General features: G+C 35.2%; 47 protein-coding genes and 2 pseudogenes. 34 read left to right on the top strand and 15 right to left on the bottom strand.

What is annotated here, in order from left to right; genetic code table 11:
- Positions 1-50 precede the first annotated feature (50 nt).
- Positions 51-380, top strand: coding sequence for a chaperone CsaA (gene csaA / locus CN326_RS20700; RefSeq protein WP_098310862.1), 330 nt, complete (start codon positions 51-53; stop codon positions 378-380).
- Positions 381-771: 391 nt separating this feature from the next.
- Here csaA and CN326_RS20690 read toward each other — a convergent pair whose 3' ends face one another.
- Positions 772-1,062 (bottom strand): hypothetical protein, encoded by a 291-nt coding sequence (locus tag CN326_RS20690; protein WP_098310860.1) that lies wholly within the window; start codon positions 1,060-1,062, stop codon positions 772-774.
- A gap of 89 nt (positions 1,063-1,151) precedes the next feature.
- On the opposite strand from CN326_RS20690, the gene spoIIP (CN326_RS20685) reads away from it, so the two are divergent.
- The 5 genes from spoIIP (CN326_RS20685) (at position 1,152) to spoIIP (CN326_RS20665) (ending at position 7,054) form a co-directional block, all read left to right on the top strand.
- Positions 1,152-2,306, top strand: a complete 1,155-nt coding sequence (gene spoIIP, locus CN326_RS20685) for a stage II sporulation protein P (protein WP_098310859.1) — start codon at positions 1,152-1,154, stop codon at positions 2,304-2,306.
- Between the two features lie 451 nt (positions 2,307-2,757).
- The gene (locus CN326_RS20680) at positions 2,758-3,492 is read left to right on the top strand and encodes a M15 family metallopeptidase (protein ID WP_098310858.1); all 735 of its coding nucleotides are present in this window, start codon (positions 2,758-2,760) and stop codon (positions 3,490-3,492) included.
- A gap of 804 nt (positions 3,493-4,296) precedes the next feature.
- Positions 4,297-4,728, top strand: a complete 432-nt coding sequence (locus CN326_RS20675; protein WP_098310857.1) for an NfeD family protein — start codon at positions 4,297-4,299, stop codon at positions 4,726-4,728.
- Positions 4,728-5,687, top strand: a complete 960-nt coding sequence (locus tag CN326_RS20670) for an SPFH domain-containing protein (RefSeq protein ID WP_098310856.1) — start codon at positions 4,728-4,730, stop codon at positions 5,685-5,687. Before CN326_RS20675 ends, CN326_RS20670 begins: the two co-directional genes overlap by 1 nt.
- 221 nt (positions 5,688-5,908) lie before the next feature.
- Positions 5,909-7,054, top strand: coding sequence for a stage II sporulation protein P (gene spoIIP, locus CN326_RS20665; protein WP_255258174.1), 1,146 nt, complete (start codon positions 5,909-5,911; stop codon positions 7,052-7,054).
- Between the two features lie 232 nt (positions 7,055-7,286).
- On the opposite strand, the gene CN326_RS20660 is transcribed toward spoIIP (CN326_RS20665), so the two are convergent.
- Positions 7,287-7,748, bottom strand: a complete 462-nt coding sequence (locus CN326_RS20660; protein WP_098310854.1) for a DinB family protein — start codon at positions 7,746-7,748, stop codon at positions 7,287-7,289.
- A 166-nt stretch (positions 7,749-7,914) separates the two neighbouring features.
- Here CN326_RS20660 and alr point away from each other — a divergent pair, with 166 nt between their 5' ends.
- On the top strand, positions 7,915-9,090 hold the full coding sequence (gene alr / locus CN326_RS20655) for an alanine racemase (protein WP_098310853.1): 1,176 nt from the start codon (positions 7,915-7,917) through the stop codon (positions 9,088-9,090).
- 58 nt (positions 9,091-9,148) lie between these two features.
- Here the strand turns inward: alr and CN326_RS20650 are convergent, their stop codons facing one another.
- Genes CN326_RS20650 through CN326_RS20640 form a run of 3 tightly spaced genes read right to left on the bottom strand, consistent with a single transcriptional unit; the run spans position 9,149 to position 11,345 of the window.
- Positions 9,149-10,021, bottom strand: a complete 873-nt coding sequence (locus CN326_RS20650) for a GNAT family N-acetyltransferase (protein WP_098310852.1) — start codon at positions 10,019-10,021, stop codon at positions 9,149-9,151.
- Between the two features lie 4 nt (positions 10,022-10,025).
- Positions 10,026-10,460 carry a GNAT family N-acetyltransferase gene (locus tag CN326_RS20645; RefSeq protein WP_098310851.1) on the bottom strand — a complete coding sequence of 145 codons (435 nt, stop codon included), beginning with the start codon at positions 10,458-10,460 and terminating at the stop codon, positions 10,026-10,028.
- 36 nt (positions 10,461-10,496) lie between these two features.
- Positions 10,497-11,345: a phosphotransferase gene (locus tag CN326_RS20640; RefSeq protein WP_098310850.1), complete on the bottom strand. Its 849-nt coding sequence runs from the start codon at positions 11,343-11,345 to the stop codon at positions 10,497-10,499.
- A gap of 209 nt (positions 11,346-11,554) precedes the next feature.
- On the opposite strand from CN326_RS20640, the gene CN326_RS20635 reads away from it, so the two are divergent.
- From CN326_RS20635 to CN326_RS20625, 3 genes are all read left to right on the top strand, one after another.
- A complete protein-coding gene (locus CN326_RS20635; protein WP_098310849.1) occupies positions 11,555-11,920 on the top strand; it encodes an ArsR/SmtB family transcription factor in 366 nt (121 codons plus the stop codon).
- Entirely contained in the window at positions 11,910-12,350 is a 441-nt protein-coding gene (locus tag CN326_RS20630; RefSeq protein ID WP_098310848.1) for a DNA mismatch repair protein, read from the top strand. The genes CN326_RS20635 and CN326_RS20630 overlap by 11 nt, the downstream gene beginning before the upstream one ends.
- A gap of 107 nt (positions 12,351-12,457) precedes the next feature.
- Positions 12,458-14,200, top strand: coding sequence for a SulP family inorganic anion transporter (locus tag CN326_RS20625; protein WP_098310847.1), 1,743 nt, complete (start codon positions 12,458-12,460; stop codon positions 14,198-14,200).
- A gap of 147 nt (positions 14,201-14,347) precedes the next feature.
- Here CN326_RS20625 and pdxR read toward each other — a convergent pair whose 3' ends face one another.
- A complete protein-coding gene (gene pdxR / locus CN326_RS20620; RefSeq protein ID WP_098310846.1) occupies positions 14,348-15,742 on the bottom strand; it encodes a MocR-like pyridoxine biosynthesis transcription factor PdxR in 1,395 nt (464 codons plus the stop codon).
- 129 nt (positions 15,743-15,871) lie between these two features.
- Here pdxR and CN326_RS20615 point away from each other — a divergent pair, with 129 nt between their 5' ends.
- Positions 15,872-16,303, top strand: a complete 432-nt coding sequence (locus tag CN326_RS20615) for a GNAT family N-acetyltransferase (RefSeq protein ID WP_098310845.1) — start codon at positions 15,872-15,874, stop codon at positions 16,301-16,303.
- A gap of 295 nt (positions 16,304-16,598) precedes the next feature.
- Here the strand turns inward: CN326_RS20615 and CN326_RS25465 are convergent.
- Positions 16,599-16,802, bottom strand: a pseudogene (locus CN326_RS25465) (GNAT family N-acetyltransferase); the annotation flags it as partial.
- A 26-nt stretch (positions 16,803-16,828) separates the two neighbouring features.
- On the bottom strand, positions 16,829-17,203 hold the full coding sequence (locus tag CN326_RS20605; protein WP_098310844.1) for a hypothetical protein: 375 nt from the start codon (positions 17,201-17,203) through the stop codon (positions 16,829-16,831).
- 231 nt (positions 17,204-17,434) lie between these two features.
- On the opposite strand from CN326_RS20605, the gene CN326_RS20600 reads away from it, so the two are divergent.
- The 6 genes from CN326_RS20600 (at position 17,435) to CN326_RS20575 (ending at position 20,459) form a co-directional block, all read left to right on the top strand.
- The gene (locus tag CN326_RS20600) at positions 17,435-18,001 is read left to right on the top strand and encodes a GNAT family N-acetyltransferase (RefSeq protein WP_098310843.1); all 567 of its coding nucleotides are present in this window, start codon (positions 17,435-17,437) and stop codon (positions 17,999-18,001) included.
- A complete protein-coding gene (locus tag CN326_RS20595; RefSeq protein ID WP_098310842.1) occupies positions 17,971-18,558 on the top strand; it encodes a 2'-5' RNA ligase family protein in 588 nt (195 codons plus the stop codon). Before CN326_RS20600 ends, CN326_RS20595 begins: the two co-directional genes overlap by 31 nt.
- Positions 18,555-19,040, top strand: coding sequence for a GNAT family N-acetyltransferase (locus CN326_RS20590; RefSeq protein WP_098310841.1), 486 nt, complete (start codon positions 18,555-18,557; stop codon positions 19,038-19,040). Before CN326_RS20595 ends, CN326_RS20590 begins: the two co-directional genes overlap by 4 nt.
- A 22-nt stretch (positions 19,041-19,062) precedes the next feature.
- Positions 19,063-19,506 carry a GNAT family N-acetyltransferase gene (locus tag CN326_RS20585; protein WP_098310840.1) on the top strand — a complete coding sequence of 148 codons (444 nt, stop codon included), beginning with the start codon at positions 19,063-19,065 and terminating at the stop codon, positions 19,504-19,506.
- 99 nt (positions 19,507-19,605) lie between these two features.
- On the top strand, positions 19,606-20,157 hold the full coding sequence (locus tag CN326_RS20580) for a GNAT family N-acetyltransferase (protein WP_255258173.1): 552 nt from the start codon (positions 19,606-19,608) through the stop codon (positions 20,155-20,157).
- Between the two features lie 11 nt (positions 20,158-20,168).
- Positions 20,169-20,459, top strand: coding sequence for an antibiotic biosynthesis monooxygenase family protein (locus CN326_RS20575; RefSeq protein WP_098310838.1), 291 nt, complete (start codon positions 20,169-20,171; stop codon positions 20,457-20,459).
- Between the two features lie 77 nt (positions 20,460-20,536).
- Here the strand turns inward: CN326_RS20575 and CN326_RS20570 are convergent, their stop codons facing one another.
- On the bottom strand, positions 20,537-21,322 hold the full coding sequence (locus tag CN326_RS20570) for a GNAT family N-acetyltransferase (RefSeq protein WP_098310837.1): 786 nt from the start codon (positions 21,320-21,322) through the stop codon (positions 20,537-20,539).
- Between the two features lie 135 nt (positions 21,323-21,457).
- Here CN326_RS20570 and ytfJ point away from each other — a divergent pair, with 135 nt between their 5' ends.
- The 4 genes from ytfJ (at position 21,458) to CN326_RS20550 (ending at position 23,476) form a co-directional block, all read left to right on the top strand.
- Positions 21,458-21,883: a GerW family sporulation protein gene (ytfJ, locus tag CN326_RS20565; protein ID WP_098310836.1), complete on the top strand. Its 426-nt coding sequence runs from the start codon at positions 21,458-21,460 to the stop codon at positions 21,881-21,883.
- Positions 21,884-22,044: 161 nt separating this feature from the next.
- Complete coding sequence (locus CN326_RS20560) at positions 22,045-22,821, top strand: oxalate:formate antiporter (RefSeq protein WP_098310835.1); 777 nt, start codon at positions 22,045-22,047, stop codon at positions 22,819-22,821.
- A 52-nt stretch (positions 22,822-22,873) separates the two neighbouring features.
- Entirely contained in the window at positions 22,874-23,194 is a 321-nt protein-coding gene (locus CN326_RS20555; protein WP_098310834.1) for a hypothetical protein, read from the top strand.
- A 72-nt stretch (positions 23,195-23,266) separates the two neighbouring features.
- Positions 23,267-23,476 (top strand): hypothetical protein, encoded by a 210-nt coding sequence (locus tag CN326_RS20550; RefSeq protein ID WP_141525095.1) that lies wholly within the window; start codon positions 23,267-23,269, stop codon positions 23,474-23,476.
- Between the two features lie 218 nt (positions 23,477-23,694).
- Here the strand turns inward: CN326_RS20550 and CN326_RS20545 are convergent, their stop codons facing one another.
- Positions 23,695-24,033, bottom strand: coding sequence for a permease (locus CN326_RS20545; RefSeq protein WP_098310832.1), 339 nt, complete (start codon positions 24,031-24,033; stop codon positions 23,695-23,697).
- 209 nt (positions 24,034-24,242) lie between these two features.
- Between CN326_RS20545 and CN326_RS20540 the strand changes: the two genes are divergently transcribed.
- The 4 genes from CN326_RS20540 to CN326_RS20525 all read left to right on the top strand — a co-directional run bounded on the left by CN326_RS20540 (position 24,243) and on the right by CN326_RS20525 (position 28,500).
- Positions 24,243-24,923, top strand: a complete 681-nt coding sequence (locus CN326_RS20540) for a class I SAM-dependent methyltransferase (RefSeq protein ID WP_098310831.1) — start codon at positions 24,243-24,245, stop codon at positions 24,921-24,923.
- An 81-nt stretch (positions 24,924-25,004) separates the two neighbouring features.
- On the top strand, positions 25,005-26,693 hold the full coding sequence (locus CN326_RS20535) for a formate--tetrahydrofolate ligase (protein ID WP_098310865.1): 1,689 nt from the start codon (positions 25,005-25,007) through the stop codon (positions 26,691-26,693).
- Between the two features lie 90 nt (positions 26,694-26,783).
- The gene (locus tag CN326_RS20530; protein ID WP_141525094.1) at positions 26,784-27,317 is read left to right on the top strand and encodes a hypothetical protein; all 534 of its coding nucleotides are present in this window, start codon (positions 26,784-26,786) and stop codon (positions 27,315-27,317) included.
- 13 nt (positions 27,318-27,330) lie between these two features.
- Complete coding sequence (locus tag CN326_RS20525) at positions 27,331-28,500, top strand: DEAD/DEAH box helicase (protein WP_098310829.1); 1,170 nt, start codon at positions 27,331-27,333, stop codon at positions 28,498-28,500.
- A 49-nt stretch (positions 28,501-28,549) separates the two neighbouring features.
- Here the strand turns inward: CN326_RS20525 and CN326_RS20520 are convergent, their stop codons facing one another.
- The 4 genes from CN326_RS20520 to CN326_RS20500 all read right to left on the bottom strand — a co-directional run bounded on the left by CN326_RS20520 (position 28,550) and on the right by CN326_RS20500 (position 31,917).
- Positions 28,550-29,185: a hydrolase gene (locus tag CN326_RS20520; RefSeq protein ID WP_098310828.1), complete on the bottom strand. Its 636-nt coding sequence runs from the start codon at positions 29,183-29,185 to the stop codon at positions 28,550-28,552.
- Between the two features lie 11 nt (positions 29,186-29,196).
- Complete coding sequence (locus CN326_RS20515; RefSeq protein WP_098310827.1) at positions 29,197-30,195, bottom strand: quinone oxidoreductase family protein; 999 nt, start codon at positions 30,193-30,195, stop codon at positions 29,197-29,199.
- Positions 30,196-30,635: 440 nt separating this feature from the next.
- Entirely contained in the window at positions 30,636-31,607 is a 972-nt protein-coding gene (locus CN326_RS20505) for an MBL fold metallo-hydrolase (RefSeq protein ID WP_098310826.1), read from the bottom strand.
- Between the two features lie 88 nt (positions 31,608-31,695).
- Entirely contained in the window at positions 31,696-31,917 is a 222-nt protein-coding gene (locus CN326_RS20500; protein WP_176524718.1) for a DUF3925 family protein, read from the bottom strand.
- Between the two features lie 208 nt (positions 31,918-32,125).
- Between CN326_RS20500 and CN326_RS20495 the strand changes: the two genes are divergently transcribed.
- The 3 genes from CN326_RS20495 (at position 32,126) to CN326_RS20485 (ending at position 35,504) form a co-directional block, all read left to right on the top strand.
- Complete coding sequence (locus CN326_RS20495) at positions 32,126-32,602, top strand: glutathione peroxidase (protein ID WP_098310824.1); 477 nt, start codon at positions 32,126-32,128, stop codon at positions 32,600-32,602.
- Between the two features lie 172 nt (positions 32,603-32,774).
- On the top strand, positions 32,775-33,266 hold the full coding sequence (locus tag CN326_RS20490) for a hypothetical protein (protein ID WP_098310864.1): 492 nt from the start codon (positions 32,775-32,777) through the stop codon (positions 33,264-33,266).
- A gap of 312 nt (positions 33,267-33,578) precedes the next feature.
- Positions 33,579-35,504 carry an LTA synthase family protein gene (locus tag CN326_RS20485; RefSeq protein WP_098310823.1) on the top strand — a complete coding sequence of 642 codons (1,926 nt, stop codon included), beginning with the start codon at positions 33,579-33,581 and terminating at the stop codon, positions 35,502-35,504.
- Positions 35,505-35,850: 346 nt separating this feature from the next.
- On the opposite strand, the pseudogene CN326_RS20480 reads toward CN326_RS20485, so the two are convergent.
- Positions 35,851-36,195, bottom strand: a pseudogene (locus CN326_RS20480) (hypothetical protein); the annotation flags it as partial.
- Between the two features lie 124 nt (positions 36,196-36,319).
- Between CN326_RS20480 and CN326_RS20475 the strand changes: the two are divergent.
- The 6 genes from CN326_RS20475 to tyrS form a co-directional block, all read left to right on the top strand.
- A complete protein-coding gene (locus tag CN326_RS20475; protein ID WP_098310863.1) occupies positions 36,320-36,967 on the top strand; it encodes an HD domain-containing protein in 648 nt (215 codons plus the stop codon).
- Complete coding sequence (locus tag CN326_RS20470; RefSeq protein ID WP_098310821.1) at positions 36,964-38,856, top strand: ABC-F family ATP-binding cassette domain-containing protein; 1,893 nt, start codon at positions 36,964-36,966, stop codon at positions 38,854-38,856. Before CN326_RS20475 ends, CN326_RS20470 begins: the two co-directional genes overlap by 4 nt.
- A 75-nt stretch (positions 38,857-38,931) precedes the next feature.
- On the top strand, positions 38,932-39,663 hold the full coding sequence (locus CN326_RS20465) for a Bax inhibitor-1/YccA family protein (protein WP_098310820.1): 732 nt from the start codon (positions 38,932-38,934) through the stop codon (positions 39,661-39,663).
- Between the two features lie 691 nt (positions 39,664-40,354).
- The gene (gene tyrP / locus CN326_RS20460; RefSeq protein WP_098310819.1) at positions 40,355-41,794 is read left to right on the top strand and encodes a tyrosine-tyramine antiporter; all 1,440 of its coding nucleotides are present in this window, start codon (positions 40,355-40,357) and stop codon (positions 41,792-41,794) included.
- Positions 41,795-42,001: 207 nt separating this feature from the next.
- The gene (gene tdc / locus CN326_RS20455) at positions 42,002-43,888 is read left to right on the top strand and encodes a tyrosine decarboxylase (protein ID WP_098310818.1); all 1,887 of its coding nucleotides are present in this window, start codon (positions 42,002-42,004) and stop codon (positions 43,886-43,888) included.
- 190 nt (positions 43,889-44,078) lie between these two features.
- On the top strand, positions 44,079-44,439 hold a 361-nt coding region (gene tyrS, locus CN326_RS20450; protein ID WP_098310817.1), incomplete at its 3' end, for a tyrosine--tRNA ligase.

Here is a 44,439-nt window from a genome sequence, read left to right as displayed (position 1 = left end):
GGGTCTTACTGCCCGTTAATACGGGATAAATGGCAAGGAGGAATATAAAAATGGCTACTTTTGAAGATTTTATGAAATTAGATATTCGTATTGGGACGATTTATCGAGCAGAAGTATTTCCTGAAGCTCGAGTACCCGCTATTAAGCTAGAGATTGATTTTGGTGAACTTGGAATGAAACAGTCAAGCGCGCAAATCACGAAACGATATACGCCGGAAGAACTTATTGGAAAGCAAGTTGTTGCAGTTGTTAATTTTCCGCCAAAACGAGTGGCCGGATTTAAATCTGAAGTACTTGTACTTGGCGGCGTTCCTGAAAAAGGTGATGTTATTTTATTAGAGCCAGGTATGGAGGTTCCCAATGGAACAGCAATTGGCTAAAAGTATGAGAAAAAATGGACATGTATAAGCATCTCAAAAGGAAAATCTAATCAGTTTCTTTAGAAGTAACGTTCAATGTACCAATAAGAAAAGAAACGGTAAAAGATTGGAAGAAAGCAAAGCATACTAAGCCAAAATACAGAAGGGTCTGTCAGAAGTAAAATGAAACCAATACAAAGTGTGTAAGAAGAAAGAAATTTGCCAAACAGTGTGTTTAAGGGAAGGAATTTGGACAAAGGAAAGCGTAGTTCGTGTAATTCTTGTTCAAAACAGCAACCATGATAAGTGAGGATTTGAAAAAACAAAGCAACTGTAACGAGATCACGCTTACGATAAATGCACTTTTTACATTTATAGCAACGTATATAATTTTTCATCATAGCACCTTCCTTTAATTTCTTATGCTTGAAATGAGTTTATACAGTATTAGATATAAAAAATATATACCGATATACGCACCAGTAAGAAGAAATAAAGGGTTTAATAATATACGATGAATGGTTGTCATAAAAACAGTCTGCTGAAGTAATACATCGTATACAGTAAATGCAATAATGGTTCCAAATCCATATAAACAAACATACGCAAATATATCTAACCAAATGCGAATACGTGGATGTACCGCAAGTAAAACAAATAAACAAGATAATATAATAGGAAATAATCCAATCATCAGTTTCAATTCTTTTCACCTCAATGCCAATATTGCCAAATTGCATTTGGTCTATTCTCTATAGCTTGTACATATGTTTATAGGGAGAGGGTGATCTAATGAGTCGAAGCTATTTTTATGTGAAACGGACAAGTCTTACAAAATTTATTTTTCTATTTTTAATAGGAATAATGGCTGCTTTTTTGTTTGTTAGTATGATCGTAACATCATTAAAAGAAACAAAATCAACGTATTTATATAAATGGTTAAATGACCTTTCTATGAATGGATATATGTATGTGCTTGGTTCAGAAAATCGTTACTTTACACAAGAATATCGTCATTTAAATGCAGATTTTTCTATCTCTTCTTTTCTTTTATCTGCAATGACAAATATCCGCTTTGATGACGTTCGTAGTTTAATTGGAACAGAACTTCCAGGTTTTTCAAAATATGACACGGAAATTGTGATTGCTGGAGAAGGAACAAACTATACAAATTTGCCTATTGAATCGAGCGTACCTCTAGAAGAGCTTGTAAAAGAGAGGACAGGAGAACAAGGAAATCCTCAAAAAACAGATTCAAATAAAGAGAAACCGAAGCCAGCACAAACGACGGGAAATCGGCAAGTAGTATTTATTTATCATACACATAGTTGGGAGTCATATTTGCCATTATTAAATTTAACGAATGACCCGGATCCAAATAAAGCCACCAGTGCAACAACAAATATTTCTTTGTTTGGAAACAGACTTCGTGAGCAATTTGAAAGTCATGGGATTGGAGCAGTAAATGATACAACGGACGTGGGGAAAAAACTAATTAGTAAAGGGTTAAACAGTAATAGCTCTTATAAAATGTCTCGTGAGATTGTTCAAGAAGCTATGACCAGCGATAGACAGCTTCAATATTTTTTTGATTTGCATAGAGATAGTGCAAGGAAAGATGTAACGACGAAACAGATTGGTGATAAATCATATGCAAAGTTGGCATTTGTTATTGGGAAAGGAAATAAAAATTATGCAAAAAACTTACAATTGGCAACAGCGCTGCATGAATCATTAAACGAAAAGTATCCTGGATTGAGCCGAGGAGTAGTTCAAAAAGGTTTTAGTTCAGGAAATGGGGTATATAATCAAGACTTATCCGGTCAAGCGATTCTAATTGAAGTAGGCGGTGTTGATAATTCGGAAGAAGAACTCAATCGTAGTATTGATGCGCTTGCAGAAGCGTTTAGTGAGTACTATTGGAAAGCGGAGAAAGTGAATGGTTAAGCGTAAGCAAACGTTGCTTACGCTCTTTGTTTTGTATCGAAATTTGTCTCTTTATCTTATGAAAAAGGAAAAGGGATTTAGAAAAATAGTAGCGAATGTTCATTTATCCCGCATTAACGGGCAGTAAGCCCCCCACCTTAAGATTGAGAGAAAAGCAAAGAAGATAGGTGGGGGATGAAAAAACCCCCCACTGATGGAAGTTTCACTTTATAAAATGGCTCTTGCAAATAATTTTATTATGTAAACAATGTAACCGTAATGAGTAGGTAAATTGCAGTATAAGAAGCAAACGCATCTCTGAAATTTTGAAATAAGTTGGAGCGAATGGTTTAAACGGATGAGAGAATGGGGAAAAATATATGGTATGTGATGTTTAGAATTAACTGTTATTGAGCGTAACGGAAGTTGATGAGTATTGTATAGAAAAATTATTAGAATAAAAGGATGTTATATGAAGAGAAAATGGATGTTGTTTAGTGTAGCGATTGTCATTGGAGTGATTGCAATGCTGCAATATATAGAGCATAAGGAAAAACAATCGATAGAAGCGCAAGGAAACGTTGTTTTTCCAAAGGTACAAGAAACAATTGCAAAAATTGAAGGCGGGCTTGCGGTTGTTAACAATCCAGATTCAACTCTTGTCCTTGTGAATAAGAAAAGGCGTTTGCCAGATTTGTATGAACCGCAAGATTTGGTAATACCAAAAGTTCGTTTTCTATATGAAGGCGATAATGAAAAAAAGAAAATGCGTAAAGAAGCTGCTACAGCATTAGAACGCATGTTTCAACAAGCGAATAGTGAAAAAATCTCTTTATTTGCTGTTTCTGCATTTCGTTCATTTGAACGGCAAAAAGCATTGAATACGATGTATAAAAAACAAGATGGGGAAGCAAAAACAGCGATGTCTAGTGCAGTACCTGGTACAAGTGAACATCAAACAGGGTTAGCGATCGACATTACATCACAATCTGCAAATTTTCAATTAGAACCTTTATTTGGAGACACGAAGGAAGGAAAATGGCTTGCTGAAAATGCCCATAAATTTGGTTTTATTATCCGTTATGAAAAAGAAAAAGAAGCGATAACAGGATATACGTATGAACCGTGGCATGTGCGTTATGTTGGAAATCCATACGCGACGTATTTATATGAAAATCAGTTCACTTTAGAAGAAGTTATAAAGTGAACTTTCTATCAGTGGGGTTTTTCTTCATCGTGCACTTATCTTCTTTGTTTTCTCAAAATCTTGAGGTGGGAGTTTTACTGCTCACAAGTAGCAAAATAAAGTAATGATGATGGAGGAGAGAATGGTGGAATGACGATGTTATATAAGAAAAAAGTATATGCGTAAACAAGAAAGCGATGTTTCTATTTAAGAAACATCGCTTTCTCACTGTTACGTATACGTAAGTGGTAAACATCATAGTGTAAACAACAGTGAGATGTATATATGACTGAATTAGCTAAATACGTAGGAAATGTTTGCTTAGATAATGTAATGGTTTCTTATCTAAGTTATTTATCATATCTGGCGAGAAGACCCCCACCTCAAGCGCGAAGCGGTAGGTGGGGGTAGTTCAATTCATGATCTCATTTGTGAAAAAATATTTTTTGTCATTTTTTGAGAGGATTTGTCATGTGTAATAAAGAATATATTAATATATCGTTTTAGTATATTCTTCATCTAATAGATGTGATACTACATACTTTCTAGTAATAGTAAGATTTTATTATTTGTGAATGGGCGCCTCAGCTTTTTAGTGGTTATTCGATACAACGTGATAAAGTGAAACTTCCATCAGCGGAGGGGATTCATCCCCCCACTGATGGAAAGCTCTCACCAATCGGGCTTTTACGGGCGGTTATCCCCCACCTATCTTCTTCACTTCCCTCAATCTTGAGGTGGGGGTCTTACTGCCCGCGAATAGCGGGATAAAGTTTTCTTTCTCTCATATACATATAAAAAATAGAATGGAAGCGAGGGTTGCACATGGCAGGATGGGTGATTTGGTTTGTCATTGCCGGACTTTTATTTATTGCAGAGATGCTGACTGTTACATTTTACTTATTATGGCTTGGAATAGGTGCAGTGGTCGGAGGTCTAATTGCGCTATTTGTACCAAATTCTTTGCTACTTCAAGTTGTAATAGCATCTATTGTCAGTCTTGTTTTGACAATCTTTACAAAACGTATTTCCAAGAATTTTCGGGAGGCAAAAGGGTATACAGATGCAGTTGATCAACTTGTTGGTAAAAAAGGTATAATAGTGCAAACGATTACAAATGAAGCGAATGGCATTGTGAAAATAGATGGAGATATGTGGACTGCTGTTTCAGATGAACCAATTTTAGATGGAGAAAGCGTTATTGTTGTAAAGAGGAGCAGCACAGTTGTGCATGTGAAAAGGGAGTGTGAACTATAATGGTTGGTTTAATATTATCAATTATTTTAGCATTGATTGTTATTGTATTTATCGTATTAACAATTAAAATTATTCCGCAGCAAAAAGTAGGTGTTATAGAGCGCTTAGGTAAATTCCAGCGTGTGATGCACCCGGGTTTAAATATGATTATCCCGGTTATTGATCGTGTACGTCTTTATCATGATTTACGTATCCAACAAACAAATGTACCACCACAAACAGTAATTACAAAAGATAACGTACAAGTTGAGATTGATACGATTATTTTCTATCAAATTGTTGACCCAGAGCTGGCGACATATGGTATTTCAAATTATGAATTTGGGGTTCGTAATGTTACATCTGCAACAATGCGGCAAATCATCGGGAAAATGGAGCTTGATGAAACGTTATCTGGTCGTGAAAAAATTTCAACAGAAATTCGTTTAGCACTTGATGAGGCGACAGAAAAATGGGGCGTTCGTATTGAACGTGTTGAAGTTGTAGATATTATTCCACCTAAAGACATACAAGTAGCGATGGAAAAACAAATGAAGGCAGAACGAAATAAACGTGCAATTATTCTCGAAGCAGAAGCAGCAAAACAGGATAAAGTACTTCGCGCGGAAGGGGAGAAACAAAGTAAAATCCTAATGGCTGAAGGTGATAAAGAAGCGCGTATTCGAGAGGCGGAAGGTTTACGACAAGCGAAAGAACTAGAAGCGCAAGGGGAAGCAAAAGCAATTGAAGAAATTGCGAAAGCAGAACAAAAACGTATTCAAATGCTGCGTCAAGCAGGACTTGATGAGCGTGTTCTTGCATACCAGTCATTTGAATCATTAACTGAGATTGCAAAAGGACCAGCAAACAAAGTGTTCCTTCCATCAAATGCCGTTGAAACATTAGGAAGCTTAGGAGCAATTGGAGAGCTGTTTAAAGAGAAACAGCTGCCTTCTATAGATACGAAAAAAGAACAATAGAAACGAGGAAGAGAAATGGTTGCCATTTCTCTTTTTTTTTGAAGATATATTTGAAGTTGAAGATGTGAGGAGTAGATATATAAAATGAAGCTGAAAATATATATACGAATTAAATAGTAGGTGTATATATTCAAGCTTCAAAACGTGCAGGACATAGTAGTGTAATCAGAATGTATATTGTATAAAGCTTGTACATACCCATGTATAGAAAGGGTGGTACCATGAAAAAGTATTTTATACATTCTCAGTCGCATGGGAAGAAGATTATTATTTTGCTGTGTTCTTATGCATTTTTTATTTTAGTTGCTGCATCTTTGGTCACAACGATGTTACATACAATGAAATCATATTATGTGAGTCAATGGTTTGGAAAAATTTCCATACAAGGATTTATGCAAATGGTTGAAATGGAAAATCATTACTTTTCTTTTGAATATTTTCAAACAAAGAAACGAGAATCAGTAGGAGCGTTATTATTTTCATTAACAACAGATATGCGTTTGCAAGATATTCGAACATTTATGGGAAAAGAAATCCCAGGAATGGCAAATTATTATTCTGACATTCTTGTAGCTGGAGAAGGAACCGATTATACAAATATACCAAATGAATCAAGTGTACCGATAGAAGAAATTACGAAAGAGCGTGAAGTGGCTAAAGAAAAAGTTCAGGAAGCAGAAAAGAATAATCCTGTTCAAAAGAAAGGAAATGCTATAGAGGGAAAAAATGCCGTATTTATTTATCATACGCATAGTTGGGAATCGTTTTTACCGTTATTACCTGGAGCAAAAATTCCAGATGAAGCATCAAGTCCAGATGTAAATGTTTCACTCCTTGGTACGAGATTAAAACAGCAATTAGAAGGACAAGGAATTCCGGCTGTACATGACAAGACAAATATGGGAGACTTATTAGCGCAGAAAAAGATGAAGTGGTATCAGGCTTATAAAGCATCGCATGGATATGTAAAAGAAGCGTTAGCTCAAAATAAGCAAATTGTATTTCCGATTGATATTCACCGAGATGATCAGCGTAAGAATGTTACAACAAAAGTGATTAATGGAAAGTCATACGCAAGACTTTATTTCATTATCGGGATGGAAAATGAAGGACGAGAAGAAAATATGAAAATCGCAAACGAAATTAATTCATATTTGGATAAACATTATTATGGACTCAGCCGAGGAATTTTCAAAAAGGACAAAAGTAAAGGAGATGGTACATATAATCAAGATTTATCTTCCAATGCTCTACTTGTAGAAGTTGGTGGTGTTGATAATACGCTAGAAGAATTGTATAACTCTATTGATGTACTAGCAGAAGCGTTTAGCAGGTATTATTGGGATGCGGAGAAAGTGAATTATTAATGAGAAATAAGAGCAATAGAAAGGGACGGAAAACCGTTCCTTTTCTATTTCCTGAAGACAAATGATAGTTGTACTTTATCCCGCATTAACGAGCTCAAGATTGAGAGAGAAGCGAAGAAGATAGGTGGGGGATGAAAAAAACACTGATGGAAGTTTCACTTTATCAACAGCAGCTACTTGTATGAACATGATTGGCTGCTGTTTTTTGTTGAAATGCAAATGCAGTTTGTTTTCATTCGAATAAAGGAATTAATGGGTCTTTCACATGTTCTGTCAATAAAGTATGTAGCTGTCCGCGATGATGATAAAAATGAGCAACAATTTCAAGTAACCATTCAAAACGAGAATAAGAAACGCCCCAGTAGGAATGTGTGATTTCTTCAAGCTCTGCTATGGAGTATGCTTGAAATGTTTTAGCAAGAAGTTGAAAACCTTCTTTCATTGTCTGTTGAACTTCTGCAAGTGTATGAGGTGTATGTTGTGAGTAAAATTTATTTAGTTCTTCTTTTGATGCTTCATTTAAAATAAGAAGATCGGCATAACAAATAAGAGATAAATGTGTATAAATTTCAAAGAGGGATCGCTTGTTTTTGATAGGGCGATGTTGTAATTCATCGTAAGTAAATTGTTCTAACATCTGTATTGTAGAATCAATCCCAAATTTTAGTTGGTGTAGCGTGGCTTGAACAAACATTGTATTTCTCCTCACATCCGTTTATAATAGTGTCTTAAGAGTATTTTATCATATTCAAAATTCTGAAGATTCTTGTAGTTTGACGAAAAAAATGAAAAGTATTATATTGTTAAAGGTCCTATTGAACGATAAATAGAATGGAATTATTGAGTTAGGAGTTAGAATAATGATTTCAAGATATGGAAGAAATACAATTGTTGAAATTAATTTAGATGCTGTAAAACATAATGTAAGAGAATTTAAAAAACGTGTAAACGATGAAAATATTGCAATGATGGCAGCAGTAAAGGCAAATGGATACGGGCATGGTGCGATTGAAATTGCAAAAGCAGCGATTGAAGCTGGAGTAAGTCATTTTGCAGTTGCTTTTATAGATGAGGGAATTGAGCTCCGTGAAGCAGGAATTACTGCACCAATTTTAATTTTAGGTTATACGCCGGAAGAAGCTGTAGCAGATGCAATTGAATACGATATTATGATTACGGTATATCGGACTGAAGATTTAATAAATATTGACCGCATAGCGGAACGTGTTCAAAAGAAGGCACGTATTCAAATTAAAATTGATACAGGTATGAGTAGAATTGGCTTACAAGAAGAAGAAGTGGTACCATTTCTACAGAAATTGAAAGAAATGAAACATGTGAAAGTAGAAGGAATGTTTACACATTACTCGACTGCTGATGAAGTAGATAAAACATATACGTTGATGCAAAAAGATTTATTTGGGAAGGCTGTAAATACTGCAAAAAGTATGGGGATTCATTTGCCTCTTATTCATAGTTCCAATAGCGCAGGAACAATGGAGTTAGATAACGAATTTCAAAACATGGTTCGTGTCGGGATAGGGGTATATGGAATGTATCCTTCAAAAGAAGTGGACCATAAAGCAGTTTCACTTCAATCAATTTTAACGTTAAAGTCAAAAGTAGCTCATGTGAAACACGCGAAAAAAGGAAGAGGCGTAAGTTACGGAAATACGTATGTTGCAACAGGTGATGAGTGGATTGCTACGATTCCAATCGGGTATGCAGATGGGTTTAGCCGTCAATTATCAAGTAAAGGCTATGCGTTAATCAATGGCGTGAGAGTACCTATTATCGGTCGTGTTTGTATGGATCAACTTATGCTTGATGTAACAAAAGCGATGCCTGTACATGTTGGAGATGAGGTTGTCTTCTATGGTAAGCAAGGTAATGAAGAGATTACAGTAGAAGAGATTGCTGATACGTTAGGGACAATTAACTATGAAGTAACGTGCATGTTAGATCGAAGAATTCCACGTGTATACAAAGAAGATGGTAAAATCGTTGGTATTGTAAATCCATTAAGAAGAAAGTAAAAAAGAAGAATGTTATGCATTCTTCTTTTTTATGTAAATGAAAACGGTTACTTCCGGACTATTTGTTAATTAAATCATAGTAATGATAGCTCGCAGTAATTTCAAAACCACAGTGCTTATAAAGTTGCAAAGCATTCTCATTTTTTGTCTCTACCTCTAGTGTAATGTTTCTTTTTCCTTCTTTTAATAATCGCTGTACAGTAGTTTGTAACATGTTTGTTCCAATTCCTCTTCCTTGATAAGAAGGATTTACAGCAAAGCCAGAGATAGATGTGACCTCTTCTTCATGAGAAACGGTTATCGTTCCTACTACTTCCTGATTGAAAAGAGCCATATAAAGCTGACGGTTAGGTGCTGATATTGTCTTATGTAACCATGTTATATTATCTTGTAAGGAATCGTTAAATGCTTTACTTGCAATTTTAGCGATATTCGGCAATTCCTCAGTAGTAGCTGGTACAAGGTGAATTGTATTTTTTATATTTATAAAAGATGTTGAATCTCGTTTAAATCGCATAGAGTATTCACTAAACAAAATTTGTAATCCAAAAGATTTAGCAAAGGCGTTTCCACTTGTAGAAGTAGCATTTACGATGAATAATAGGTCATTGATGTTACGATTTTTTATTTCGTCAAAAGCTGCATCTAGAAGGTTACTACATATTTTTTGCCTTCGAAATGAAGGATGAACCATTCCTATTAATTCAAGTTTAGTAGGTCTTTCAAATTCGTACATACTTACAAAACCAACTAATTTGTCGTCTTGGTAATAAAGAAAATCATTCACCTGAGCTTCATTTCTTGTTTGGAGTACATCTACATATAAAGAAGGTTTATACTCCAGTCCATCATTACGTTCACAGTATGTTGTAAAATCGATGATTTGTTGTATGTCTTCTGAGGTTAATATATTCTTTTTTTTAATCGTCAAAGAATCACTCTCCATTTGATACTATTAATCTTTTCTGTAAGTAATAGTGTGTATGTCCTTTCGGGAAATCTTCTATAACACCATATACTTCATAGCCATGTTTTTTATAAAATTCCGGTGCTTGAAAGCTAAATGTATCAAGTTTAATAAGATTACAATCGTTTTCTTTCGCTATTCGTTCGGCTTCTAATAGGAGTTTACTGCCATAGCCTTTATGGTGCAGACTATCACTGACCCATAAAATATTGACGTGTAAGCATTGCCAAAATATGACCCCTGTTAAGCCAGCTACTATTTCTTCATTATCATTTTTTAGTGTTAAACAGATATCTTTAACAAGTGATTTCTCACTACCTGAAACTTGCGAATGATTGAATGCGATTAATTGTTTTCTAATATAATCGCTGTCCTCTTGACTCCATTCGTTTTGAATTTGCATAGTGTATTCTCCCCCTTATATTGTGTTATTTGATAATTAAAAGAAAGATGGGTGTTTCATCCACTCGTCTAGGTCCACACTTCCTTGAACAGACAGTAAACGATATAAATATCGATATGGTTCTCTGCATTGTGTCAAGCTTGGAAGAGGGGAGATAGTCTCATAGCCTTTTCGAAATGCTGTAGCTTCAGTTTCTGTAAATAAATATTCTAATCCAATGAAATCGAATTCTCGCGGTGCAATAGCGTAAGCTTCTGTATCTACAAGTCCGGTAATTTTTTGACCATCTGTTAAAAATTGTGTTGGGTCCATGTCGATAAGAACGAATGATGCTTCTTCTGGGGAAGGAAGAGATGCAGTTTGAGAAATAAATTTTTTAAACCTGTTACGAATTTTTTGATTATGTGAGTGAAATCGCTCTATAAGTTCTGTGCTAGTTTGTATCACATGTTGATGAAAGCTATGTAATGGAATTTGATGTGTTCTAGATGGATTACCGACATAGTTTGTTTTGTATTGATGAATTTCAGCTAATCCTTTTCCAAAGTTATGTAGTAAAGAGTCAGGCTGATTGAAGAAGGATTGCAGCATTTTTCCTTCTAGTTTTTCAACGACAATGTACTCTCGATCTAGAACATACTTGCGTAACACTTTAGGAATAGGGAGAGTTGTATAATGCCTGAGTGTATGATTGACCATTTCTAGATTATGAACAGATCGTGGATCAATTCCTAATAGTTGGTTACATCCCCACCAAAAATCATTATTTGGTTCTTCCTCTAATTTAGAAGAGCGAACAATGACTTCTTCATCTTTTGTTTTTACTAACCATACATTACTTGCATGGTCTTCGTAGCCAGGATGTAATTCTTCTATGTGTAAAATAGGGACATTTTAGGTGGATAAGTGACGGCAACAGAATCAAAAAAGTGCTGTAAANNTTTACAGCACTTTTTTGATTTTTTGTTAACGTTTTGAAATTTGTATTGATAATTGAAAGTTCTAGAAGTATCATATACATATTCAAACATTTGAAGATGTATATGATACTTCTAGGTTATTTAAAATCAACAATAAGTAATGGAGGTGTTTTAATGGGAGGGGAAATGCAACAATTTAAGGCTGATTTCTTTAAAGCTTTATCACATCCCTTGCGAATTCGTATTCTCGAATTGCTGTCAGAGGGGGAAAAAAGTGTAAATGAAATTCAAAGCATTCTTAATAAGGAAGGCTCCGCGGTTTCTCAACAGTTAAGTGTGTTACGTGCAAAAAATATTGTTGTTGGTACCAAAGATGGAAAACGAGTTTTATATTCTCTTCGAGATCCTATGATTATGAATTTATTGGAAGTTGCACGGAAAATTTTTAATAACCATTTGATTGATACGATTTCAATGTTAGAAGAACTAGACGAAACAGACGGTGAAACGGTAGCCAAGGAGGAACAGATTGAGTATTGAAATTAAGAAAGAAGCTATTATCCAACATGGAATTGAAATACTTCGCTCAATAGGAGCTCATCACGTATGCAATGTTTGTATTAAAAGTGGGAATTCCTGTTGTTTTTCATGCCAACATTTACAAGATGGAGTTGGATGTCAAGAAAGGAATACAGCCTGTACAGCTTGGTTGTGTGGGATTCAAAGTTTTTTATTTGATCAAATAGGATTACGGGATGAATGGAATCGTTTTTGGAGCGAAATTCCGGGTCAGATGTTTCGTAGAGACAGTACGCCAAAGAAGGTATCGATTACATCACTTATAGATACGCAGAAGCTAGATAGTCGCAGTGGAGAACTTCTAGCAGAAAGGTTGAAAACCTACGTACAAGAAGGTGGAGATATAGGTAAATTAGAACGTCATTTGAACAAAACGTATAGTAAATATTAGGTTCACGTTCTCTTTAGAAAAAGATAAAATTTGCAATTTGAATTTATTAAAAAAGTTATTCTTTCAGAAAAAGCAAGATTTATTAAGAATAGAAAAGAAGGGTTTATATGAAAGGATTATTTACAGGAAGATTTGAAGGATACTCATTGAGACAGTTTCAAAAGGATCTTCTTTCAGGAACAATTGTCGCAGTTGTTGCGATTCCACTTGCCATGTCTTTTGCTATCGCTTCTGGGGTTAAACCAGAGTATGGGATTTATACAACGTGTATTGCTGGGATCCTCACTTCGCTATTTGGTGGTTCGAAGTATCAAATTGGAGGACCGACAGGTGCTTTTGTTCCGATTCTTTTAGGCATTGTAATTACTTATGGATATGAAAATTTACTACTGGCTGGTTTATTAGCTGGAATTCTCTTATGCCTTATGGGGATTTTTAAACTGGGATCTTTAATTAAGTTTATTCCACGTCCTGTAACAGTTGGTTTTACATCAGGTATTGCTGTTACTATTTTTACGGGACAAATTGCTGGCTTTTTGGGGCTGACAGGTATAAAAAAGCATGAGGAATTTATAGCAAATTTGAAGGAAATCTTTATCCATATTGATACCATCAATTTTTATAGTATTATAACTGCTTTGATTTGCCTTTTTGTTATATTGATAACACCAAAAATTTTACCAAAAGTTCCTGGTTCATTAGTAGGTATTGTTATTTCAACTGTAATTGCAACGGTATTTTTCTCGGGTCATGTACCTACGATCGGTACAGCATATGGTGCGATTCCGAGTACACTTCCTCAGTTCCATATTCCAGAAATCACATTGGAGCGTATAAAACAGTTAATTGGTCCTGCATTTGTTATTGCCATGTTGGGTAGTATTGAATCTCTTTTATCGGCTGTCGTGGCAGATGGTATGACAAATAGTAAGCACAACAGTAACAAAGAGCTTATCGGTCAAGGAATTGCTAATATTGTTACACCCTTATTCGGAGGAATTCCGGCAACTGGAGCGATTGCCCGGACAGCAACTAATATTAGGAGTGGAGCTACTTCTCCGATGTCAGGTATTATTCATGGGGTGCTTGTCTTATTAACGCTTCTACTGTTAGCTCCATCTGCTTCACATATTCCGCTTGCTAGTATGGCCCCCGTTTTAATGGTAGTAGCTTGGAATATGAGTGAACAAAAACATTTTGCTCACATCCTTAAAATGAAAACAGGAGATTCTCTTGTATTACTTGTAACATTTTTGTTTACTGTATTTACTAGTTTGACAACAGCTGTAGAAATCGGTCTTATTCTAGCTATTATTTTATTTACAAAACGTATGAGTAACATGCTTGTTATATCTAAAGTGCTTCCTGATCATACAAGAAAGAACGAAAAATTGCTGCCACATGTGGTGAATAAAACGCATGACTGTCCGCAAATTAGTATTTATACAATAGAAGGTCCGTTATTCTTTGGAGCTGCTCAAACGTTTGAACAAAACATTTTAGCAACTATTCATTATAAACCAAAAGTTTTAATTTTACGTATGGGAAAAGTTCCTTTTATTGATACAACAGGAGAATCCTATTTTAGGAATATTGTTCATCACTTTAAAAAACAAGGTGGAGTACTTCTTGTTTCAGGAATCCAAGCTGAGTTAAAAGCAACTTTAGATAAAAACGGATTGTATGCTGAAATTGGAGAAAAGAACTTTTTTGAACATACAGGGGAAGCTATCACTTATGCTTTAGAACATTTGGATACACAAAAATGTATAGGTTGTAAACATTTTGCTTTTCATGAATGTACCCAACTTTCTCATCAATCTCAACCAGTGAATGCATTAGATTATTAAAAAAGATATGTCAGGATATGCAAGAAAACAAGGCCCTTTTATCCTGTAGGACAATAAAGCCCTTATTTTAAGATAATAAGAAATGAAAAAGTGCTATAAACAGATAAAATATATCGTTTACAGCACTTTTTTTGTTGCTTATGTTACCTAAAACCAAGCTTTCTTTAATAATTGTATAGCACAGAGAATGTCGTTTGCTGATAACCCTCCAAACCCCATCAATACGTAAGATTCCTTCTGTAAAGCATTTTCTGCATCATATAGAGAAAGAGGATATACTTTGACACCATTTTCAGCTGCCTTATCGATAAGCTCATATTCATTCATTCCGTTATGAACATGTAATACAATATGAAGTCCAGACTGGGAACCTATGATATCGACGAGAGGGCCCATTTCTTGTTGAATTGTATGTACTAGTAAATGATGTTTCTTTTTGTATATAGTGCGAATTCGATTCAAGTGTCGATTCCAATAACCTTCTCTCATAAATGTTGCAAATGTGAGCTGTTGTATTTTTGAGACGGTTTGCTTGAAGATGATACCATCATGTTGATAAGTTTTTAGCAAAGTTTGTGGAAGAACCATATAACTCATTCGGAGTGAAGGTAAAAATGACTTAGAAAATGTTCCCATATAAATGACACGTCCATTTGTATCTAACCCTTGTAAGGAAGGGATGGGCTTTCCAGTATAACGAAATTCACCATCATAATCATCTTCTATAATATAGCTGTCATTTTCACTAGCCCATTTTAGCAGCTCCATTCGGCGAGAAAGCGGCATAATCATTCCGTATGGAAATTGATGAGAAGGTGTTATGTATACAATATTAGCACCACTTTTATGTAAAGAGGAAATATGAATCCCTTTTTCATCTAGAGAAATGGGCTGTATATGTAATCCGCAGCTTTGTATTATAGCTCTTACTCGGTGAAAACCCGGATTTTCCATTGCATACTTGTATTTATTACCAAGCAATTGTAAAAGCAGCCAAAGAAGAGGTTGTGTACCGGCCCCGATGATAATTTGTTCTGGGGTAGAATGCACACCACGTGCTTGATAGAGATAGCGAGAGATTTCATAGCGAAGCTGCCATTCACCTTGTGAGTCTTCTTTTGTAAATAAGTCATTCTCATATTCTAGGAGACAATTACTCGTTATCTTTTTCCAAGTAGACAACGGGAAGGAGTCTATATCAATGCTCCCATGACTGAAATCATAACGTAAATTTTCCTGAACAGGTTTCTCTTTATATGCAATATTTTTATTGTTTGTTGTTTGGATCATATCGTAATCTGCATCAGCAACAAATAAACCTCTTTTTTGTTTACTTTCTACATATCCTTCAGCGATTAATTGCTGATATGCACATTCAACTGTATTACGGCTTACACCAAGCTGCAAAGATAAATTGCGGTGAGATGGCAGACGACTACCAACCTCAATACTTCCTTGTAAGATTTCTTGTTTTATATAGTTATAAATTTGTATGTAAAGCGGTATCTTACTTTCTGAATCTAATGGGATGATAAGTTCCATTGTCATCTTCCTTTCAAACTGTCCCTATAAAAAAGAATAAAACTGCCACTTACAAAAGGGGCATGTGCTTTTTATAATAACAATCATAAAACATTTTGAATTTTTTATAAATAATTGGAGGGAAAGAATATGAATACATGTGTGCAAGAGGTAAAAACAAAGCAAGAATTTTGTAAGGTGTTACCAGTATTACAGCAGTTGCGGCCTACACTTTCTCAAGAAGAAGCACAGTCTCTTTTGGAAAGAATGAAACAAGAAAATTATCGCCTATTTGCTTTGTATAATAGTGAAGGAGAAGTAGTGAGTTTAGCAGGAACAGCAATTTGTACAAATTTTTATAATAAGAAACATGTCTTTATATATGATCTTGTTACAGCAGAGGCACATCGTTCAAAAGGATATGGAGAGACACTGCTGTCGTATATTGAGGGGTGGGGCAAAGAAAATAATTGTACTTGTGTCGTATTAACTTCGGCGTTTCCAAGAAAAGATGCGCATCGTTTTTATGAACGCGAAGGGTATGAAAAGGTGAGTTATTCATTTCATAAGGAAATAAAATAAAGCAGAGGATAGTCTTCTGCTTTACTTTATCCCACATTAACGGGCAGTAAGACCCCACCTCAAGATTGAGAGAGAGGCGAAGAAGATAGATGGGGATAACTGCTCGTAAAAGCTCGATTAGTGGAGGATGAAGAAAACCCCCACTGATTGAAGTTTCACTTTATACAAAGAGTTGGTTTTATGATTTTAAAGTCTTCTTTTTTCATTTGTACTACGTAAGCATCATCTGTCGTTGCTATGTGAAGGGATCCAAATTTTGTAAAACTCTTTGGCCAGAAATGTTGGTTTTTGCAATTCAATCTATCATAATTTCTCCGTTAAAATCCTCAAAGTAATATTCTAACAATAAACACATTGCTTCTTTTGTATATCCATTTCCACGATGTTTGTATTCAATTTTGATATTAAATTCTGTAGTTTTTGTATTTATGTCATATCTATCAAAGCTAATTTCTCCTATAGGGACATTATTTTTTGTATAAATTAAAGTGTAAAAGTGTTGTCCATCAGTCGGTTCAACATTTTTTAAAAACCAACTTCAATCTTATCTTTTAGTTGTTTCGAAGATAAGAAATATACGTACAAAATAACTGTTGCAATAAATAAGGCGAGAAAGAAAGCTGCAAATAAAATAGCAAATGAGTATGTATACGGTTCAAATACAGTTGGAAATAAAGGGAGTGTTCTTGTACCGCTCAGAGATATTTGTTCGAATGAAAGAGATTGTAATAAGGATAGTTCCTTTAATGTGCCGCCTACATGATTTATAAATTGAAATGGTTCAAATGAAATGCTGTTTTCTTTCATATTGATGAATAAAAACGGAGCATTGATTAAACAGAGTATAGCTATAAAAATAGCTAGTAATTGAAAGAGAATGTGAGATATCTTCCTTAGCATAAAATTACCCTAAAAAAACATATTTTTACAATATTATACAAAATAATCGATTGTTTGTTTTGATTTTTCAGAAAAAACATTATAATAAATAAAACTAGTAAATAAATATAATGTTTCTCTAGTTCATTTAGAAATAGAGAAGAGTGATTTCGTACTATCTTTGCTAGTAAAACTTATAGTGTATTGATACATAGTAATTGAAAGATGAGAAAGCATATATAGGAGGATTCTATGGAACAAACTTATTTAAAAGGTGAAAAAGTAGTTATTCGAACGATAGAAAAAGCGGATTTGTATCCGCTATGGCAAGAAGTTTATAAAGAAGAGAATCCAGAGTGGAAAAAATGGGATGCACCGTATTTTCCATTTGTTAGACAAGAGTTTACTTCTTTTCAAGAAGGTCTATGTTCTAAATTAATGAAAGATCCATATTCAAGGTTTCTTATTGAAAAAGATGGTGAAATCATAGGAATCGTAACGTATTACTGGGAGCATGAGCCTTCACGTTGGTTAGAGATTGGAATTACCATTTACAATCCAACATATTGGAATGGAGGTTATGGTACAGAAGCTTTACGTATGTACATTGACTTTCTATTCCAACATATGACGATTGGAAGGGTCGGTTTGACAACATGGTCAGGAAATAGCCGCATGATGAAAGTTGCTGAGAAGCTTGGCATGCAATTAGAAGGAAGAATGAGAAAATGCCGTTATTATAACGGAGAATATTACGATTCGATTCGGATGGGGATGATCCGTGAGGAATGGGAAGAAATGAAAATAGCGAGGAGATGAGCAGCTTGTACGCAGTTATTGTAACGTTTGATGAACTATTTGCAACATATATAAAAAAGAAGTGGGATGAATTAAGTGATTTGTCATCTTATATAAACAACATTGAAGGAATGGAACCACATATTACATTAGCAGATTATAAACAGCTTGATATCGAAATATTCAAGCAAGAGCTGCATCAGTTTTCAAAGCGTACGAATACTATTGAAAGTGAATTTTCTCATATAGGAAGTTTCCCTGTAAATGGAACGGTCTTTTATGCCCCGACGATAACAGAAAATCTAAAACAGTTTCATACAAACTATCATAAATATTTTAGTTTTTTTCAAGATAATACAGATTCCTATTATGTACCAGATAAATGGGTTCCGCATTGTACAGTGGCAAGTAGACTAACCGAAATACAGTTAGGACAAGCTTTTCAACATGTATGTGAGAGCTTTGAAGTGATGCGAGCGGTAATAAATCGTATCAAGTTAATCCAAGTTGTATATGAAGGTGGAATGTGTGTGAAGTGTAACACATTAGCAGATTATAGATTGGGGGAGTCTTTATGAATTTTGTCATCCGTGAAATGAAAGAAGAAGATATTCCAGCCGTACAACATGTGGCCAAGATTTCTTGGAACGATACATATAAAGACATTATTCCAATACCGGCACAAGAGAAGTTTTTACAGCATGCTTATTCTCATGACATGATGAGCCACCGCTTACAACATTCACACTTATTTGTAGGAGAAGTAGACGGGAAAGTTGTTGGATTTGCAAATTTTTCACCGATAAAGTATCAATGTGAAACGGAGTTAGGGGCGATTTACTTATTGCCTGAATACCAAGGAAGTGGTATGGGAACAGCGTTATTACATAAAGGAATTACAACATTAGAAGGTGTCAAGAAGATATATATTAACGTAGAATCAGAGAATAAAACAGGAAAAGCATTTTATACTGCAAAAGGATTTGCAGTGGTAGATGCGTTTGAAGAAGACTTTGATGGATATATGCTGAAAACATTAAGAATGGTATTACATGTTTAATAGGAGGGGGAAAGAGGTTCTTATGATCCAAAGAGCAACTGAAAGAGATACGGAAAAAATTTTAGCTCATGCGGCCGAGTCTTTATATGAAGGGACTATGAAAACGAGTCAATTTAGCCAAGAGAAAGTACTAGAGCTTACAGTCCCTCTTTTAAAAAAAGGAGCATTCTATCTTGTTATAAAACATGATGATATATTGAATGGATGGATATTGATTGGAAGCAATAAGGACTATTTTTCTGGAGAAGAACTAGGTTTTATTTATGAATTGTATGTGCTTCCTTCCTATCGTGGACAAGGTCTTTCGCGCCAGCTTATGAGAGCAGCAGTTGATGAACTCTATAAGCTAGGCTACTCAGAAATTCGTTTGAACGTATTTGCAGGGAATTTTGTGAAAGAGTTGTATAAAGAAATGGGATTCGTTGAGAGGCAAAGTGTTATGAGTTTAAAACGTGAGGGTATGTAATTTTGAAAGAAATATGGAATCACACTTTTAAATCTAAAAATAATGATAGGAAAGCATTTGAATGGGGATAAAGGATTATATTTGAGGAGGATATATGTATTGAAGGGGAATTTAGTAGAATTACGAGCTATTACAAAGGAAAATATGAACTCTCTTTATAAATGGCGCAATGATGATGAAGTAAGTTACTGGGCGACAGGAAATTCACCATTTTATACAAATGTTTCAATGGAACAGTTAGACCATTTTTTTGAACAAGTATGGAATTTAAATAAAAAGGATGAATGTGTGTTTGCTGTTTACACGTTAGAGGGAAAATATATCGGAATAGCAGACTATAGAGATGTAGATGCGGTGACACATAAGGCGGTAATTGGCTTAACGATAGGGGATAAAGAATATTGGGGAAAAGGGTTTGGAACAGACGCTATACAAACACTTGTAAAATATTTATTTTTAAACTTAAATATGAGAAAAATTCAACTGGATACATGGAGTGGAAATGAAAGGGCAATTCGTTCATATGAAAAGTGCGGGTTTCAAGTGGAGGGTGTTCTCCGTGAAGATGTATATGTAAATGGAAAATACTACGATACAGTGATAATGGGCTTGTTACGAGAAGAATGGGGTCGAGATGTAATAATAAGTTAGGAGATGAGATGATGATATTAGAGGCAGCAATGCTCCGAGTGAAGCTTGGAATGGAAAATGAATTTGAAAATGCTTTCCAAGAGGCTTCTAGCATTATTTCTTCTATGAAAGGTTACCAAGGTCATACGCTTCATAAATGTATAGAAACTGAAGGGAAATATCTTCTATTAGTTAACTGGGAGACGTTAGAAGATCATACGGAAGGATTTCGAAAATCAAGTGAGTATGAAGAATGGAAAAAGAGATTGCATCATTTTTATGAACCCTTTCCGATTGTAGAGCATTTTCAGTATATAGAATGAGATAGGGTTTAACCTCAATAAAAAGAAGTTGCCATCAATAGGGAATGAAGATATCCTATGCTGATGGCAACTTCTTTTTAGCGATACATTGTCCAAGTTCCAATATCCTTAAAGCCTAATCGTTTATAAATCCGTCCAGCAGCAGGGTTACTGTAAAATAAACAAAGTGTTCTTCCTTCGGCGATAAAATCTTGAATCATTTTACTTATGATTTGAGAAGCATACCCTTTTCCGCGGTGATTTGAGTGTGTACATACACCTACAACCATAGCAGATAATGAATTTTCTGCAGATGTGGACGCGCACGCGATAATTTTTCCGTTTTCTTCTATATAATATGTCCGTCCGGTGTTTGTTTCAATTGCTTGGCGAAGGAGTTTACCTGCGCTGTCTGCTATCTTAAATTCTGTAATTTGTTTTCGTAAATGTATAATACGATCCACATCTTTAACCGTTGCCATTTTTATATTTTCTTTGTTTATATCTTTTACTAACTGTTTCTCGGTTGTACATTCACAAAAGTATGTCTGCAGTTTTTTACCAAGGTTTAGGTTATCGAGATTTTCAAACTGTTCTACGACCTCTGATTTTCCAGAGAGTTTAATGTAGTCATGGTTAGTAAATTGATCAATAAATGCTTCTGGCTGGAATGAAGCCTCAGCATAGGCAATAAAGGAATCATGGAATCTCAATAGAACAGCTTGTAATTCATTTTCTATCGTAAACTGTCCCCATAGTTCTTGAAAATCTTGATCATATCCAAATGCCTCAATATCACCAATTAAGAATAGGTTGAATGCAGCTTCTTTCTTTAAAAAAGAAAGTACTTGTTCATGGTCTTGTTCGGTTAGTTTTCGAATCATTTTTGCTGAAACTCCTTTTATTTGTATTTTCTAAATATTAGTACTTATAATTTTGGAAATCAATAAAAAATTTTATGTTTAGTTCACAATGTTTAGGAAAAACTAGGAAGGATATGAAAAAGGAGGTTATGAACGGTGGATCATCCAATTCAAGGGCTGATGAAAGCAGCTATGGAAAATTTAAAAGAAATGGTTGACGTGAATACAATTGTTGGTGAACCTGTTCAAACAGCAGATGGCGGTGTTGTTTTAACTGTTTCAAAAGTAGCATTTGGTTTTGGTGCAGGTGGATCAGATTTTTCCACAAATGACGTGCAAAAGTCACAAAGTCATCCCGCATTTGGTGGTGGTAGTGCGGGGGGAGTTTCTATTACACCGGTGGCCTTTCTTGTTGTGAATAAGGATGGTGTAAATATTCTTCATTTGCAAAATGCAACGCACTTGGCAGAGAAGGTAATCGAACTTGCGCCGCAAACAATTGATAAGATTCAGTCGATCTTTCAAAATAATAAAAAACAGGATAGCTCTCATTATCCACAAAATCCAGATGAAATTGCATGAAAAATGCCTGTTTATAAGCAGGCATTTTTTCTTGTAATAGTGATGTAATAAAACTCATAAAAATGTAAATAGTTTTTATAGTTTTTTCTATGTTTCTAAAAATTTTCGTGATAAAATATCCTATAGTATTGAAACATATAAAACGAAGGTGGCTAGGTGCTTTGTCTGGAGGATCTGACCAAATCAAGAATATGATTTATATTAATGGTAATCGTCGCAATCATTGTTTTATCACATCTGGAATTACGTTTGAGGAATTTGCAAGCAATATTCCTTCGCCGCTTCATCAAGTCCTGCTTTTAAAGCATAGTTTTGAATGGACTGATCTTCATTATCATACTTTATTTGAATATGCAGAAGAAGAGAACATACATAAATTAATTGCGGCAGATGTGGATGAGTTTGAAGAATTTTGCTGGGTTGATTTTGATGATGTGAATGACTTGGATGAATTGGAGCCAAAAGAAATTGCAGAATTACTCTATTTGGCACACAAAAAGGAACCGCTCGGGAAGGCTTTTTTCCCACTTTTGAAAAATAGATTCGTTTATCTTTCTCATGATGATGGCTGGTACAATAAGGTATATTACCGAAGAATGCCGGACTTTGTCGGAATGCTTAGTAAGGTGATTCCTTATAAGCTTGGCTCATTTGGAAAAAAACGATTCACATTCTTTCAAAAATCAAAAATTTATCCAGCGATTTCAAAAGAGGTCATTCTCAAACTTCTGCCATTTATGGAAGATGGCTTATATTTGGACTTAGCAGGAAAATTAGAATCAAGACGTGGCTTAGAGATTCCTGTTTATGTTATCGGTTCGTATGAAAGTACAAATGAAGTTTTAGACAGTTTAGAAGATTTGAAAAGCGAAGCTTCTGAAACAGGATGGCTTATCTTTGATAAGAAAGAACAAGAGTGGCAGTGGATAATGGACTAAGGGAACTTGACGATAGAAGTCAAGTTTTCTTTCTTTTTGGAAAGGAGATAAAATGGGGAAGACTTTCACAATAATAAGCATTAGTAGTATTATATTTGTAGCAATTTTATTATTAACTTGTCCGAAGGAAGCGGACTTTCAAAAACATTTAGCAGATGAATATTCAATTGTGTGTAATGAAGTGAGTTTTAGTTGTACACAGCAAAAAGATAATAAAGAAGAGAAACTGGAGTTTGTTGGTAGTGATGTTCGAAACGGCGTATTCTTTATGAAAATAGAACAAACCTTTCAAACAGAAACAGGAAAAAAGAAGACGTATAGTGCCATTGGAATATTGGGGATGTTCCTCTTTTCCTCTGAAAAGACTTTCTAATGTTTAGAAGGTCTTTTTTTTATATTCTCTCTCATATAGTTATGGTAAGACAGGCTTGGGGAGGAGATTATTTTGAAAAAGACTTGTATGGTTTGCGGAGGAGAAGAATTTTTTTCTTCCACCTTATATGCACGTACAAAACAAGACTGGGCGTATGCGCCGAATATGTATCGCTTTGAAAAAGTATTTATTGAACAGCGAGATGAGGAGAACTATCCTGTGTTTCAAGAAATTACTGCTTATCATTGCAGTGGTTGCGGTTATGTGATGTTATTTCGTTAATAAGCAAAGGGATACAACAAATGCATCCATTGTTGAATGGATGCATTTTGCATTTTAGTTCTTTATTCCGCTACTTTTGGGCAGTAAGACCCCTCACCCAAAAACGAAGAAGATAGGTCGGGAATAACTGTTGGTATGCGCCTGATTGGTTTAACTAACCATCAGTGGGGGATGAAGTCTTCCACTGATGGAATTTTCACTTTATAAGAAAGCGCCTTTTAAAAGGCTGATAAGAAGAGAGGATATAATAAACTGAAAAGCAGAGAAAATCCTCCAAAGCCAATAGCTGTATATCCAAGTGTTTTTGCTTCATAACGAACAGCGAGAAGCCCAATTAAGATGGAAAGAGATCCAAATGTAATAGGATAGAAAGCAATTGAAAATAAAGAGATAAATAATGCGATGTACCCAACAATTGTACCAATGTCTGTTCTGTCTTCTTCTTTATGGATTTCTTTACGACGACGCCTAATTGGAAGACGCTGAGGGGTAATTTCTACCGCATATTCTTCTTGTTTTTCTCCGCTTTTTAAATGATGCGTTCGTTTTTTTGGCAATGAATAGCCCTCTCTTTCGATTTAGGGTATGTTTAGTATTTTTTATAAAGAAAAAAAACATGTCTGTTATTTATATCCAAACAAATAAAAATGGAGAAAGTGATTGCCCGTTGCTATGTTATCCATCTCTCCTTAAGAATAAACAGGAATAATGTAAAATGATGTAGAATGACTTTTAGATAGATGAAAAATGTAAAGGTGGGACAATAATGACAAAATTTAATTGGCATGAAGCAGCGCAGCAGAAATGGGATAATAATGCTGATTTTTGGAATCAAAATAGTCAAGAAAGGTGGGATAGTGGCAGCCGTAGTGCAATTATTCCATTTTTCCAAAAATATATACGAAACGGGGCAACTGTTCTTGATGTAGGGTGCGGAGATGGATATGGAACATACAAATTAAATAAAGCAGGTTACAAAGCATGTGGTATTGATTTATCAGAGCAAATGATTGAAAAAGGAAAAGAGCGCGGTGAGAGTCCTAATTTATCGTTTATAGTAGGAGATCTTACTTCATTACCGTTTCAAGATGAGGAGTTTGCATCAGTTTTAGCAGTAAATTCATTAGAATGGACGGAAGCGCCACTTCAAGCCCTGCAAGAAATAAAGCGAGTATTAGCACCAGAAGGTTTTGCATGTATTGCCATTTTAGGACCAACAGCAAAACCACGTGAAAATAGCTATCCACGTCTATATGGAAAAGATGTCATTTGTAATACGATGATGCCGTGGGAATTTCAAAAGCTTGCACAGGAACAAGGATTCAATTTGATAGATGGAATGGGCGTATATAAGCGTGGTGTAAACGAAAAGATGATTGGACAACTTCCGCTTGAATTGCAGCAAGCTTTAACATTTATGTGGGTATTTATGCTTCAAAAGAAGTAACTTATAGGAGGATTATAAGTGCAGAAAATACAAAAAACTGATACAATATTTTCAGAAACAATTAAAGGGGGACTAGGGAATATGACAGCAACTACTACAGTAAAATCTGATATTGAAATTGCACAAGAAGCAAGCATGAAGAGAATCCAAGAGATTGCATCAGAATTAAACATTTTAGAAGAAGAATTAGAGCCGTACGGTCATTATAAAGGGAAGTTATCTCTTGATATTTTTAAGCGCTTACAAGGAAAAGAAGATGGAAAAATTGTTTTAGTTACAGCGATTAACCCTACTCCAGCAGGGGAAGGGAAATCAACTGTAACAGTTGGTTTAGGGCAAGCTTTCAATAAAATTGGTAAAAAAGCAGTTATTGCGCTTCGTGAACCATCTCTTGGACCAACTATGGGATTAAAAGGTGGTGCAGCGGGCGGTGGTTACTCGCAAGTCGTACCAATGGAAGACATTAACCTTCACTTTACAGGGGATATTCATGCGATTACAACTGCAAATAATGCACTTGCAGCATTTATCGATAATCATATTCAACAAGGAAATGACCTTCGCATCGATACACGTAAAATTGTATGGAAGCGCTGTGTAGATTTAAATGACCGTGCGCTTCGCAATGTTGTAATTGGTCTAGGTGGACCAGTACAAGGTGTACCGCGTGAAGATGGTTTTGATATTACAGTTGCATCTGAAATTATGGCTGTATTCTGTCTAGCGACAGATGTACAAGACTTAAAAGTACGTTTAGCTCGTATTGTTGTAGCCTACAATATGGATAATGAGCCTGTAACAGTAAAAGATTTAGGTGTAGAAGGTGCATTAACACTTTTATTAAAAGATGCATTAAAGCCAAACTTAGTACAAACGTTAGAAAATACACCAGCAATTATTCATGGTGGACCATTTGCCAACATCGCACACGGTTGTAACAGTGTAATCGCAACGACAATGGCAGCTAAACTTGGTGATTATGTGATTACGGAATCTGGTTTTGGTGCAGATTTAGGTGCTGAAAAATTTTTAGACATTAAAGCGCGTGCAGCAGGTATTAAACCAGAAGCAGTTGTCATTGTTGCGACAATTCGTGCCCTTAAAATGCATGGCGGCGTAGCGAAAGACGAGTTAAAAGAAGAAAATGTTGATGCGTTAGCAAAAGGTATGGAAAACTTACAAAAACACGTTGAAACCATTCAAGAATTTGGTGTTCCGTTTGTTATTGCAATCAACAAATTTATTACAGATACAGTTGCTGAAGTAGAGTACTTACAAAATTGGTGCGGTGAGCGCGGTTACGAAGTATCATTAACAGAAGTATGGGAAAAAGGTGGCCAAGGCGGTGTTGACCTAGCAGAGAAGGTATTAAAAGTAATTGAAAAAGGTGAAAACAAATACGCACCTTTATATGATTTAGAACTTCCATTAGAAGAAAAAATTCGTACAATTGCTCAAAAAGTATACGGCGCAAAAGATATTGAATTTGCACCAAAAGCTCGCAAGCAATTAACGCAATTTGCGGGAGAAGGATGGGGCAACTTGCCAATTTGTATGGCAAAAACACAGTACTCTCTTTCTGACGATGCGACAAAATTAGGACGTCCATCTGATTTTGTTGTAACAATTCGTGAGTTAAAACCATCTATTGGTGCTGGATTTATCGTAGCGTTAACAGGAACAATGCTAACAATGCCAGGACTTCCAAAGAAACCAGCTGCTCTTCAAATGGACGTAAATGAAGATGGAAAAGCAGTAGGTTTATTCTAAAAGGTTGTATTTCTTCTCTTTTATCGGTAAACTATACGTACATCACGTGGCGCCTTTCGATGGAAAGGCGCTTGTTTTTTGGAGGAATATATGTTTGATCCAACTGCTTTTGAAAATTTAAAAGTTATTGTTGAAGGAGCTGTATATGATTTTGATTTGCATGGTGACATCATTGTAACTGACCGAAAAGATATAATGGATCTAGCGTCGTTTAGTCGTACATATACCATTTCGTTTCAACTGAAAGAATATATAGAGTCACTAGTAGAAGCAACATTTTTATTATCAGTTAATGCAGAAAATTTATCAGGTGAGATATTAGAGGTACCGTATTTTGTGCCTGGCTGTGAAATGAAGCTTTTCTTTGCATTTTCTTTGAAGCATCCAGAAAAAGATTGTCAAGAAATTGAAGCGTTGCTACAATCCATATGGGGAAAAGAACGAATGATTACGCAGAAAATTTCATACGAATATAATAAGCAAGCGATTTCATATCATAATAAGGTAGAAATTTTATTTCAAAAAGCGATTACAGAAGACCATGTTGATGATTTAATAGCTGTTATTTCTCATATGATAGAAACGATGCGAATAATACAACAATTTCTTCAAAAAAAGAGATAAAGGAGAAAAAGAAATGATAAAAGATATGCAACCATTTTTGCAACAAGCTTGGGAGAAGGCTGGTTTTAAAGAGTTTACTGAAATCCAAAAGCAAGCTGTTCCAACTATTCTAGAAGGACAAGATGTTATTGCTGAATCTCCAACTGGGACAGGTAAAACATTAGCGTATTTATTGCCACTTTTACATAAAATTAATCCTGAAGTGAAACAACCTCAAGTAGTAATTTTAGCACCGACGCGTGAACTTGTAATGCAAATTCATGAAGAAGTGCAAAAGTTTACCGCAGGTACTGAAATTTCAGGTGCTTCTTTAATAGGTGGTGCGGATATTAAGCGTCAAGTAGAGAAATTAAAGAAACATCCGCGAGTGATCGTTGGATCACCTGGACGTATTTTAGAACTAATCCGCATGAAGAAATTGAAAATGCATGAAGTGAAAACAATTGTATTTGATGAGTTTGATCAAATCGTAAAACAAAAGATGATAGATGCTGTGTCCGATGTAATTAAATCGACAATGCGTGATCGTCAAGTCGTATTCTTCTCTGCAACAATGACAAAAGATGCAGAAGAAGTAGCACGTGATTTTGCAGTTGAACCGCAATTGATTCGCGTAAAACGTACGGAAACGAAGAGTCTTGTTGAGCATACGTATATCGTTTGTGAACGTCGTGAAAAAAATGATTTTATCCGTAAAATTATGCATACTGGTGATGTAAAAGCAGTTGCCTTCTTAAATGATCCATTTCGGTTAGATGAAATTGCTGAAAAATTGAAATTCCGTAAGATGAAAGCAGCAGCTCTTCATGCAGAAGCAAATAAACAAGAACGTGAAGCAACGATGCGCGCATTCCGTCAAGGAAAAGTGGAAATTTTATTAGCGACAGATATTGCAGCACGAGGATTAGATATTGATGATTTAACACATGTTATTCATTTAGAATTACCAGATACGCTTGATCAATATATTCATCGTTCAGGACGTACAGGACGTATGGGTAAAGAAGGGACAGTCGTTTCCCTTGTAACACCGCAAGAAGAGAAGAAGTTACTTCAATTTGCGAAGAAGTTAGGTATTCAGTTCAATAAACAAGAAATGTTTAAAGGATCGTTTGTTGAATCGAAACCGAAAGCTCCAAAGAAAAAGAAACCTGCATTTAATGGGAAGAAGAAGCCTAGATAAATAAAAAAGACGTGGCTACGAATATTACGTAGTCGCGTCTTTTTTATTATCATTTAGGCGTAGACTGATTAGTGGTTAGCTTTTCTAAGGAGAACACACCTTTCTGAATAGAAGTTTCTATATATCCAATGATTTGATTCAGTGTAAATACTTGTAGGTTTGTAGATAAGTCTTGCTGTGAATATAGCATATCGTCAAAAACTAATGCTTTAAAAGAATAGATGTTTTCCTCTAGTACTTCTTCTATATCCACCAAATTCGATTTCTTATTCAAAATATGAAATAAGTTCTGATCTCTATCATAATAATGTAGCAATTTTCCGTTTAAAAGCTTAAAGTCGCGATGATACAGAGAAAGGAGATTTGGATCGTAATCTATTCGATTTTTGAGCCATGGAAGATAAAATCCTTGTAGCCACATTTCATCAGCAATGAGATGTGTATAGTACCCTAATATGAAAGGGGAATTTTTATAAGCTTTATATTTATGAAGAAATGCTTCATAATCAATCCTTCTTGTGTAGTTCTTTACTGTACCTGTATAAAAGTGTGATATTTCTTTTTCGTTTTTTGAATGAACTGCATCTGCAGCAACTCCTCCGAGGAGGAAGGAAGTTTTGTCCTGAATAGCCAATTTCTCTGCAATACAATTCGCAAGAATTACATGCATAATTCTTGAGCCCATATAAAACACCTCTAACGAAGATTGTATGGTGTTAGCCGAACATCTAATATAATCTTTCCTGTACTTTGTCTACTTTCAACCCATTCATGTGCTTTTCCTGCATCTTGAAGAGAAAAATGTTTTCCTACTTTTATTTGTAAGTTACCGTTACTTAAATAGCGAAATACTTGCTTGGCAGTATGCTGAAGTAAATGGGGATGTTTTTTTCGAGTTGTTCCAAAGCTAAATCCGAGAATAGATCGGCAGCTTGTATGTAAATCTTTTGTTTGAAATGCTCCGATATCATCGCTTGCATTTCCAAAATGGACAAGGCGCCCATAGAACGCAAGACATTGTAAGCTTCTCTCGGATACAGTACCAGAAATAGAATCTAATATAACGTCTGCACCTTCTCCATTTGTGAGTTCGTTTACTTTATGTACAAAATCTTCTTCCTTATAACAAATAACATGATCTGCCCCGGCTTCTAAGGCAATTTTCTTTTTCGCTTCATTTCCAACTGTTCCAATGACTTTTCCAGCACCAAAAATTTTAGCAAGTTGAATGGCAGTCGTGCCAATTCCTCCTGCAGCTGCATGAATAAGAACTGTTTCGCCTTGTTGTAATCTTGCAACATCTGCTAGAAGTTTATAGCTTGTAAAGGAAACAATCGGACAGGCTGCAGCAGTTTCAAAATCAATTTCATCTGGTAATACAAAAGTAAGCTCTTCATCTGCTGCAACATATTCAGCATAAGACCCGTTAAGTGGAAAAGCAATAACGCGCTGTCCCACTTTAATATTTGTTACGTTAGAACCAACTTGTTCCACAATTCCAGCAGCATCTATACCAGGTACAAAAGGAAGATTTCCTGTCTCTTTTTTTCCATATCGAGATTTAATGTCAGCAAAATTAACACTCGCTGCAACAACGCGAATTAAAACTTGCTTGGCGTTGATAGACGGTATAGGTATGTCTGTATACTCCATTACTTCAGGACTCCCAAATGCAGTTACAACAATGGCTTTCATGATATGTCCTCCTACAATAGATTCTATAGTTTATTTTAAACGGCCATTATAAATTGGAAAATTATATAATAATTATCAAGAATTATAAGGAAGCATTATGAAACAGGTGCTATTAATAAATTTCCTATAGAAAAAGAGTCCATGTTAAGAAACGGACTCTTTTGTGTTATAGCGACAAATATTTTCTTGTGAGCAGTAAGACTGTTCCTTCAAGGTAGTAAAATTTGAAAGAGTCAAACAGGTTGTAACGATCAGGTCAGTGGGAATAAAAAACATTGATGAGATGTTTACTTTATCCCGCTATTCACGGGCAGTAAGACTCCCATCTCAAGATTGAGAGAAAAGCGAAGAAGGTAGGTGGGGAATAACTGCCCGTAAAAGCCCAATTGGTTCAACTAACCATCAGTGGGGGATGAAGAAAACCCCCACTGATGGAAGTTTCACTTTATAGTTTTCTTTGTTTGTTCCAACTTTGTAAAATAATCAATAATTCCCATCGCACTAATTTCCATATCAAGTTTCAACAGATCATAAATAGAATGTGTTGCTGGGACGCCTTTTTTTGTAAGGTGCGATGACACTTTTTCCAGCAAGAGATTGGACAGTTGATGGCTTGCTTTTTCAAAGTCTTGTTCTTTTTCAAATATTTGCTTGCCGGCTTCAACAAATATATGGAGCCAATGTTCTAGCTGAGTGCAGATTTCAGAAACATGGGAAGAGGCGCCATAATGACCGAAATAAATGTAATCAACATTCATATTTCGAATGAGATCTTTTGAAGCTAACATAGCTTCAGGTTGAAACTGCGTAGGAGATGTTGTTGGTAAATAAAGTTCAACACCAGGTTCAGCCAATTGACGGTAATAAATACCAATCGTATCACCTGTAAATATACCATTTGTTAAGGAATCATGAATGCTAATATGATGCTTTGCATGGCCAGGTGTATCATAGAATGTAAGCGTTCGATTTTCTGCGATTTGCAGTGTTTCACCATCTTGTACGATGTGAACGCGTTCTTCTGGAATAGGCAAAATGGGGTGAAAAAGTTTATCAAATGAATCTCCGTAAACAGCTTTTGCACCTTGAATGAGTTTAGTCGGATCAACCATGTGACGAGCGCCTCGAGAATGAACGAATAACGTTGCGTTGGGGCATTTCTCCATCATTAAGCCAGCAGCACCAGCATGGTCAAGATGAACATGTGTGACAATAATATTTTTAATATCAACAAGCTGTATATTTAATTGTTTTAATCCATCTAAAAGATAAGGAAGAGAAGGTGCGGCGCACGTTTCAATTATAGTAATTTCATCACCAAGTAAGACATATGTACCTGTACGTTGTTCATGTTGTAAGTCGTGATCGTCGATGATATATAACTGTGAAGATATTTTCTCTACTTTTTTCAAACTTATCACTCCTTGTAATCTACTATTCTTTTATTATAAAAGAATAGGCAGAAAACGAAACATCGTTTTCTGCCTTTATGTAATATGTTTAGTTATTTTGTTGTTTACTGAGAGACATAATAAAGTATCCGACAAGGCCACCAATTGCTGGAACAGTAATCATTCCTGCTAGTGTAAAGTATTTGCTTAAGAAAATACCGTTAACATCCATAAACCATCCTAAGACAAATAACATCATCATGTATAGTACGAAATAAAATTCGCGATTAGAAAGCTTTTCACCTTGTGCAGTTTTCATTATCAACACCATCCTTACTTGTAATAATGGAATTGAAAATGTCACAATTTAGAAGATAAAATGTCACATTTTGTTCACATTTTTATTGTAAAACTTTCCAAGCGAAATGTCTAGTTAGTTGTGACAAATTTTTGAACAAAAATAAAGCGTTCACATTAGACAATAAAGAAAAAGCGTCTTATGATGAAAGCAAGAGTTACATGATAGGAGTGAAAAGGACATGACAATTTATGATTTTTCTGCAAAAACAATAACAGGAGAAGAAAAGTCATTACGTGATTATGAAGGAAAAGTAGTATTAATTGTGAATGTTGCCAGTAAATGTGGTTTTACACCACAATATAAAGGCTTGCAAGCTTTGTATGAAAAATATAAGGAACAAGGTTTTGAAATACTCGGATTTCCATGCAATCAATTTGGAGGTCAAGAGCCAGGAACAGAAGATGAAATTACGAGTTTTTGTGAACTAAATTATGGTGTGACGTTTCCGATGTTCGCAAAAATAGATGTAAAAGGGAATAACACGCATCCGTTATTTCACTATTTAACAGAGCAAGCGCCAGGGCTATTAGGGATGAAAGCGGTAAAGTGGAATTTTACGAAATTTTTAGTGGGGCGTGACGGCGAGGTAGTGAAGCGTTTTGCACCTAAGACGAAACCAGAACAGCTAGAAATGGAGATTGAAAAGGAAATATAGAGAAAAGAGGCCGATATAGAAGAGCCTCTTTTTTTGTTAGCTACCTTTTAAAACATAGATAACAGAGAAGAATTTTCATTGATAATAGAAGCATTCGAAAATAATATAGTAGTATAAGGATGTAGGGGGAAATAGTTTGAGAAAATTTATTTTTAGTATAGGATGTTTATTTATGATGTTAGCTGGTTGCAGTACGAGTAATTATGATGCACACGTTGAAGCAGGCATGAAAGTATTAAAAGATGAGAAGTATAGTGATGCAATTATGTGGTTTGAAAAAGCCAATCAAGAAAAGTCTACAGCTGAAACAAAAACTTATATGAAAGTTGCAAAATGGATGGAACAGGGTGCCACTGCATTAAAAGATGGAGATTATAAACAAACAATTGAAAATGCGAATCAAGTAATATATATGAAAAAAGATGCTACACTTGAAAAAGCTGTAAAATCAAATGCTGAAGAAATGTTGCAGAAGGCAAAAGATATAGAGAAAAAAGAAAAAGCGAGAGATGAAAAGAGAAAGGAAATAGATGAGAAAGGTATTGATAAAGCCATTAATGCGGTAGATAGTGTTGATCAAGTAAGAGAAAAGCAGAAGGAGATTGGAGAATCTTTAGATAAAGCCGAAAAAGCAACGGAAAAAATAGAAGCAAAGAAAAACTAACATGCAGAAACACCGAAGGCGCAAGAAACAAAGAATAAATTAAATGATAAACCGTTCGTTTTAAATGTTCATAGCGATTTTCCATAAGGATGTTAACAGTTAGAAGGGAAAATTGAAGGAATTATGGTAAAATAGAGGCTCTAATAGAAGAGCTTCTTTTTTGTATATTAATTTAATAAAAAAAAAGAAAAAGTTCACACGAAATACAAAAGTATTCGATACAATGTCTCGGTGAGAAAAAAGCCATAAATACATGAAGAGATATTCTATGTGTTCATTCAACAAATGTTCTAGTCAGAAAGGGAGAGAGAGATGAAGGAAGCGTTAAACAAACAATTTCAAAATATGCGCTTTATTTTGTTAACCGTTATTTTGATATGGTTAAAAACATATATTGTTACGCGATTTAGTTTTGATTTGAAGATAGATTCTGCTATGCAGGAATTTATTCTTTTTATTAGTCCGTTAGCATCTTCTTTGGTGTTAATTGGGCTTGCATTATTTGCGAAGGGACCAAAAAGGAATTATATAGCTATCATTATCGACATTATTATGACCATTATCCTCATTGGTAATGTAATGTTTTATGGTTTTTATAATGATTTTGTTACACTTCCAGTGTTAACGCAAACGTCGAATATGGACGGATTAGGATCTAGTATAAAAGCTTTGTTAGACATTAAGTTTTTATTAATGTTTGCAGATATTATCTTTTTATTTTACCTTGCTAAAAAGAAACCTAAATTTGCAAAAACAGAGCGTATTTCTGGCTCTATGAAGTCACTATACTTTTTAATCAGTATTGCTATTTTTATGGTAAACCTTGGTTTAGCAGAAAAAGAACGTCCTGAATTATTAACTCGTTCATTTGACCGCGTTATGATTGTGAAAAACCTTGGGATATATTTCCATCAAATGTATGATTTTGCATTGCAAGTAAAGACAAGCTCACAAAAAGTATTTGCTGATGGAAGTAAAATTCAAGAAGCAGAGAATTATATGAAAACAGTGGAAACAAAACCTGATCCAAATATGTATGGTATGGCAAAAGGAAAGAACGTTATTGTTGTTTCTTTAGAATCAACGCAGTCCTTTTTAATTGATTCTAAAGTAAATGGGCAAGAAGTTACACCTTTCTTAAATCAATTTAAAAAAGAAAGTTATTATTTCGAAAACTTTTATCATCAGACAGGACAAGGGAAAACATCGGATGCAGAGTTTATGATTGATAACTCATTATATCCGTTAGATCGTGGTTCAGTATTCTTTACGAATGCTAGTAATGAGTATATGGCAACTCCAGAAATTTTACATGAACAAGGCTATTATACAGCTGTATTCCATGCGAATAATGCTTCGTTCTGGAATCGTAATGTGATGTATCCATCCTTAGGATATGATCGTTTCTACAATGAATTGGATTATAACGTTACACCAGAGAATAAAATAGGATGGGGATTGAAGGATAAAGAATTCTTTGATCAATCAGTGGATAAGTTACAAAAGATTGATCAGCCGTTCTATGCTCGTTTTCTTACATTAACGAACCATTTTCCATTTACGTATGATGACAGTATAAAAATGATTGAACCATTTAATTCAGGCGACGAAACATTAGATAACTATTTTGTTACAGCGCGCTATGAAGATGAAGCTTTAAAAGAATTTATTCAACGTTTAAAAGACACTGGAATATATGACAACTCAGTTATCGTTTTCTACGGTGATCACTATGGTATTTCAGACAACCATAATCGTGCGATGGCACAATACTTAGGGAAAAATGAAATTACTCCATATGATCACATGCAGCTACAACGTACACCATTATTTGTTCATGTTCCAGGTCAAACAGAAGGAAAAACAATGACTGCTCCTGCTGGTGAAGTAGACGTGAAACCGACGATTCTTCACTTATTAGGAGTTGATACTTCTAATGATATTGAGTTTGGTCATGATTTATTTTCACCAGAGCGAGAACCGTTCGTTGTAGAACGTGATGGAAGCTTTATTACAGACAAATATATTTATTACAATAACACATTCTACGATCGTCTAACTGGTCAGGTCGCTCAAGTACCAGAACAAGAGGCAAAAGCACTTATTAATCGGGCACAGACAGAATTGAAAATGTCCGATAGTATTATTCAAGGTGACTTGTTACGTTTCTCAGATGCGGCGACTAAAGTGAAATCAGGAACAATCAAAACAGCGATTAAAGATGATAAGAAAGAATAAAGAATCATGAAAAAACCCGGTGCCTGAAAAAGGCATCGGGTTTTTGTTATATCTGTTAGTACTATGTTACGCAGAAATATAAAAAGGATTAAAACAGTTCTATAAAAGCATTTATTAAATAAAATATTTTTGCGGAGGAATCACCATGAAAAAGTCTAGCATAAAGGTTTTTTCTTAAGGTTCTGGGATCAAATTTTGCTCATGAACAATATAAAAAAGATGCAAAAAATGTGAAAAAGATTTTTGTGATAAAATAGATTATAGAAAAACAAAAAGCACCAAAATCCCTGTAAAACAAGGTTACTTGGCACTTTCATCGTTTGTATGTTTTACAAAATGAATAGTTTTAAAACTGTTCATTTTTTTCCCAAGATTCAACGATATAATGAGCAACTGTCGGGTTTACACCGCGGCCAATTAAGTACGTGATCGCCGCAATTTCAGTCATAGCGTGTGCTATGGAAGTATGTTTTGCTTCATTTACACCGTAGTCTACCCAAGGTTTTACGAGGCTTAATACAGGTTGTTTTAAGTGTTGAAATTGTGAAACATATTGTTGGATTTGTTGTTGTGTTGGCTCTGTTGGCGTTGTAGGGCTGGGCTGAGGGACACGTGAATCATAATAATACTGTTGGTGTGGTTGTTGCTCATAGTTAGATTGATAGTATGGTTGCTGTGGATAGGGCTGTTGCGGGTTATAGAACATTTTTTTTCCTCCTCCATGATACTAGTTACAACATATAGTATGGGCGGACGAGAAAATATGTGATGAAAAAAAGAGGGCGTGTTACAATAATAAATTGGGTGAAGATATTATGAAAAAACAAGAACAAATTGAAAAAACGATTACATTTGTAAAAGACATACTAGAAAAAGATGCAAGCGGACATGACTGGTACCATATTGAGCGTGTGCATAAATTAGCGATTGCATTATCTGAAAAGGAAGGCGGGCAGCGCTTTGTTATTGAAATGGCAGCTTTGCTTCACGACGTCGCAGATGAGAAGTTAAATGACAGTGAAGAAGCTGGTATGAGGAAAGTAACAGATTGGCTTGAACAATTAGAGATTATACAAGAGGATGTAGATCATATTGTTCATATTATTGCCAATATGTCTTATAAAGGTGGACACGGTGGAACGGTGGCAACGTTAGAAGGAAAAATTGTACAAGACGCTGATCGCCTTGATGCACTTGGGGCAATTGGAATTGCCCGGACATTTGCTTATGGAGGGGCAAAGGGACGTTTAATATATGATCCAAAAATTCCACCGCGTGAAGTGATGACGAAGGAAGAATATCGAAAAAGTGATGAACCATCGTTAAATCATTTTTATGAAAAACTGTTAAAGTTGAAAGATTTAATGAATACAGCTGCAGCGAAAGAAGAGGCGGAAGAACGTCATCGCTATATGGAGCAATTTATTGACCAATTTATGAAAGAGTGGAATGCACAAATATGAGAATGTTAACAGTCGAAAATATATCCAAATCATATGGGGAGAAACCGTTATTTAATGGTCTATCTTTTAGTATTGCTGAAGGGCAGCGTGCTGGTATCATCGGTGTAAATGGAACTGGTAAATCAACATTATTAAAAATTATTGCAGGTGTAGAAATTCCAGATACGGGAGAAATGACACATACGCGTGGTTATACGATTAGTTATTTATCACAGCAACCGGATTTTAAAGAAAACTTAACTGTACTTGAGCAAGTGTTCCATGGCGATACACCGTTAATTCGTCTTCTTCGTGAGTATGAGCAGACATTATTAAACTTAGAAAAAAATCCAACAAATGAAAAAGCGCAGGAAGCATTATTTGCAGTGCAGCAGCGTATGGATGCAATGAATGCTTGGGAAGCAAATGCAAATGCAAAATCGTTGTTAACAAAGCTTGGGATTACTGATTTTTCTGCGGCAGTAGGAAATTTATCAGGCGGACAGAAAAAGCGTGTTGCGATGGCGCAATGTTTTATTCAAACACCAGATTTATTAATTTTGGATGAGCCGACGAACCATCTGGATCATGAAACAGTAGAGTGGCTAGAAGAATATTTATCACGTTACACAGGTTCCGTTTTACTTGTTACGCATGATCGTTATTTCTTAAATCGTGTAACGAACCGTATTTTTGAATTAGACAATGGTAAGTTATATAGCTATGAAGGAAATTACGGTGCCTTTTTAGAAGCGAAAGCACTTCGAGAAGAACAAGAAATTGCACAGGAAGCAAAGCGTCAAAACTTATATCGCCGTGAACTTGCGTGGATTCGCCGCGGTGCAAAAGCTCGTTCTACGAAGCAAAAAGCACGTATTCAGCGTTTTGAAGATCTGCAAAAGAAAGAAGGACCAACAGCAAAACAAAACGTTGATATTGCACTTGGCGGTAGTAGATTAGGAAAGAAAGTACTTGAATTAAAAGATGTGACAAAAACATTCGGGAATAAAACTGTTCTTCATGATTTCCAATATATTGTGAAACCAGGGGATCGTATCGGTATTATCGGTGCAAATGGTAGCGGGAAATCTTCTCTATTAAATATGCTAGCTGGGAAAATCACACCAGACAGTGGTGAGATTGAAGTAGGACAAACAGTAAAAATCGCATACTATACGCAAGAAAATGAAGATATGAACTTAAATCAGCGTATGATTGAATATATTAAAGAAGCAGCTGAAGTCATTCATACGACAGATGGAAAAACAATTGGTGCTTCGCAAATGCTAGAGCGCTTCTTGTTTGAGCCGCACACACATGGTACACCGCTTAATAAATTGTCAGGCGGTGAAAGAAGAAGACTGTATTTACTGCGCATTTTAATGGGAGAGCCGAACGTTCTGCTTCTAGATGAGCCGACAAACGATTTAGATACGCAAACATTAACAGTGCTTGAAGATTATTTAGAAGAGTTTCCTGGTGTTGTGATTACCGTATCGCACGATCGATACTTCCTTGATAAAATCGCAGAAGAACTTTTTGTTTTTGAAGGTAACGGTCACGTTCGGGTCTTCTTTGGTAGTTATAGCGATTATTTAGATGAGAAAAAAGAACAAGAAGCACTGTTAAAAGCAGAAGTGCAGAAAGAAAAGAAAGTAGAAGAGGCTCCAAAACAGCAAAGGAAACGTAAACTTTCCTATAATGAACAGCGTGAATGGGAAACAATTGAAGATAAGATTGCAGAGTTAGAAGCGAAAATTGAAAGTATTGCAGCAGAATTAGAGAAAGTTGGCGCTGATTATACGAAAGCACAGCAGCTTTCTGAAGAGCAGCAACAAACAGAAGAAGAATTAGAGCAAACAATGGAGCGCTGGAGTGAACTATCTGACATTGTAGAAGGGTTAAAATAAGAACAAGCTGCATATGTTGAAAAATAAAGGGAAAATATTTACACTATTGGTAGAAAATATTTTAGGAGGGAAATCATGCGAACATCTAATCCAATGTTAAAGAAAGAGGCGTTTCGGAAAGAGGGCGTAAGTACTTCAGCGATGACAATCGGTGGTACAGTTGGTAAAACGTTTATTATGCTCATATTGTTATTAGGAACGTCTGTGTACGCATACATGCAGATGATAGAAAATAAGATGCAACCACCAGTATTAATTGGTGCTTTAATTATAGCGGCGATTGTAGCGCTTGCTTCGGCATTCGTACCGCGTATTTCACCAATTACAGCACCGATTTATGCAGCTGTGGAAGGGATTGTATTAGGAAGTATTTCTGCTATGTATACAATACGTTTTGGTGATTATATCATTTTACATGCAGTGTTACTAACCATTTCTATTTTACTAGCAATGTTAGTGTTATATGCAACGCGTGCTGTGAAAGTAACGGATAAGTTCCGTACAGGTGTTATGGCAGCAACGCTTGGGATTATGATTATGTATTTAATCGTTTTAGTTCTACAATTATTTGGCGTGGCAGTACCATTCTTACATCAAGGTGGAACAATTGGCATGATCGTTAGTGCAGTTGTGATTGTTGTTGCCGCGTTAAACTTAATGCTAGACTTTGATTTCATTGAAGGCGGTGCGCGCGGCGGTGCTCCGAAGTATATGGAGTGGTACGGCGCATTAGGATTAATGATGACATTAGTTTGGTTATACCTAGAAATTTTACGCTTCGTTTCTTATTTTGTAAAAAATGATTAAAATGGTGAAATCCTGCATGTTTGTATCATGCAGGATTTCTTTTTTGAAGTTTTATCGAGATAAAGATGATTTTTTCTTATGCAAAAATATCTTTTTATATTTTTTACCACATGCTTCGTTTTTTCTACAATAAAGAAAAAAGAAGAGGTGAAGCAAATCGCATGATGAATATTCTCTGTACATAGTTATAGTCTACTTGACTTTAATTTTTAGACTATCTAAACAGCGAAAAAGAACAAGAAACTAAAACGAACAGTTTAGTAAACGTCTTTTAATACCTAAATACTTAAGAGATGGCCTCGGTTATAGTACAGGGGCCATCTTTTTTAGTGTCCATTGATAACAATGATGATTACGAGCTATGGTAATGATTTAAAGAATGAACAGCCAAGTCTGAAAACAATAAAAAATATTTTAAAGCTCTCTTTTCAAATTTATTTCTTTAACGGATTTTTGAGTGTGCCTATATAATAATATTTTTCTGAAATAAGAACGTCCCTTAAAAATGGTTAAATAGTTTTTTGTATTTCCATATTTTAATTCTATGCAAATCCTCGAGCGTTTTTTCTGTACTAAAATTCACCAAATCCTTATCTTACATAACCATCAAGTGATATGGCTATTTTAAAAAGGATGAATTCTATGTCTTTTATAGATTATTACATTGAATATGGGAAAGAAGGAAATTTTTATGGCTAACACAAAAAAATTAACACTTTTTGGGTTGATTGGTATTACAATGGCTTTTTTTGGAACGGTACGAAGTGTGCCGACTCTTGCAATTACTGGTTGGACCCAAATCTTCTATATGGTGATAGCTGCGTTTGCATTTGCTCTCCCTATTGCATTAATGTCAGCTGAGCTTTCAACGGCTTTCCCTGAGGAAGGCGGACCTCAAGTCTGGGTGAAAAATGGTTTAAGTGAGAAATGGGGATTTGTTACCTCATGGTTATTATGGGTTCAAATGTTTTTCGGGATGGTAATGGTTGCGTCAACTGTTGGTGTTCTATTCGGTTACGTTATTAATAAACCAGCATTATCTTCAAACAACTACTTTATTTTTGCCGTAATCTTAATTTCATACTGGAGTGTGACTTTATTAAACCTTAAGTTTGATATGGTAAAAGTTGCGGGTAACTGGGGCGCTGTTATTGGTGTGTACATTCCGTTTGTCATTCTTGTTATTATAGGTGTCATTTATATGATTAAAAACGGGATTCAAGCTAATAGTTATTTAGGGGGTTTTAAGCCGAGTGACCTTATTCCTAATTTTAAGGACTTAGGAAGTTTAACTTATTTATCAGGAATTATCTTTATTTTTGCAGGAGTAGAAATTTCATCTGTACATGCGAATAATATTGACGATCCAAAACGGAACTATCCAATTGCTGTTATCACTTCTGTTATTTTATTAGCAATTTTTAATATCATTGCTGGTTTAACAGTTGCAAATGCGGTACCAAAAGGTAAATTGGAGCTTGCCAATATTACACAGCCATATATGATTTTCTGTAACGATTTAGGTATTCCATCTATCGTTGTTAACATCATTTCTTTAATGATTTTAATTGGTGTATTAGTGCAGCTAAGTGCATGGGTACTTGGACCAAGTAAATCTATGATTAAAGTGGCAGAGGAAGGGAATTTGCCGAAGTTCTTCCAAAAGAGAACAGAGAAAGATATTCCAATTACTTTTGTGATGATTCAAGCAATTGTAATTTCGTTAGTATCTATCTTATATATAGTAGTTCCAGATGTTAACAGTGCCTTCTTAATTATAACAATTACAACAACGATTTTATATTGTGTTGTGTATGTTTTAATCGCTATTTCAGCCGTTCGTTTGCGCTATAAGATGGCAGATCTTGATAGACCATTTAGATTAGGAAGTAAAGGGAATGGATTAATGTGGACGGTCTCTATTCTTTCAATGATAAGTATTGTTTTTACAATTATTGTAAGTATTATTCCGCCATCTATTTTAAAGCCAAGTCAATATACTGGATATGTTATTTATCAAGTGGCCGCTACAGTAGTAATGATTGGTATAGCACTTATCATCAACAAATTTAAAAAACCAGAGTGGAAAAAAGATAACGACCCACCGGGGGATTTAAAGAAATCAAGCTAAAGAGCCCATAAATATTTGGTACGTATTCCTTAAATTTGAGTTAGCTTATTTGACTAACAATGTTTTATACCCTGTTTTATACCCTGTTTTTGATGACAAATATTAATTTATGTGTGAATTTTTGTGCGGTAAAACCTAAAAATAATAACGTATTTTGTATCGAAGTTGCTTAGGAAAATATGTGAGATAATTTGGAGGAAATGAAAAATGAACTATAAAATTCCGGATATTAATTTAAAAGCACTATTCTTAGGTGATAAAGGTGAAAATGCCGACTTATTTAAAGAGCTGTTAATCAAAATGGTAGATGAACATGTAGGTTGGCGTCAAAATTACCAACCACAAGATTTACCAGTAATTACTCCGCAAGATAAAAGTTCACAAAGTTTTGAAGAAACTGCAGATCATATCCGTAGTGTAATGGATTTATTATCATCAAAACTTCGTACCAATTCATTACCATGGCATTCGGCGGGGCGGTTTTGGGGACATATGAATTCCGAAACATTAATGCCAGCTATTATTGGGTATACAGCTGCAATGTTATGGAATGGGAATAACGTGGCATATGAATCTTCCCCTGCCACTTCTCAAATGGAAGAAGAAGTAGGACATGAATTTGCTGCTCTTATGAGCTATAAAAAAGGTGAGAGTTGGGGGCATATTTGTGCGGATGGTTCGATTGCTAATCTAGAAGGCCTTTGGTATGCAAGAAACATGAAATCTCTTCCTTTAGCGGTTAAAGACGTAGCTCCTCAATTAGTGGAAAATAAATCAGATTGGGAATTATTAAACATGACTACAGAAGAGATATTAGATATTATGGAAAAAATTCCTGAAAAAATTGATGACATAAAAGCACATTCTGCGCGTAGTGGTCAACATCTACGAGAGCTAGGTAAATGGTTGATTCCACAAACCAAACACTATTCTTGGCTAAAATCAGCGGATATTATTGGTATTGGCCTAGATAATGTGGAAGCAATTGATGTTGATCATAACTATCGAATGGACATTGGCAAACTCGAAGAAAAAATCCGAGAATTGGCTGCAGAAAAAATACCTATTCTTGGTGTGGTAGGCGTTATTGGTACAACAGAGGAGGGACAAGTAGATCGTATTGATAAAATTGTTGAGCTACGTGAAAAATTAGCAAAAGAGGGTATTTATTTTTACATTCATATAGATGCTGCTTATGGTGGGTATGCTCGATCTATTTTCTTAGATGAAAACAATGAATTTATTGATTATAACAAAATTGATGAAGTGTATGAAAAATATGGTATTTTCAATGAGAAAAATAAATGGCTGACTGAAGATATTTACCATTCTTTCAAAGCAATGATGCACGCTGAAACGATTACGATTGATCCACATAAAATGGGATATATCCCTTACTCAGCTGGTGGGATTGTAGTAAAAGATATTAGAATGCGTGATGTCATTTCTTACTTTGCAACATATGTGTTTGAAAAAGGAGCCGATATTCCTGCATTACTTGGTGCATATATGCTTGAAGGTTCTAAAGCGGGGGCAACTGCAGCCTCAGTTTGGACAGCCCATAAAGTATTACCATTAAACGTGACTGGTTATGGAAAATTACTTGGTGCAAGTATTGAAGGAGCTTACCGTTTTTATCATTTTTTACAGGATAAACAATTTAAAGTTGGGGATAAAACGATTAAAGTTTATCCATTAACAAAACCTGACTTTAATATGGTTGACTATGTGTTTAATGAAGAAGGAAACACAGATTTAGCAAAAATGAACAAATTAAATCATGATTTCTTTGGTGAAGCTTCTTACGTTAAAGGGAATATATATCACAATGAATTTATCACTTCTCATACAGATTTTGCTATCCCTGACTATGGAAACAGCCCACTTCCATATGTGAAAAGTCTTGGATTTAGTGAAGGAGAATGGGATAAGGAAAGAAAAGTAACAATACTACGAGCTTGTGCATTATCTCCGTACGCTCATGATAAAGATGTATTCGATGAATACGCTAGTAAGATTGAAAGCGCAATTCAAGAAAAGCTTGAAATCATTTACAATGTGGAAAAGAAAAGTAATGATGAGACATCTGTTTAAGATGCAGTATACGATATACGTTGAGGAAGCACAGTAGCTATCGATACTATTGCTGAGAGCAATAGTAATGGTACAATCTGGGTGGTAATACGATTAAGAATGGTCCTTATGTATTTTTTAGACATAGGGACTTTTGTTTTTAGACAAACTAAAAGAGTAAATTCTTAAAAATTAAAGGAGCTAGAAAAGCATGAACATCATTGACGAATTAGAATGGCGTAATGCTATTAACCAACAAACGGACGCAGAAGGGCTACGTGAATTAGTAGAAGAGAAAAAAATCTCTTTGTACTGTGGGGTCGATCCAACAGGTGACAGCATGCATATTGGACACTTAATTCCGTTTATGATGATGAAACGTTTCCAGTTAACTGGGCATCATCCAGTTATTTTAATTGGAGGAGCAACGGGAACAATCGGTGATCCAAGTGGACGTCAAACAGAAAGACAACTTCAAACATTAGAACAAGTGCAGCATAATGTTGAGGCGTTAACAGAGGAAATGCAAAAGTTATTCGACTTGGGCGGAAAGAGCGAAGTGAAAATGGTAA

The sequence above is a fragment of the Bacillus sp. AFS018417 genome, from assembly GCF_002560985.1.
GTDB lineage: Bacteria > Bacillota > Bacilli > Bacillales > Bacillaceae_G > Bacillus_A > Bacillus_A rhizoplanae.
The sequence above is the reverse complement of the archived record's forward strand: the minus strand, read 5'-3'. Positions and strand labels throughout refer to the sequence as shown.

Coding starts and splice junctions, on each gene's coding strand:
- CN326_RS20680 (WP_098310858.1), top strand. CDS start 2,758: ATGAAGAGAAAATGGATGTTGTTTAGTGTAGCGATTGTCATTGGAGTG.
- CN326_RS20465 (WP_098310820.1), top strand. CDS start 38,932: ATGCGAACATCTAATCCAATGTTAAAGAAAGAGGCGTTTCGGAAAGAG.
- CN326_RS20515 (WP_098310827.1), bottom strand. CDS start 30,195: ATGAAAGCCATTGTTGTAACTGCATTTGGGAGTCCTGAAGTAATGGAG.
- tdc (WP_098310818.1), top strand. CDS start 42,002: ATGAACTATAAAATTCCGGATATTAATTTAAAAGCACTATTCTTAGGT.
- tyrP (WP_098310819.1), top strand. CDS start 40,355: ATGGCTAACACAAAAAAATTAACACTTTTTGGGTTGATTGGTATTACA.
- CN326_RS20645 (WP_098310851.1), bottom strand. CDS start 10,460: ATGCAAATTCAAAACGAATGGAGTCAAGAGGACAGCGATTATATTAGA.
- CN326_RS20490 (WP_098310864.1), top strand. CDS start 32,775: ATGATGTTAGCTGGTTGCAGTACGAGTAATTATGATGCACACGTTGAA.
- spoIIP (WP_255258174.1), top strand. CDS start 5,909: ATGAAAAAGTATTTTATACATTCTCAGTCGCATGGGAAGAAGATTATT.
- CN326_RS20520 (WP_098310828.1), bottom strand. CDS start 29,185: ATGGGCTCAAGAATTATGCATGTAATTCTTGCGAATTGTATTGCAGAG.
- CN326_RS20625 (WP_098310847.1), top strand. CDS start 12,458: ATGAAAGGATTATTTACAGGAAGATTTGAAGGATACTCATTGAGACAG.
- CN326_RS20540 (WP_098310831.1), top strand. CDS start 24,243: ATGACAAAATTTAATTGGCATGAAGCAGCGCAGCAGAAATGGGATAAT.
- CN326_RS20535 (WP_098310865.1), top strand. CDS start 25,005: ATGACAGCAACTACTACAGTAAAATCTGATATTGAAATTGCACAAGAA.
- CN326_RS20585 (WP_098310840.1), top strand. CDS start 19,063: ATGATCCAAAGAGCAACTGAAAGAGATACGGAAAAAATTTTAGCTCAT.
- CN326_RS20660 (WP_098310854.1), bottom strand. CDS start 7,748: ATGTTTGTTCAAGCCACGCTACACCAACTAAAATTTGGGATTGATTCT.
- CN326_RS20500 (WP_176524718.1), bottom strand. CDS start 31,917: ATGGTGTTGATAATGAAAACTGCACAAGGTGAAAAGCTTTCTAATCGC.
- csaA (WP_098310862.1), top strand. CDS start 51: ATGGCTACTTTTGAAGATTTTATGAAATTAGATATTCGTATTGGGACG.
- spoIIP (WP_098310859.1), top strand. CDS start 1,152: ATGAGTCGAAGCTATTTTTATGTGAAACGGACAAGTCTTACAAAATTT.
- CN326_RS20670 (WP_098310856.1), top strand. CDS start 4,728: ATGGTTGGTTTAATATTATCAATTATTTTAGCATTGATTGTTATTGTA.
- pdxR (WP_098310846.1), bottom strand. CDS start 15,742: ATGGAACTTATCATCCCATTAGATTCAGAAAGTAAGATACCGCTTTAC.
- CN326_RS20525 (WP_098310829.1), top strand. CDS start 27,331: ATGATAAAAGATATGCAACCATTTTTGCAACAAGCTTGGGAGAAGGCT.
- CN326_RS20475 (WP_098310863.1), top strand. CDS start 36,320: ATGAAAAAACAAGAACAAATTGAAAAAACGATTACATTTGTAAAAGAC.
- CN326_RS20485 (WP_098310823.1), top strand. CDS start 33,579: ATGAAGGAAGCGTTAAACAAACAATTTCAAAATATGCGCTTTATTTTG.
- CN326_RS20555 (WP_098310834.1), top strand. CDS start 22,874: ATGGGGAAGACTTTCACAATAATAAGCATTAGTAGTATTATATTTGTA.
- CN326_RS20495 (WP_098310824.1), top strand. CDS start 32,126: ATGACAATTTATGATTTTTCTGCAAAAACAATAACAGGAGAAGAAAAG.
- CN326_RS20605 (WP_098310844.1), bottom strand. CDS start 17,203: ATGCTAAGGAAGATATCTCACATTCTCTTTCAATTACTAGCTATTTTT.
- CN326_RS20470 (WP_098310821.1), top strand. CDS start 36,964: ATGAGAATGTTAACAGTCGAAAATATATCCAAATCATATGGGGAGAAA.
- CN326_RS20530 (WP_141525094.1), top strand. CDS start 26,784: ATGTTTGATCCAACTGCTTTTGAAAATTTAAAAGTTATTGTTGAAGGA.
- CN326_RS20590 (WP_098310841.1), top strand. CDS start 18,555: ATGAATTTTGTCATCCGTGAAATGAAAGAAGAAGATATTCCAGCCGTA.
- CN326_RS20615 (WP_098310845.1), top strand. CDS start 15,872: ATGAATACATGTGTGCAAGAGGTAAAAACAAAGCAAGAATTTTGTAAG.
- CN326_RS20570 (WP_098310837.1), bottom strand. CDS start 21,322: ATGATTCGAAAACTAACCGAACAAGACCATGAACAAGTACTTTCTTTT.
- CN326_RS20595 (WP_098310842.1), top strand. CDS start 17,971: ATGGGAAGAAATGAAAATAGCGAGGAGATGAGCAGCTTGTACGCAGTT.
- CN326_RS20635 (WP_098310849.1), top strand. CDS start 11,555: ATGGGAGGGGAAATGCAACAATTTAAGGCTGATTTCTTTAAAGCTTTA.
- CN326_RS20675 (WP_098310857.1), top strand. CDS start 4,297: ATGGCAGGATGGGTGATTTGGTTTGTCATTGCCGGACTTTTATTTATT.
- CN326_RS20600 (WP_098310843.1), top strand. CDS start 17,435: ATGGAACAAACTTATTTAAAAGGTGAAAAAGTAGTTATTCGAACGATA.
- alr (WP_098310853.1), top strand. CDS start 7,915: ATGATTTCAAGATATGGAAGAAATACAATTGTTGAAATTAATTTAGAT.
- CN326_RS20575 (WP_098310838.1), top strand. CDS start 20,169: ATGATATTAGAGGCAGCAATGCTCCGAGTGAAGCTTGGAATGGAAAAT.